Origin of the sequence: Vibrio penaeicida (assembly GCF_030689305.1) — a bacterium.
GTDB lineage: Bacteria > Pseudomonadota > Gammaproteobacteria > Enterobacterales > Vibrionaceae > Vibrio > Vibrio penaeicida_B.
This window is the reverse complement of the sequence record NZ_JAUYVM010000013.1, coordinates 1-57,191: the sequence shown is the minus strand read 5'-3', so window position 1 is coordinate 57,191 and position 57,191 is coordinate 1. Positions and strand designations below refer to the sequence as shown.

Here is a 57,191-nt window from a genome sequence, read left to right as displayed (position 1 = left end):
GTCGACTTTCCATTTGCTTCGAAGCTAGAAAGCTCTTTTAGCGAACCATCTTCTTGAACTTCATATTGAACGATTGTGCCGTTTTCACGGATTGTTTCTAAAATAGCGTACAGGTATTTTTTGTCTGTTCCTGGGATAAGAACCGCTGGGTTTAACGACTCTACTGAACCATTAACCACTAGTTTTCCTTGCTTCGTCAACGTCGCGCAATAGATACCTTCACCCGGTTTTGGTGAGTAAGGCTGATGGGCTAGCGCGTTAATATCGCTGTATGTTCCAATAACCAGCTGATAATCTTTCTCTAAATTCATATTAATACCTAAATAACTTATTGAAATAAATGTAAATTAACCTTTCACAGCGCCAGCAGTCATACCTGTAATAATTTGCTTGGATGCAACAAAGGTGAATATGATTGGCGGTACCGCAAGCAACATTCCTGTCGCCATAATCACACCCCAATCGATGTCGTATTCCGTTAATGAATTAACGATGGTAACGGGCACGGTACGGGTATCACGTTGCAACAGAGCGTTGGCCAACAAGAACTCATTCCATGCAATTCGAAACGTAAAGATGGCTGCCGCCGCTAGACCCGGCTTGATAATAGGCAATACCACCAAAAAGAATATTTGCAGCGGTCTCGCCCCATCCACTTTGGCCGCTTCCTCGAGAGGTAAAGGCACCTGCACAATAAAACTCTGTAAAATCCAAATCACGAACGGTAAATTCATCGCAACGTAAAGAAGTATGATTCCGGTAAATGTACCGTCTAACCCATAATCAAACGTCCAGATCCCAAACACAGGAACCAATAGAACAGCAGGCGGAACCATACGCATCATCAGCGTTGTTAAAGAAACCACACCACGTCCCATGAATCTGAAACGAACCAACGCATACGCAGCCATACAACCGATGGTCAGCGTAATCACCGTCGAAACTAGCGCGATGAAAATTGAGTTCCCGAGCGAACGTGTGAACGTTGGGCTACAAAAATCAACATGATCGGGCGTATACCACAGCACATCACACAGTACTGTTTCATAATTTTTCAGTGTGGGAGTAAAAAACAACCCACTGCTGTCATTCATGATGTCGACATTCAGTTTGAACGACGTCATCACCATCAGCATGATTGGACCAAGTGACATCACTATCAAAGCAACCAACAAGGCATAAAATGCTGGGTTTTGCTTACTTTCGTTTAGTTTGCTCATTACTCTTCATCCTTATTCGCAAACGCCTGTTTCTCGATTCTTTTTTCGTTAATTTTGTTGTAGATAAACATGGCCAGTGTTAGGAAAAGGAGCACAGCCAACAGAAGGTTCGACATCGCTGCTGCCACACCTAGCTCCCTAAACTCAGACGCCGTTCGAGAGATTCTCAGCGCGAGAATTTCGGTTGATAATCCAGGACCACCATTTGTCATGACTAAAACAACTTCGAGGACTTTAAATGCGTCTATCAACCTAAGCAGTAAAGTCACAATTAGCACCGGCAGCATTAGAGGTATCTTGATGTATAAAATTTGCTGCCATTGCGTTGCGCCATCAATTTTGGATGCTTCTAATGTCGACTTCGGCAGTGATTGCAATGCAGCAAGAGACAAAATAAAAATAAAAGGAGTCCACTGCCAAATATCGGCGATTACAATTGAATAAAGTGCCCAACTCGAATCAGATAACCAAGGGACAGATTCAAATCCAAGTGCATTTAATGTTCTGTTAAATACCCCAATCGTTGGGTGATACATATAACGCCACATTAACCCAACAACGATAGGTGCAATCATCATTGGTAATATAAAAATCGTTCTTAATAGAGACATTCCGCGAATATTTCTATCAAGCAATAATGCAAGACCAACACCAATAAACATTTCTAAAACGACGACAATAAAAGCAAACTTTAAAGTTACGCCGAGAGATTCACGAAAAGATTCATCTTGGAATAAATTGATATAATTTTTAAAACCAACCCAATCTGCCTCGCTAATTAATTGGCTTGGGTTCCATTCTAAAAAACTCGCATACATCATATATATTATTGGGTAAAGAAGCCCAAACAATAGAACAATACCCGCAGGAGCCAAAAATAAATAAGGGGTCATGCGATTTAGATTAATAGATTTCATTTAAAACACACCAAGGTTGTACAGATTTAGGTGCATCTCGCCATTGAATTACTGCGACGAGATGCAGCCCTATTCACTATTTATTTCTCATTCCAAGAATAATAGTTGGCATCAGCCATTATTTTTTCTGCTCGTTCAGCAACGCCGTCTAACGCTTTTTGAATATCCAGATCTTCAGTCAGTACTTTCGATAAAGCTGTACCTAAATCTGAGTTAATTTTTCCCCACACTGGAATAATTGGACGCCAATCCGGATCGGCATTTTTAAGTGCTTCACCAAACGTAGCCATGTGAGGGAATTTCTTGTTCACTTCCTCATCAAAGTGAGTTGAGTAACGAGAAGGGTTTCCGCCCGCTAGCGCAATCAGCTTGTCGACTTTCTTAGAAGTCAGCCACTGCATCAATAGGAAGGCCGCTTCCTTATTTTGTGCGTTTTTAGGAATACCGATACCAAAGCCACCGGTTTGAGAGCCTTTGCGAACACCCATAGGGTGCGGTGCCCAGCCAATTTTACCTACCACCTTCGACTTCGTCGGATCATTCACTTGTCCAGCGAATACAGTAGAGTCAAGGAACATTGCAGAATTGCCCTGTAAGAAAGAGGTTCCAGCTTCAGCAAAACCAAATGTTTTAGAGCCTTCTGCGCCACATTCAACAATCGTTTTCAGTGCTTGCGCTGCTTCAACGCCTTGCGCGTTGTTTACAATTGGCTTCCATTGGTCATCAAAGATACGACCACCAAGCGGCGCTAAGTGCAAAAGAAACGCATGCGATGCATGGTGACCAGAAGCAGCGCGAGACGCTAGGCCACCCATTCCAGGTTCTAATTTTGGAATTTCACACGCCAAAGACAGCAGTTCTTTATAGTTTTGAGGCACCTTAAGATTGTGTTTATCAAAGATATCTTTTCGGTAACCCAAGATAGAGGTTTCAGCACCAAACGGTAAACCAAACAGTGAACCAGTAGGCCCTTTTAGATAGCCTTTCTTACCCCCTGCTACGCCAATATTGGACACATAGCCATCGACTAAATCTTCTGCGTCAAAGTTAGGGTCAGCAAGCGATGGATTCATGAAATATCTTGCTAAGTTTTCAAGTTGATCGGCATAAACATAGTCCGCTTTTGAAAAAACAACGTACGCGATGAGATCGTAATCGCCTTTTCTTTTTGTTAATTCCAGCGTTTGCTTTTCACGCATACGAAGATATTGAAGTTGGTCTACTTCAACTTTTATACCTGTTTCTTTCGTGAATTCAGGTAATACCTTCATTACCGCATTGTAATGTGGGTGTGCTGGAAAATTCACAACCAACGTCGTATCTTTATATTCGTCGTATGGACTCGCATAAGAGAATGTTGTGATTGTACTAACAGCTATTGCTGTCAGTGTTTTTTTTCCAAAAATCCTTTTTAGATACGTAATCATTTTGCCTCCTAAGAGCAAGAGAATTAAATTTATGTTCCAATTTACGTTATATGATTATTTCTGTAGTTATTATTATTAGTAAATAGCTTCTTCTGATTGCTTATCAAATATATATATATCTTCAGGCTTTACTTTAAATCTTACGGTTTCACCGGCATTGAATTCATTTAATGAATCCACTTCAACCATGAATCGCTTTTCTTGGACATCAGAAATCAAAACCGTTTGATTTCCAATATATTCATTAACATTAATAGTAAATGTAATGATATTTTCTAATTCATCAGAATCGGTCGTGAATAAAGCAGAAGGTCGAATACCGACAATAATCTCTCCAGACCTTGGTAATTCTGCACCCGGGCTTAATTGAGGTAGCTCAAGTTTAAAATCCGAACCGAGTGCGTATAGTTTCCCGTCAATTTCTTCAACGGTCATATTTAAGAAGTTCATGGGTGGCATTCCCATAAAGCCCGCAACGAATTTATTACTTGGCTTTTCAAAAAGTTCTCTGGGGGTTCCATGCTGTTGAATATAACCATCTTTCATCACAACAATGCGATCAGCGAGAGTCATCGCTTCGATCTGATCATGCGTAACGTAGATAATGTTCTTCTTTATATTTTTGCTCATCATTGCCAATTCTGCACGCATTTGCCCCCGAAGCTTTGCGTCCAAATTTGACAGAGGCTCATCCATCAATAGTGTCGATGAGTTTCTAACCAAGGCTCTTCCCATTGCGACACGCTGCCTTTGCCCACCAGATAACTCGGCAGGTTTTCGGTACAAATACTCAGTAAGCCCGAGCATTTCTGCCGCTTCCGTTACGCGTTTTTTAATGTCACTTTTCGGATGCTTAGCTAACCTCAATGCGAAAGACATGTTTTTATAGACATCCATGTGCGGATACAGTGCATAATCTTGGAATACCATTGCAATGTCTCGATCAATGGGTTCAAGGTTCGATATCTCTCGCTCATCCATTGTTATCTCACCATCACTTACCGTTTCTAGACCTGCGATCATTCTTAGCGTGGTCGATTTACCACAACCAGATGGACCAACGAATACGGTAAACTCATTGTCTTCCATCACTAAGTCGATCTGATGGATCACTTCAGTAGACTGATATCTTTTTGTTAGTTTATTCAAAGTTATTACAGGCATAATCCGTTACTCGTTGTCCTTATTTTGCATAATAAGTGTTGATTTGAAGATGCTATCAACATGCCCCAATATGGAACGTTCTGCGGCGTCTGGGTCGTGGCTTTTCAATGATCTTAGAATTTGGTGGTGTTCTCGAAGGCTTCTCACCGTCGACTTTTCCTCTGCCAGTGCTGCCGTTCGGTGCTCAAGCGCATAGGAATAGACATCGATTGCTATTTTCGACAACAAAGTATTTCGGCAAGCCTGATAGATAACTGTGTGAAATTCTTTATCCGATACTTGGAAAGCGATGTGATCATCTAAAACCGTTTCTTGGTATTCAATAAGAGAAGACAGTTTCTCGATATCTTCATCTTTAATGTTTATTGCCGCAGAGCGCAGAATCGCCGACTCTATTACTTTCCTTGTTTCTACTACGGTAAAAGCATCATAATTCTGGATGTCTTCCACTATGTTGGAAGATTGAATTATTTCTGTGGATCCCTTGGTCACAATGCTTTTTCGTCCACGAGAAACCGTGATCAACCCGCGTTCACTAAGAATCCCCAATGCACCACGTATTGTTTCTCTACTCACGTCATACGATTTGGCAAGTTCTCGCTCAGAAGGTAACGCCTCTCCTTCTTCAATCATTTTTGACGCAATTAAAGCGCTCAGTTTGTCTGCTATTTGTGACTTAAGCGTAAGCCTAGAGACGTCCGAGCTGTAATTGGGCGTATCATTAAAGTCATCGGACATAATTTATTGATCCTTCATCGCTTACTACGTTCATTTTCAATTTTGGTATTTATTCAGTACCAGTTTTTTTATTACCATAGTTAACGGATGTTTGAATTTTGTGACCAAATCGTTAACTACACTTAGATTAATCGACAAACTGGTCTTTATTCAACCAGACCAGTTTGTTTTTTGCTCACTTTGTTGACGAAGTTATCAAAAACAGATGCATTATTGTCACTCAATCTCATTATTTTGGTCTGGTTTTAATACCAAAAAAGCAACCAGTTGCACCACCCATATGGACTTGGTTGCATTTAATATGGACGAATTCCAATGGGTTCAGATAGGAGGTTATGGAAATCCAAGATGAGATCAGACAATTTCGAAAGAGAAATGATACTAGTAAGCGTTTGATATAAATCACTTAATAAAGAAAGTAACACTATTAATGATTAGAGTTTTGCGTGGTTCCCTCTTGAATGCGAGGAATTTGAAACTGGTATGGTCAATCTGAATAAAAAGAAAAACGAGGCAATAATTCGCCTCGTTTTTTACTTTTCAAACACGTTTTTGTGATTCAAACACGTTTTTATCTTGCGAAAACGAGCTTATCTAGAAATCGTATTGCAGATACACCGTGTTGTAATTACTGCCGCCTTTAATCCGACCGAACTGCGAGGCCTTTTCAAATATTGAAGAACGGTGGTGTAAACCATACCCAATCCAAAGATGGCCCCATTCAGGTTTACCGACCATATCACCAACATTGAAGTCGAATGAGATATCCAAATAGTTCATCAAATTACTCATGTTCTCGTATTTACCTTCTAGCTCACTGCTTTCAATGTAGGTAATATTTTGAACATAAGAAATCCCTTCCGCCGCTCCAAATTTCCAACGAAATGGCCATTCAAAGGTGTAATACGCTTTCACCGCAATGACGTACTCAGGGCTAGCACTTTGAGTAGAGCTGCTCCAGTGCCAAGCAGCGCCTGGAGTTAAGTAAATATCAATGGGGGCACCAAAGAGTTCATCGGTTAATGGATGACCGTAGAAAAACGAGGTCATCTTGTTGCCGTTTTCATCTGGTTCACCCTTAAACTTGAATATGTCACCCATATCTGAAGGTGTGGCAAACCCTTGTGCGACACGAAGATACGGGCGCGTGGTAATGTCAGATCGAGAGGTGGTATTCTTGTCGTTAAAGAAACCGAATCCGACAAAGTACTCCTGACCCCATCGCTCTTTTACTGCGATGTTGTCGTAGGCGTTGTCGTCAAGCATCGTTGCATAAGCACTGCCTAATAAGTACAAGTTAGATGCAACACGATAACGAGTTTCGAAACCCACTTTAAACTCAACACCACCGCCAATCTGCTTACCAAAACCGGGGGAACCTTCTAAACCACTGGCTCCGTAGTAATAGGAGTTATAGCTGTCTGATTTGATTCTTAGCTCTGCGCTGGGTTTGAAATCCCAATTTTCGGTCGAGCTTTTCGCCGTCGCACGCACATTACCGAACAAGCGTGCGTCATCGTCGCTCATCAGTTCAGCATCAACATACCAATCAGAGTCTTGGAAGAAATGACGATACTGGACACCCAAATCAAACGAATGACCACCATAACGGTTTTGTTGCGAGGCGGGTAAGTCGACAAATCGAAGGCGAGAGAACAGATTGACTTGATAATCATCCTGCTTGTAGAGGTGCACACCACCTTCTAAGCCATCTAAGTAGGCACTTTCGCCGTTGTAATAGAAAAGAGGAACAAATGTCGATACTGAAGAATCAGATTCACCGGGAAGGTTGTAAACAATGGATGCACCTCGGTAGGCCATCGCTACGCCCCATTCTTGTTCTTTTACCTTTTCTTCTGAAGCTATCGAAGGGAAAGTCATCGCACCCAAAAGCAAAACAGTTGGAGTCAGGTGGGTTGAAGCATGCATAGAAATCGAGCACCTCAATTTATTAAAACATTGAACATTTGTACCTGGGTAACCTTAAGATGCTAGATCCAGCGTTTAATCACTCTGACTTAGAGTTTTATTGAGTTACTGGTCAACAATCGTAGTAAAATCAGAGAAATTACTTTAAGATTCACGCAAAATTGCCGCTACACTTAGTAGAGGCGTACAGTATAACGAATCATTGTGAAAGTATCTGAATTATTGCAAATATTAAGTAAATTCTCCGATAACAACGATCCCCAAGTTGTGACGGGAGAAGAGTGGTTACCAGAACGTTTACTCACAACCAAGCTTGATGACGATCTTCTGTTCTTACATTTCGACCATCAGCCTGCTGACCAAGGCGGCGATGAAGAAGGTCGCGGTTTTGTCGAGCATGAGATCTCAATGCTACGAGATAAGATTCGTACCATTGTTGAGGAAGAAGGTGACTCGAATATGAAAACAGAAGCGTTCCTTGCTCTGTTTCTTATTGGGCATGAACGCTCTTCATCTGAAGTGATCGAAATTCTAGAAGAAGACGTTGATTGATGCGTTAACTGCGCATCTGAAATGTTCGAAGCTCAAATTTGGGGTTCATCCTAGTTCAAGTCTGAACGGTTAATACGACACGACGGTTGCACCCTTTCACTTTGTTCTCTATTTGTTCACATATTGGCGCTGTTTCGCCGTAAGCACGCAAATCTACCTGCTTTTCTTTTCCGAAGGTTTTCTTTAAGAAAGTCGCAACGTTTCGCGCGCGTCGTTGTGATAACCCTTTGTTGTATTCGTCCGTGCCGACTTCATCAGCGTGTCCTTCTACAGCAATGGAAACACTGCTATCCAACAAATTGATGTAGTCCAATAATATGTGTTTATGTTCGTCACTGAGTTTGTCTTTGTCGAAGGCGTAATTCAAAACCAATGTCTGGGAAATGCGGTCATAAATACACTCATCGCTCACCGAAAATTGTTCCGTAACGCTATCTTCACTCACGAACACCGGTTTTTCTGGTTGCGTAACGTGATGACTAAGTAATTGACCCGATTGCTGCGTGCCCAAGTGATTGTTCGCTAGCACACGAGTCGTTTTTAAATATACATTTTCTTCCGCCAAACAATTCGCTGCGGCTTGCCCTGATAACAGCAAAAGTACGCCAAACGCCATTACTCTCATAGTGAGCCCTCATTTCCTTTCAGTCGCCCTGTCTCTTCATTCAACAGGTTTAAAATATGCTTATAAACATCGCTACCATTTTTGGCATGAAGGACGTTGTCTTCCCCCACGCAATCAAAAAAGCCATTCACAGCTTGGTTCATTTCAAAATCGATACCTATCACACCAAAGGTGACAGAAATAGGTTCCCCAAAGCGGTCTGTCTTGCTTTCTAAATCCGACACCATGTTTCTGCAGAGCCCATATTTTGTGAACTCTTTGAGTATCCGTGTTTTCCGCCAGCTGCCATCTGGGCTATGAATTGCCCAAGGCCTCTCGGTATCCTCACCATCGGATAGGACGATGATAACTTGTTGAGGGTTGTACTCTTCTTGGCTATTCGAGAGTTCGGCCACACGGAGTAAACCCTGCCATGAATGAGTAAAGCCACCCGCTTTAAACGCTTTAAACTCATTGCTGAACCCGCTGTAATCGTCGGTTAGATCAATATCGTGGAACAGTCGCCTCGGGCGATAGTTATGTCGTTCAAGCTCGGGACTGATAATTAGGGGATTTTTTTTGTCGTTACGATGGACAATTGAATCGTTCACTCTTTGTAAAACCACATGTTCGAACACTTCGCGTCTACCATTGATTTTTTGATAGTTGAAGTGGTTGTACCCCACAAGAGCAACGCGGCTTTTATGGCTATTGAATCGGTTGAAGTTTTCAAGGTCATCCAATATTAAATTAATGGTATTTTTCACTGTGGCGAGTTTACTGCCTCGCCCTGGGCTTGCTGAAAAGCGTTCATTCATTGACCCACTAAAATCGACAACAAAATAGATATCTACCGGCTTAGGTAGGTACTTTCGGCTTGTCGACGCACCAGAAATCTTAAATTTTGGTTTTAGGCCCAAACTGCTGTAGCTGATCCAAGAGTTGTGTTCGGTTGTCGCCGTCACGACAAAATCGGCAAAAGGAGAAATCTCCCCAGCGTCCTGCACACACCCTGTATCGTAATCGCAGCGCGTATCGACAATCGATACTGCTACGTCACCGTCGTTAAACGGCATATAATGATTGACGATTCGAGACGCCAGCTCCGTGTCCGGGGCATTATTTCCGGTAGAAGATGAAATTAACCCAAGGCTTGCCACTTCTGTCGCCTCACTTAACTTGGCGTGCGCGTGCAACTGTTGCGTGGTTTGCATTGCCAATGCCAACATGCCAAACATAAACGGCAGACAGCACATGAAAATCAAAAACGCTGCCCCTTTTTGCTTATTCATCGTTCCCCTTTTCATTGAGCGCTGGCTCTTTGAACGCTGATTCGTTGAACATATGTTCTGTATAGACATAGCTAAATCCTCGCAAACGAAAAGGCAGACGTAACAACATTAAGCAGCTCGCCTTTACTCGCACCCAAGAGGTTAAAGGGCGTGCGGTAACAGAGTGACACTTTGTAAACGGGCAACTTACGGTTTCGAGACGTGGTTGGGATAATCTTGTCCACTTCTCTTAGCGGAGTAAAACTGCACCCTGTTACCCACCCTACTTCACGCATCGCGTAAACTTGTCGGTCGGGATAAACCACCAGCTCCTCAATTCGAATGCCAAATTTATTCGAGTCAAACTGATTCGACATCCGATTCATTGCCGAAATGCCCACGGCGTATAATTCTGCCGCCAGCAGCTCGCATTCCCCTGCATACCGACATATGTCGCCTTCGTCACGGAACAGCTCTCGTCGCTCAGACATCACTGACACGAGTGAATACGCGAGCCGATCCATTTGCCCTTTTTTGGCAGTGGCAACGAGAAAGTTCACCTGCATAACAAAAAAGCCCGTCACAAACACCAACACCAAAGCAAGCTCGATGGTAAAAGCGCCGCGCTGCACATTTGAATTGGAAGAACGTCTAAGCACACGAGCCTCCTTGACCTAACTTAAAGGTACATCGCTCATATTCCTGAATTGCCATTACTTCACGGCGCATTTCAATGGATGGCAGTAGCAAGTTAAAAACAGGTGAATACTCAAAGGCGACTTCGTAAAGTGCTAACGCTTTGTTTTTGGGTTCAGAGGACACCCCCGAGCAAGATGAAATCTCTCTAACGGATGTACTGCAACGGACGAGCGTTTGATAGCCATCGATGTAGTGAATACGAGACCGAATCGATTGGCTATCAATGACCGCGGGAAGAAAAATACCCCCACTTCGACGAATCGCAGACCGAATGGCTCTGTCATAGTTGATCGTGCTAATGGCATCTGCCCTACCCAATTTTTTAGTATCAGATACTGCTCGCGTGATGGCGTGATCAGTCACCGCAATGGCGTAAACCATCAAACACAGTTCAAACCATGTCAGCACCATTAAAAGTAAAATCGGTAAACCAAAGGCAGCCTCTACACTGATGACCCCTTTTTGCTTCCTAAGTTGTGATTTTCCAATCGACATAGTTAAGATTACCTACAGCTCTATGTGTCGATTTTTTGTGTAATCCACAACAAACGCCCCTTTCACCTTCATTCGGTTTAGGTACGCTTTCGCTTCTTCAATGGAGCTAAACTCACCAATGCAGTAGCGTTTCCAAAGGTTATGGGAATACGCGTAAACTGTTCCATAATTCGTACGCAGATAATTCAGGTATTCACTCGAAATCGCTTTATACGTCGCCAATACTTGGATTCGGTAAATCGACGGTGCTTTAGGTTTGAGGTTTTGCGGGTTGAATACCATCTTGCTAGCGACTGGTTGATGGTTTCCAGCGTGGTCGACCGCCATAGCGGCAGTTTGTAGTTGGGTTTGTGGTTTATACACCGCACTTTCCTCCGCATAACGCGATTGATTGACAGGCCGAGTTGCGGCGCTGGTTGAACGAGTTTGAGTCTTGGCGGAAGACGAGCGAACCATTTTGGGCGCAGGTTTCTTTTTCACCGATTTCATCAATTTGGTCAGTTGCGTTCTTGCCTCTTCTTCAGGGTATTTTTCTCGAAGTGCATCTAAGGCAATATCCGGTCGGTTCGCATTCACAGATGCCAAGATTAAATTTGAACGCACTTTTTCATCGTTTGGTTGATCGAGATATAAGTCGTAAAGCATGGTCATCGCATCTTCGTATTGCCCCTGCATGAGGTTCACAACGGCAATGCTATTTTTCGCTTCTCTATCCGACGCTCCGAGCTTTCTACTCTGTTCAAAATACTCAATTGCCGCCCCGTATTGCCTCTGTTGAGCTTTGATTTTTCCCATAAGAATGTGATGCTGATATTTGTCACCACCTTCATCCAGATAACGCTCTAGCCACTGTTCACTTTCTGCGAAACCACGCTTCAGGTAAGCAATTTCAGCTTTGGCTAGCATCACTTCAGGCTCGTCTTTTTCAGACTCATCGAACGTATTGAGATAAAGCTCCGCTGAAGACGTGTCTTTCAAGTCGATATACACATTCACTAGCTTGATTTTGAATTCGTCATTTTCTTTAATATTGGCTTTATAAAACTCCACCAGTTGCGTCTTGTCGTTGGTTCTCAACAACAAGTCCTCTTTGGTATCCAACTCACCGTTGGTGGACGCACAGCCAGTTAAAGCAAGTGAGAGTAATAAAGCGCACTTTACATTGGTCCAAAATTTGATAGCCCGTCTTTCATTAGCCATTTGAAAACATCCTTAAAATTCCAGGGGCAGCAATCAGCACAACAATGGGAACCATGATGAACGTGATAAGTGGTATGGACATTTTGGCACCCATTTTTCCTATCTTTTCTTCGAGATCCATCATGTTGATTTCACGTATGTCTGTTGCCAATGTCGCGAGTACCGGTCCGACAGACGAGCCATACTGCAAACTCTGAGTCAGTGTCATTACAAAACTCTGCGCTTCGGTTGTAGGAACAATGTCATAAAACTCCGCCAACGCCTTTTCCAGCCCTACCACCCTTGCTCGCTCGGTGGTACGCCTTAACACAAAAGCCAAATTTTCATCCACCGTTGCGATTTCGTTACTCAGGAATTCCAAGGTAGACTCGATGGTCATGCCGGTGTGAACACAGACATTCATCAGATCAAGTAAAAACGGCAATCGTGAACTAATGTGCTTGACGTTTTTTTTCGCTCGTGCCGCCACATAGGTATCCGGTCCAATCAAAAATAGAACTAAAGCCACCCCCGCTATCATGAAGAATTCAGCAAAATCGAGGTCCCCAATAAAGAACCCGTAAAGCGTGCTTAAAAACACCAATAGAAACGGAATGAACTTAAACAGGTAGTAACTTTTGGCGACAAACTCATTGTAAATCCCTGCGGCAATCAGTTTTTGTCGGTTTTCTTCATGGTTGAAACTGAATGCTTCCACCAACCGATTCATGATCGCCAATTGCCGTTTTTCTTCTTTGGTCGAACCGATGATTTGACTGGTATAGAACTTAGCAACCAACGAATCCCACATCTTGATAAGAAACCAAGCAAAGATAAGGGAGACAGCAAGCGCGAAAGCTAAGAAAATAGTGGTGCGTAGATCCATCAGTTCACTCCACGCAAAATCATGGAGATACAGAAAAAGCCAATAAACTCACTGATCAGAACGTAATAAAAAATGGGTTTTCCACCTTCTTCAAACATTACGAAGTTATAGTTTTCTGGGCTGGTGAATCTCAGAATGAGAAGAAAAATGATCGGCAAGCACGCCACTATTTTTGCTGAAGATCGCGCTTCAGACGTTAAAGCATTTTTCTTTTTTTCCATCGCTCGTGATTCAAACATGATTCGGTTGATTTTGTTGATCACGTTTTTAAGCTGACCGCCTCGGCTCAGGTTGATTCGAATGGTCGAAATAAAAAAGAAGTACTCCACGTATGGGAAGGTGGTCGCGCTGCGTGACAATACATCGTCTGGGTCTTCACCAATCAGTAAGCGTTCTGCCATGAATTTGAATTCACGCCCTACTTCGTTATCCAGCTTTTCGCCCACGTACTCAAATGCGTGAATGATACTTTGCCCAGCAGCGATGGCACCCGACAAAATATTCAGCGCGTCTGGAAAGTCACTTTTGAATTTTTCTTCTTTAATGTCACTGAGTTTGAACAGAAATACGATGAACAAAATAGGCTGCCCTATCGCTAAACAGACCAGAAAATCTTGGCTGAATAAGAACAAGTTAACCGCATAAATAAGTGCTCCACTGATCAGCAAAAACAGCACTATTTTTTTAGGTATATTGGGTTCCAACAGTTTTTTCAGCTTCTTGAAGATGAACTTCACTTGGATCCAAACACTGGTTTCAAACCGATCCATATCGATGACCGTTTTGACACCTTCTATCCCATCGAACTCTGTTTCTTGATCGATAAGTGCGGTCACTTTTCGGCTGGTTTTCTTATGTTGGAACCAAAACACAATGGCAACCACGCACCAAATGGCGAACAACCACATCATGAGAACAGCTCCTCTAATGCGCCCTCTAAGCCGAAAAACTGCGCTCGTTCGTACACAATAGAACGTTTAGATAAACCTGGAGAGCGGAACTCACCATCGATTTTTCCATCTTCCAATGTGCCTTTGTTCTCGAACCGGAAGATGTCTTCCATCACCACGCTATCGCCTTCCAACCCAACCACTTCGGAGATGTAGAGCACTTTTCTGCTGCCATCGTGCAAGCGCTTAACCTGCACAATCAAATCCACCGCGCTCACAATGGTGCGTCGGATCGCCTGAATAGGTAAACTTGCCGTTGCCATCATCACCATGCTTTCTGTTCGAGCAACCGCATCCCTTGGCGTGTTGGCGTGAAGCGTCGACATCGATCCATCGTGACCCGTGTTCATCGCTTGAAGCATTTCAAACGCCTCACCGCCACGGCATTCACCTACAATGATCCTGTCTGGTCGCATACGCAGGGAGTTAATCACCAAGTCGCGAGCGGTGATTTCACCCGTTCCTTCAACACTGGCTTGGCGAGTTTCTAGACGAACGATATGCGGCTGCTGCAATTGCAGTTCCGCCGCATCCTCAATGGTGACGATACGTTCTGTTTCACCGATGTAGCCCGATAGTGCGTTGAGCAATGTGGTTTTACCCGAACCCGTACCACCAGAAATCAACACATTGCATTTGCAATGGCTGGCAATGGACAAAAGCTTTGCCATTTCGATGGAGAGAGCGCCGAATTCCACCAAGTTTTCGAGTTTTATTTTATGCTGTTTGAATTTACGGATAGAAATGGAGGTGCCGTCTATCGCAAGTGGGGGAATGACGATATTGACACGGCTGCCGTCTTCTAAACGCGCATCACAAAGCGGCTTGGATTCATCGATTCGACGCCCTACATTTGAGGCAATTCGTTTTGCAATGGTGCTGAGTTGTTTTTCGTTAACGAACTGAATCGGCGACTTCTGAACTTTGCCGCCAATCTCGATAAAGATATTGTGCGGCCCGTTGATCATAATGTCTGAAATGTCATCGTTATCGAGCAAGGTTTGCAGTGGTCCCAGCCCTTTTAGCTCTGCAAGTAACGCTTTCACTAACTCAATGCGCTGAGAATTGGACACCTGCAACCCTCGCCTGTCGATAAGCAGGTTAACGGTTTCTTTAAGCTGGGCTTCCAGCTCTTCGTTACTTATTTCCACTAAGGTTGACGCGTCTAACGCATCAAAGATTTCGTCTCTTAGCTCTATGTAGATTTTATTAAACTGGCTCATCTACCCCTCGCTTATTTCTTGAACAAAGAAAATTTGGATTTAGGGCGGATGTTTTTTCCGGTGAGTTCTTTCACCATTTCAACGACTGGCAAAGAGAATTTACTTTTCATCACTGCTTTCATTCCCTGCTGAATCAATAACTTTTCCAAGCCCGATTCGTAGGCAAAAGAAAGCGCTTCTTTCCGCTTAACCCGTTCTTTCGCGTTCTCTAGAGGCACCATGTAGTCTTTCGCAGGGCGATTTTGAATGAACAACACTTGGTGAGCCGATTTGCCCATCTTTTTCTTAATAATGTTATAGGCGCGCAATGCCGCCACAGACGGATCGCAGATCAGGTAAATACGGTGATATTTTTCACTCAAGTCTTGATCGTGCACTTCTTCAAAAGACGTCAGTGGCACAGAATCCACAATAAAGTTGTAATTGCTTTCAAGCTGATAGGAAAGGTTATGCAGTGTAGAGGCATGGTCTCCGACACAAGCGGTGGTTTTTTCGAGAATCAGGTAGTCGAGCTTATCGTCTACCTTCGAGACATAGGTTTGAGCGATGGCACTGTCTATGTCTCTCTGGTTCAATTCGATGCTGTTGTGCCTTGGCTTTACCCCTTTCATACCGAGAAAGATATCCGAGGTAAACGCACCAGAGTCGTGATCCACCAGCAGCGTTTTTAATTGCGCTTCGGAAGATAATCCGTACGCCACCAATGAAGATATGGTCGAGAGCCCAATTCCGCCTTTGCAAGAAAGCAGAAGAACGCGTTTTGCAACACGGGTTTTATTCACCAATGATCCGGTTGCAGATTCAGATACGCTCACGGCATTCAGCAGATCTTGGAGGTTTTCATCCCACAAAACGTAGTCTGCCCCTAGAGCCTGCACACGGTTTTTTAAACGAATGGAATCCGAATTGCTGATGGCAATAATGCGAATACCAACATCCAACTTAGTAGTAATGTCGCTGATTTCTTCAACGACATTGGTCGACTGACGAAAATCCAACACCACGTGTTTGATTTTCTGCTTACCTAAATTCATGTTGGATTGGCTGGTCAATTCCGGCATTTCAATTGGCGGTGGAAACCCTTCTATCGCATACAAGTCCCTTACCGACTGAACAAACTCTGCGTCGTCGGAAACCAGTAAATCGGAAAACTCGGATACGGCTTTTTTTGGGGACGCCGAGGTTTTAAATAAGTTATTTAAATCCATCGCTTACTTAACACCTTTTAGAGGCTGACTCAGGCTGATCACACGGTTGTATTCAACCGCGCACCCGAAATGGAAATTTTGCGCATTCCCCATATGAAGAGATTCGCACTGTTTCTCGTTAACCAAGGTGTACCGAGAAACAATTGAAACGGCTTTGTCGGACAGCGGGCGTGACTCACTATCTGTGTCGCTTGATTCTTTTAACTTCGCGCTGATTCGATGGCGATCAATGCCTTTTGTTTTCGCCGACTCCAGCAATTCCGCAACGAATTCACTTTCGTTAGGGTGATAGAAGACTTCAAACTCCGACTTTTTGTGGTGCTTATTCACGTCGCCGATAAACCCCATGCTGCGTTTCAACGCGATGTGTTTATCAACAACATTAAATTCGTATATCTGCTCTAACTCATCGACTTGGGTTAGGTTCGTAGACATTGGAGAACTGCAACCGATAAGCAAAAGGGGCGCTGAAATCGTCAGAATTTTTGTGACGAATGAGTGTCTTAAGAGCATTAAAAACCTCCTGCTTTTATGGTTTGTTCTACGTCTGGATCCGATAAATTGATTCTGAATAGCCGCTCTAAATCGCTGCTCGCTTTGAATTTTGGCAACTTGATGTCTTTGCTTTTTACCGGATCAACTAAGTTAACGGTGGCTACTATGATCAATTCAGTTTTCGTACGGTTGGATTTGGTGTGGCTAAACAGCGCGCCAAGAATTGGGATGTCACCCAAGACAGGAATACGGCTTAATGTTTCACGCTCTTCCGTTGTTAATAACCCTGCAAGAACAAAGCTTTGTCCATCTTTAAGTTGCACTGTGGTTTGTGCTTTTCGAGTACGCAGAGAAGGCATGTTGTAGAACGCGTTGCTTTGGCTATTCGACGCGTCAATCGAACTCACTTCGGGCAGAAGTGTTAGTCGAATGTTTTCTGTGTCCGTTACTTTGCCGACCATCGATAGTTTAATGCCGTACTCTTTGTATGAGATGGACACACCATCGCCATCTCGCACCACCATAGGTAATTCGCCACCAACTAAAAAGCTCGCGGTTTCACCAGAAATAACCGACAGATTTGGCTCTGCGAGCACTTGTCCGATGGAGTCGTCCTTACTGGCGGCAATCACCGCGACGATGTCCTCAGCCGAAAATTCTAAGATTTGTTTAACGTATTTACCGGGTTGACCAATGTTGCTGTACGAAACACCCAGTTCCGACAAAAAGTTGCTAGAGACTTCAGCGACAGTCAGCTTTACATTAATTTGTTCGGTGGACAGAACCTTGAGGTGATTGATAATCCCTTCGAAAACGAAACTTTCGGTGTAATCCAACTCGTTATCGGACCCACTGTCTTCCAACTTATAGGTATTTCTCGTGGATTTTTTCTTCAGCATTTCACCAACTAAGCGATAGATTTTCTTTTTTACTTCTTCGCTTTGAACGGTGCCGTCTAAAACCACCTGCTCACCGACATTAGTCACGTTGACTTCTTGATCCGGAAAATGAGCAACAAGCATCTGCTTAACCAAACGCAAGCTCTTGTTCACTACGATTTCTGAGTTATAGATTTCATTGCCACCGCGATCAAAAACGATCAAACTCGCCGTGCCCACACTGACTCCATGGATTACGATTTTGGTTTCATCTATTACTTTGTAGTCGGCGATGTTTTGGTCGGACACAAAAACGGTATCTATCGTTCGATTGGTTTTCACCGTTTTTGCCGCGCCCTGATCTATCGACACCAGTTCAGCTGCGCCAATATTGAGGTGCGTAAATAAAGCAAAAATGAGAACGGCTACTTTTGTATTTTTCATTATTCACTGCCTGCTCTGAGTTCTCTGACCCCATGTTGTTTTTCAAGTAGGTCAACGCTACGTACGGAAAGAAACTGATTGGTCATGTTGGAGGGCACAATACTGATCTGCCCGATTTGCTTAGCGATATCCAATTTCATTACCTGACGAATACTCAACTCAATCACCAAGCGTTTTGCTTTAACTTGACGCCCCTGCTCGCTGCTGGACTCACCTGTATCGGTGACTTGGATAACCTTAGCGTCATGAATCAGAACTTCAGAAATCAGGTTGCCCACATCTTTAAATTCCGCTTCATGAATATTCGAATAGGAATTGGTGGTGGAGATGAAGCTGACTTTGTCCCCCGCATAGGTGCCAATGGCATCTAACACACTTTTCCCATCGGTTTCGTAGTAGTAAGGCACGTGATCTTTCGCCAAGGTAAAGCTGATGTAATCGTCGTCACCTGGGAACGATAGCTGGGATCTTTTAAGCAGTGTTCCTTTGCTAAGTTGAGCTCTAAAAAGACTACTTTTTGGAATCTTGCTGCCTTGAACCAGCAAGCCATTTTGCTGCGCTTTTGTTTCTGTCATCTCAACCCATTCCACATTGGCCAAGCTGTATTGAACCCCTTTTTCTACAGGCTCAACTAAAGTCAGAACGTTAACCGTCGCTTCTTGTGTTGAAACGGGTATTACCGGGGCTTCACTAGCAAATAAAATATCTTTGGAATAAAACAGCCCTAGAAATAACAACGCAGAAAGTAAGATAAAGAGAACAGGTTTACTCATGAAGCGTAACTCTTATGATTGTGGGTAGGAAAAGCCTACCCATATGGTGATGACTAAAAATTACGGAGTGACGGCTGCATCAGTAGTAGCGGTTGTTAGTTGACTGGAAATTTGAGCAATAGCACCTGAAATTGCATCACCTAAACCACTGTTAAATGCCGCCAAAATAATGCCAGAAATAACAACAGCAATGATTGCATATTCAACTGCAGTTACACCGCGCTCGTCTTTTTGGAATTTAGCCAATAGGTTTGTAATTGTGTTTAACATTGTCATTTAATCCTTCTTTGAATGAACCGAAGCGAATATAGCAACGAAAGGAAAAACGACAATTAATACTTATTTATACAACTATTAATTATGCTTATAGTTGTATGTAATAAGCCGTATCCATTAGGAATTTAGCCACTGATTATAAATTTTGTTTCTAGGTGTATTAGATCATTTTATTGAAATCAAAATAGATAGAAGCAATAAAAAAGGCGAGCATTGATTTGCTCGCCTTATTTGTACTTTTAAAGTTTTAATAACCCACTTTAATTACCACTAATTTTTGGGCTGAATATCACATTGTGACGAGTTTGGGTTCTGACTGAATAAAAAGCTCTTTGATTTGGTTCGTCAACCCGACTTGGCTTAATTCTTTAAATGTCGACTCACTGCACCATGCAAAACAGTTCACGATATTAGACGTTTTATGCACTCTAAGATTATTTGATTGAATACTCCAACTTGGGCAAACTAATACCGTACCTGGCTCTTCCATTTCACCTTTCATAAGCCTTGAAGAACTTGTGTTAAACCAGCTTTGTATATTTGCCGTTCCTATGCCCACCTCCTGCAGTAGGCTTGAAACTTGCTCTCTCTCTATAGAGCTGCAGTGTACAATGCGAACAGGGTTGTTCTGGATAATGGGCTGATCCGTTAGTCGCTGACACACTACGTATTGCGTCCTCTTCACTTTCACCATTTGTCCTGTGCGCGAGGGCTCTGAATTTACTCCTAGAATAATGTCATATTTACTGGCATCTAAATCTCTCGGATTGCGAAAATTGACCAAACTAAGATCGAGATGGCTTAATATACGAAATGCCTTTACCACCTCATCGACTAATTCAGTTGAAAAAGAATCTGATACCGCAATCTTATAATGTTCTTTATTTTTAGTTTTCCCTAACTCTTCGAAAAGCTGATCGTAAAGCTCTAAACTTAGTTCAGTATACTTTAGTAAGATCTTGCCCTCCGTCGTTAACTCAAAACCTTCTTCCCTGTCGAAAATACTTGCACCTATATGAGCTTCAACCTTTTTAATATGTTGTGAAACGGCAGGCTGAGTGATAAACAAAGACTCAGCTGCAGCCGAAAAGCTCTTACATTTTGCGACACATGAGAATGTTTTTAAGTATTTAATTTCTATCACATTTCTCAGCATTTGATTTTACTCTTACTATTTAGTGCCATTATAAACCTAGCCTGTACTACTACTCATTCAATTAGGGGTCATATAAATGGGGGCAAAGAAATATTGTCTATACCCAACTTACAATACGCAAAACCGAATCTATCAGACTAAGTCAATATCTTTCGTTTGAATGTGAACGACGTATGTAACCAATTATAACAACCTTTCTATTTAACTGATTAAATTTCAAACGACAAAGATTACTTCCATAAGATTTATAAAAAGCATGATAACAAACATTCTTATTTTATAATCTAATTTCACATCACATATATATGATTTTCTTATAAATTTTTGTAATGGCGTGATAACGCTTTGTAATACCTAGCTGTTAATGGGTTGACAAACGGTTAAAAATGCTTAGTTTTCATTAGATTACAAATTGTATATTGCTTCGTCCATTTTTTTGAACAAATGTATCATTTCTAATGTAACAATATCTTTTACCACACAGTGGGCACTAATTATTTTTTCTAACTTATTTCTTTACTCTGTAATAATGTGAAATACATTTATTAATATAATTGTAAACCCTTGTGGAATAATAGGACGTCACAACATGTAAATGATTCGTTAAATTAATTGCTATTTTTGCGTTAAAAATAGTAGTTGTTTCACTTTCAATCAATGATATAAAACACTTCCCCGCTCACCGTATGCCTAACTCTATAGCGTATTCATTGCCTTACAAGCTCAAGAGGTATTACAACAAACCAATTCTCATTCATTCAGATCGAACAGTGAAAATTGAAGTAATAAGGGAAGCGGAACACCAAGGTGTGTATCCAAACATCATCTAGATAATGAGCTTTAGGCGTATCGCTAGAATAAAGGGAAAAATGAAAGGAGTAGCGTCTTGCCTGAAAGCCAGTTAACTCTTATTTGGTTGAGAAGTCGTTGGTAGACACACCACTGAACCAAGCATCTTGATGTTACTTGGGCATAGGAACAGAGGTGCTTTCTCTTACAACCAGTTGAGTTGGAACCTCAATATGCATCGCAGATTCTCGACCTGCAATTTGGTCCAAAATAAAATCGGCGGCTCTTTCACCCATCATTCGAGACGGGACGCGAATAGTGGTTAAGCTTGGTGAAAGGTGCTCGCACAAGGGCAAATCATCAAAGCCGGTTATCGAGACTTGAGTTGGCACAGAAATGCCCAATTTATCGCATTCGGTTAAACAGCCGAAAGCCAACACATCGTTACCACAAATTAAGGCAGTCGGTCTCTCTCGCTCCGGTTTACCCAGTAGGTGTCGACATGCATTTCTGCCTTCCCATATATCGTATCGGCATTCAACAACGTCTTGAGGCTGCAGGAAGATACCCGCTTTTTTAAGCGATTCTTTTGCGCCTTCTAAGCGCGCTGTGGCTCTGTCGTTCCCTTTTGTTATTCCGGAAATAAACCCAAAGCGAGTATGCCCCTGATTAAGGAGATACTCAGTCACTTGCTGCGCCGCGGTGAAATTGTCGAACCCAACACAGGGGTACGGGCTTGTCCGGTCCAACGCCCAAAGATTGGCAAATATCTGGTTATGTTGCTTTAAGATAGAATACGTTTCTGGCGCATGATCATTTCCAACCAGTAGTAACCCATCAACCCCCTGCTCCATAATATCTCGAACCTGTTTGAGCTCGTGCTTGGGATCGTAGTTACTGACCGCCAACATAAGGGTGTATCCCTCTTCATATAAGCGGCGTTCAAGTGCGTTAATACCCGAAGCAAAGATTGCGTTATCGATGGTTGGAATTATTGCGCCTATCATGCGCTTTTTGTTGGAGGCAAGTGCCCTTGCAGCGCCATCACGCACATAGCCCAGCCTGTTAATTTCGTCTTCAATGCGAGCCCGCAAAGTTTCCTTAACTTGATGAGGTTGATTAAGTGCACGTGAAACCGTAGCGGTGGAAACCCCTGCCGCTTTGGCTACATCGCCCAACGTTGGCTTGTCTGAAGATTTGCGTAAGCGCTTACCTTTTACCATGTTTTTCCAACAGTTAACCAAGACGTTTGTCAGTATAAACTTTATACACACTTATATCAGATTGACTATAACGAACTGTGACTAAGCTTAAATTCAAGCGGCATTTTAATCGCAAGAGAAATAAATAAATCCTTATTATTCAAAACTTTAAATGGAAGACACTAAAAGAGAGCCTGATTGAAAATGAAACCAATTGACTATAAAACCATCAATTTCCGTGATCAACATTGAAAATATTGATTAACTTTTACTCTAATTGAAAAAATGTAAGCGCTTACAGTTGACTATTATTTGGTCGATAAATAAGGTGGTGTTAATTAGTTGTTAATCAAACCACGCAAGGATGATAACCATGCCTACTTCGATATCAGAAAAGTCATCTGGTGCATCACAAAAATCTTCAGGATCTCATCCCGTGCCTATTACCGCTGGAAGTCGTAAGTATTTGGTATTCAGTATTGCTTCTTTTGTACTTTACCTCTCTAACATTCTTGTTGGATGGGCTTCCATTCGGCACGACTTTCCTATTCCACCTTTAGACGTAGTACCAGAAGCACTGCTGCTTGCCGCAGGCGCTGCATTTGGTGTCATTTTTATTTTGCAGCAAGAAAAACAAACAACCTAAGAACTCAGTTTTGAGTAGATGGTCGATGCACTGCCCATCAGCAGTAATGCGTTGCCAATGTTAGACGCTAAAACAGGTTCGTAGACAACAATCCAACGTCATTTCAATCACGTGAAAATGGAGTCAAAAAATGAAAGGAATCAACGAAAGCGACCAAATCGAGTCTATCGAGCGTCGGAAATTCTTTGAAGTTGCAGGTAAAACCGGTGTCACTGCCGCGATAATGGTGGGTGCTGCGGGCGCTTTAATGAGCCCAACAGCCGCTGCCGCTATCTCAAAAGAAGAGCGTGAACGTCAAAAAGCAGCCAAATACACCATGACCATTGCAACCGCTTACATTCTCGGTGCATCTCGTGGTTACCCTATTATGCAATTGGATTTCAAAGAGAATATCCAAAATATGACCAACGGTCAGGTCTACGTGAAATTAGCGCCAGGTGGTCAACTTGGTGCTGGGGGCGCACTGGCTCAGAAAGTACAGCAAGGCACCATTCAGGCTGCACAGCACTCGCTTTCTAATTTCTCTTCTTTCGCACCTGTTGTGGACTTAATCAATATCCCTTATTGGTGTGGTGAAAACCAAAAGTTTGTCAACTTGGTGAATTCAGCGGCGTGGAAAGCAGAAGTGGACCCTAAGCTTGAAGAACGTAACTTTAAAGCATTGTGGTACGTCACCATCGATCCACGTGTGGTTGCCCTTCGTAAAGGCAGAGACGAAATCATTAAAACCCCAGATCAAATGGAAGGCATTAAGTTCCGAGTTCCGGGTTCTAAAATCCTTCAACAGTTTTACCACTTGCTCGGTGCGAACCCTACGCCAATCGCTTGGGGGGAAACTCCTTCCGCTATTAAACAGGGTGTCGCCGATGCACTGGATCCGAGTGTAGAAGCGTTAAACATTTTCGGGTTTAAAGACGTGCTTTCTTCTGTGACTTTCATCCGTTCAGTACCGGATGCTCAAGTGTTCTCATGTAACTTGCAGTGGTTTAACAAGCTACCAAAAGACGTGCAAGAAGCAATTGAAGCCGCAAGCGAAGTAACAGCGCATCAAAACCTCGCTAAAGTTCCCGCTGCAAGGGCATATGCGATGTCTGAACTTGCTAAGAATAACGTTCAATTCTACTCCCCTACGCCTTCAGAGCTTGCTCAATGGCAAGAAAAAGCAGGGCATCAACTGGCGGTTTGGGATTCAACGAAGAAGTCACTGGCGGGATCTCTGGACACTTTCGACAAGTTGCTTGAAGCAGCGAACACTAAAGGACGTTACTACGTCCATGACGTGTAGGCCGTTGGCAGCCGTAGTTTACTTTGCGGCTGCCCTTTTTCTCTTTTGTTTCCCTTATCAAGGTGTAAAACATGCAACAAAGTCGGTTTTCAACCATAGAGCAAAATTTAGAACGATGGCTCTGCCTAATGTTCTATTCAATGATCGTACTGACGATCATCTCTGAAGTCACCAGACGATTTGTGCTCAGTTATTCCTCCATTTGGGGAGAAGAAGTCGCTCGATACTGCTTTATCTACCTAGCTTGGATAGGCGCTTCACTTGCGGTTAAAAACCGCGCTCACATACGCATAGATGTTTTGCTTGGGTTCTTACCAAATCGCGCACAAATTGCCGTGTACTTGTTCAGCGACTTTCTTACTTTGGGGCTTGCAGTGATTTCATTGATCGTCTCTATCGGACCCGTACTAACGTCTCTCGAATACGGCTCCGTGACCCATGGATTACGCATCAGCCAAGTTTGGTTTTTATTCGCTGTGCCCTTTGGTTTCACCTTAATTGTTTTGCGCTTGCTTCAATCCATTAGAAGGGATGTGAAAGCACTGCTCAACAATGGACAGGTATACCAAGGCGAACGCTTGATCGATTAGGAGGAAAAATGAATAACTACTATTTGCTCGACCAAGCCTCCGCAGCTTCTTATGGCATTGCCGTTTACGGTCCTGTTATTGCCATGGTGGTCATGATTTTCTTAGCCGTACCAATTTGGGTGGTTTTGGGTTTAGGCTCTATTGCGATGTTGGTCTTTACTGATGTGCTGCCACTTTCTCTAGTGGGTGAGTCGTTATTTGACGGTATTGATGCCTTCGCGCTTATCGCAATACCATTGTTTATTTTAACGGGCGACGTACTGGTAAGAACGGGGCTTTCCAATAAACTGCTGGATGTTGCAGAAGCCTCAACGGGCAGTGCGAAATCAGGCTTAGGGACATCAACCGTTTTGGGGTGTGGTTTTTTCGCTTGTATATCAGGATCCGATGCCGCTGGTGCGGCCGCCGTAGGCCGAATGACGATTGATCGCTTAGTCGACAGAGGTTACCCAAAAGCGTATGCATGTGCTCTTGTCGCTGCTGGTGCCTGTACAGGTATTCTTATCCCACCGTCTATCGCTTACATCATTATTGGTTTGATTTTGGGTATTTCAGCCTCAACGCTGTTTTTGGCTGCTGCTATCCCAGGCTTGCTCATCATGATTTCTATTATGGCGACCAATGTTGTGCTTAATGCCATTAATGGGTACGAAAATTCGAAGACGGGATTCTCACTAAAGCACTGGTTTACGACTATTTATAACTCACGCGATGCATTAATGATCCCTTTCATTATTCTTGGCGGTATCTATTCCGGTATTTTCACGCCAACTGAAGCGGCAGCGGTTGCAGTACTCGTAGGATTGAGCATCGGTTTATACCAACGAACCATTACTTGGCGTGATTTCCCTAAAATGCTTTACAGTTCAGCGAAAATTAATGGAATCATTCTGCCTATCATTGCGATGTCACTTCCTTTGGCACAAACCTTGGCGGTATTGGAAATTCCGCAAAGCTTCGTGACTCAGATGACCAACATCACGGAAGATCCGGTGTACCTAACGCTGATTATGATTGGAATCCTAATTCTGGCTGGGTGCGTCATGGAAACCACACCCAATATTGTGGTGCTTTCCCCTATCTTGTTGCCTTTGGCTCAATCGATCGGCATGGATGAAATTCACTTTTGTATCATGATGGTGACCGCGCTGGGCGTCGGATTCATCACTCCACCATTAGGGTTGAATCTGTTTGTTGTTTCAGGCGTGACCCAGACACCGGTTTTGCAAGTGGCTAAATACGCAGCGCCATACGTACTGTCGATGCTACTAGTGGTTTTACTCTTGGCATTTGTTCCAGAGATTTCACTATGGGCACTCCAATTTAACTGATTCGCATAACGCATTAATTCATGTAACTGAACTAGTCATGTAACCGAACTAGTCACTTAACAGAACTACTCATGTAACAAATAGCTTTAAACGTGCAGCGATTGCTGTAGGGGTTTCTGCACGCCAAATTTTTGAAAGAAGCACATTTCCAAGGAGATAATAATGGCAATTCAATATAAGAAAAAGGCGATAAAAACAGCTTCAACTGGCGAACAAGATACAAGCCGAATCGTCAGCGACATGCTCGCTAAAATTGCAGAAGGCGGCGAACAACAAGTCGTCGAATTCACAAAATCGTTTGATAAATGGGATGGCGATATCCTTGTTGGTGAAGAAGCGATTCAAGCGGCCGAAGAGCAACTCACCGATCAGATGAAGGCGGATATCAAATTTGCTTACGATCGAGTAAAACGATTTGCAGAGGCTCAACTGGATTCTTTAAAAGAGTTCGAAGTGGAGCTATCTCCTGGCCTGTACGCAGGGCAAAAGCTTATCCCAATGAACACTGCGGGTTGTTATGTACCGGGAGGACGATACTCTCACATTGCATCAGCCATCATGAGTATCACCACCGCCAAAGTAGCGGGTGTAAAGAATGTTGTGGCTTGCTCTCCAGCTCGACCAGAGGTTGGCATTAACCCAGCGGTGCTCTACACCATGAAACTGTGTGGCGCAGATTATATGTTAGCGCTAGGCGGCGTCCAGGGTATCGCGTCTATGGCGAATGGTTTATTTACCGGAAACAAAGCCGACATATTGGTGGGACCAGGTAATCGGTTTGTCGCGGAATCTAAGCGTCAACTGTACGGTCAAGTCGGTATCGACATGTTTGCCGGTCCGTCTGAAATTGCAGTGATTGCGGATGAAACAGCAGACCCTGAAATCGTCGCGGTTGACTTGGTAGGTCAAGCCGAACATGGCTTCGATAGCCCTGCTTGGTTATTTACAACGTCTGATTCGCTTGCAGAACAAGTTATGAAGCGAGTCCCTGAGCTGATCGCCGATCTGCCAGACACAGCCAAACAAGCTGCGACTGCCGCTTGGGATGATTATGGTGAAGTCATTGTGTGTGATACGCGCGAAGAAGTGGTTCAAATCAGTGACGAATACGCCTCGGAACATTTGGAAGTTCAAACTGCCGATCTTGATTGGTGGCTAGAAAACTTATCGAACTACGGCTCACTTTTCTTAGGAGAGGAATCCACTGTCGCATTTGGTGATAAGTGCTCAGGGCCTAACCACATTCTTCCGACCAAAGGCGCGGCGAAGTACACCGGTGGATTGTCGGTCAGCAAGTTCATTAAGATCTGTTCGTTCCAACGCTTGAGCGAAGAAGCGAACCGAGAGGTTGCCGCCGTTACTGCGCGTATTTCTCGTCTTGAAGGTATGGAAGCACATGCCAGAACAGGCGATGCTCGGTTAGCAAAATACTTCCCAGAAGAACAGTTTGAGTTGGGATACAAATAATGAGCACATTGGCGAATTTCTCTATTGAAGGGCAAGTCGCACTGGTCACTGGCGGCGGTTCCGGTATCGGTCGCCAGTTTGCCAAAACGCTTGCGGCCGCTGGCGCCAAAGTTGTCATTATGGGCAGACGTGATTCTCCCCTCAAAGACACGGTGGCAGAGATCGAGATGGAGGGAGGAACAGCGAGTTACATTCGTTGCGATTTAACACGCTTTGACCAGTTAGAACAACATATTGCGCAGTGCAAATCCATCTATGGTGCGCCGGATATTTTGGCGAATGTTGCAGGTCAGAACTTGCGCCAACCCGTTGATGAAGTTGATGAGACGAGCTGGGATAGCACTCTCAACATCAACCTAAAATTGCCCTTCTTTCTTGCCAAAGCCTTGGTACCAGACATGAAAGAAAAGGGATACGGAAAAATCATCAATATCGCCTCACTACAAAGTGAGCGTGCGTTTGCCAACAGTGCGCCTTACGGCGCATCTAAAGGCGGCGTATGTCAGCTGACTCGTGCCATGGCAGAAGCTTGGTCTAGTGACGGCATCACATGCAACGCCATTGCTCCTGGCTTCTTCCCAAGTGAATTGACACAACCTTTGTTTGAAGATGCAGACAAACTGCAAGTACTCGCCAATCAAACGGCGATAGGCAGAAACGGTGAAATGGAAGATTTAAATGGTCCAATACTGTTTTTTGCTTCACACGCTTCGGACTACGTAACGGGTCAAACCTTGTTTGTGGATGGCGGGTTCACGGCTAAGTGACGGTGAATTTAAAAAGGATAGAATCATGAAAGCACTCGTTTATACCAATAAAAACGAAGTCACCTTTGAAATGCAAAACACGCCTACCCCGCAGGAAGGCGAGGTATTGGTGAAAATAGAGAAAGCGGGTATTTGCGGTTCAGATATGCACGCTTATCACGGACACGACCCAAGACGCGTACCCCCTTTGATTCTTGGGCATGAAGCCTGTGGTATTGCCATGAATGGTAAGTACTTGAACAAGCGAGTTGTCCTTAACCCTTTGATTACATGCATGGAGTGCGCCGACTGCTTAAGCGGCAGAACCAATTTGTGTGAAAATCGAACGGCCATTGGGTTAAAAATGCCAGGTGCGTTTGCAGAATATACGGTGATACCGGAAACCAATCTTATTCCAGTACCTGAGGGTATGAAACCAGAACATGCCGCCTTAGCCGAACCCGCAGCGACGGCTTTACACGCCATAGCGCTGGTGGAAAAACACATGCACCGGACGTTAAGTGAAAGCACAGCAATGGTCATTGGTGGCGGATCCATCGGATTGCTTTGCGCTCTTTTTCTCAAACTAAAAGGTGCAAGACACATTGTTCTGAGTGATACGAATGCGCAAAGGCTCAACACCGCTAGGGTTTCTGGAATTACTGACTTGCACAACCCAGCTAAAGACGAACCCGTTGATGAATCTAGTATTGATGTGGTTGTCGATGCAGTAGGCTCTAGCCATACACGCAATGCGGGGATGAAAGCAGTTAAACAGGGTGGTGTCTTCATGCATGTGGGGTTACAAGATTCCTTTGGTGAATTCGATGTACGGAAGATGACCCTTCAAGAAGTCGCTGTTTTGGGTTCATTTTCTTACACTCAACTGGATATGATTTCAGCCGTAGATGCTTTACACCGTGGCGCATTGGGTGAGTTATCGTGGATTGAGGAGCGTCCTTTAAGTTTGGGAAGTCAGGCTTTTGATGACCTTGATAACAACCGAACCGCAGCAGCCAAAATCATTCTCGATGTAAGCGCCTAACGCAACAAACCGCTCCTAAAAAATCCCTAGAAAACCACTAGGGATTTTTCTAACTGGTATCACGCCTAAATTAGCCCAAAACACTGTATTTATTCCATTCCACTACAGACAGCTTACCTCTTGATTGTTAATATGAAGCTTAAGAAACGAACGAGTAAAGAGCACACATCTCATGAATAAACCCACCCACTTTCTTCCTTTGTACATGCAAGTAAAAGAGCTTTTGATACAAAGATTGATCGATAAAGTGTGGTTACCGGGTAGTCCTTTACCCAGTGAATTTCAGTTAGCGGATGAATTGCAAGTCAGCCAAGGTACGGTAAGGAAGGCCCTCGATGAATTGGCAGCTGAAAAGTTGGTGGTTCGTCGGCAAGGTAAAGGCACTTACGTAGCCGAACACACACAAGAACAACCGCTCTATCACTTCTTTCGATTGGTTGATTTACAAGGGAAACGTCACCTTCCTGAAAGTACAATACTCGACTTTAATCGCTACCCTGCCACTCTTCTCGAAAGTGAATCGTTGGATTTATCCGATGAAGAACAAGTTATTCGAATTACTCGAACTCGCGCACTTGAAGGTGTGCCTGTCATATACGAGACCATCTCTCTGCCAGAAAAGCTGTTCGCTAACATGCCGCTAACCGATGAACTTCCCAATACGCTATATAGCTTTTACCAGCGTGAATTTGGGTTGTCTGTGGTTAAAGTGATCGAAAAGCTGAGGGCCGTTTTGTCAAACGAAATAGAAGAAACTCACCTAGAGATAAAGACTGGAACGCCACTGCTAGAAGCCAAGCGCGTGGCATACGCTTTGAATGGAGAAGCGGTGGAACTTAGGGTCACGCGCTGCCATACCGATCAGCATAGTTACTTGAACGAACTGAGCTAGAAGAACTCCTGATAAAATTACGTCGCTATCCCTCTGCCAATTCTGTAGTTTCTGTAGAGCGCTTGCTCCCTCAACCAAGCACTCCCAAGCCTTTCTGAAACGAAAGGCTTGGGAGTGAGTAACAGTGGATTCGAAAATCGCTATGCGCTTCGGTACAACTTCGTGAGTGAAAACTCAACATGACCAAGAACTTCAGCACAGGTATTACGACCGTTTGCTGTGTCTATGACCATTTCGATCAATTCATCTCCAGCTTCATCCAACGTCATCTCGTGGCGCAAAATTGCAGACACATCGTGATCAATATGTTCGCTCATTGTACGCACTGTTCTTGGGTTTCCGGTGATCTTAAGCACGGGCATAATTGGGTTGCCAATAACGTTACCTTGCCCCGTTGGGAATAGGTGAACCGCATAACCACCAGCGGCTTGTAGCGTATTACATTCTGCGGCGGCAGAAGAGGTATCCATAAAGTACAAACCAGGACCTTTCGCTGGTGTTTCCGCTGGCTCTAACACGTCTACATACTGTGTTTTCTTACCGATTTTTTGCACGTTACCGAGCGCTTTCTCTTCAATCGTGGTTAAGCCACCTTCGATGTTCCCTTTCGTCGGTTGCGAATCAGAAAGGTCGTTTGTTTTCTCTGCCAGAATAAACTCGTTATAGGATGACCAAGTTTTCATAAACTTCTCACCGGCCTCTGGCGTAGCCGCACGACCTTTAACAATCTGCTCGGCACCCGTGATTTCCGACGTTTCTCCAAAGCATGTTGTCGCACCCGCTTCGTTCATCTTGTCGATGAAGTTACCCACAGTTGGGTTAGCAGATAAACCAGACGTCGTATCCGATTCACCACATTTCACAGCGACCCATAAGTCACTAATTGGGCACTCCTCTCGGCTTAATGCTGTCGCGTAGTGGACAAACTCTTTTGCCGTACGAGACGCCGCAGCCACAGTGTTAATGTCGCCGTTTTGCTCAATCGAAAACCCTTTTACTGGTTTGCCCGTTTCAGCAATGCCATCCACTACCTTCTGTGTCCAACCTGGCTCGATACCAATGACCACTACTGCGGCAACGTTTGGATTCGCACCCGTTCCAATAATGGTTCTAAAATGCAAATCAAGATCGGCACCGAATTGCAAACGACCATATGCGTGTGGAATCGCGATGGTGCCTTTAATGTTATTGGCAACGGATTCACACGCTGCGTTTGAAATGTCATCCAACGGAAGAATCAGTACATGGTTGCGTACGCCCACTCGACCGTTTTCGCGACGATAACCCATAAATGTATTACGTTTCATTTTTATCACTCCTTTGATTACCAGCGCTTGGTTTTAATATTGTGAACGTGAGCGTGACCGCCTGCAGAGATAGATTCCACGACTTTGCCCATGTCTTCGTTGTACTTGATAATGGTGTCGCCCACATCAAGATCCCTCAAAGCAATTTTATGACCAAGGGGAATGTCATTCAGTGCAGTCAAAACGATCTCTTCATCGGTATCCATCATGTATCCGGTGACTTGCATGCCTTTCACAACATTCTCAACCACCATTACGCCCACGCTATCGTTTACGTCGTGAACTAGGAAGTGTGTTTCGCTCATATCTCTGTCCTTAGTTGCGTTATTTAGACCACCTGAAAACCCTCTCTCAGGCATATGTTCTTGTGACTTGTTGATGTTGAGATCCAAAGTACCAATCGATTAATTTGCAATCAATAGGATTTTATATCTTATGTCTTATATAAGACATAAGATATGTGAGTGAACTTAATTTTAAATCTTTATCATTCAACAACCTATTGACAAAAAATCTTAGAAATACGTCATTTACCCAATTTCAATAATCGTGATTTACTTCAAATTATCATTTTCATCCAAATCAGTATGAGAAGATCAACACTTGGATCATTTACTATCGCAACTTGCAATTGACGGTCTTTGCCCCAAAGTTAATCAGAGCTTCAAGTTTAAATAATGCCAATCGTTAGGAGATAAAGATGATCTCTACTCTATCTAAAATTTTTAAGCAGCTTACTGAAGGCAGCGATCTGAATTCAGGCGAATCGACCCACCCCAATTTGGCCATTGCCTCACTGTTTTTTGAAGTGTCTGGAGCTGATCACTACATTGATGAATCGGAAGAAAAAGCCACTTTGTCCATGCTAAAGAAAGTGCTCGAAGTGGATGAAGCAGAAGCGAAAGCCTTATTGGAACAAGCTAAGAATCAATCAAAAGATGTCTCTTCTCTCTATGAGTTTACTTCTCAACTCAGACACCTTGATCAACCAGAACGCATTGCTGTCATCAAAGCTTTGTGGGAGGTCGCCTACGCCGACAAGCATTTGGATCCTTTAGAGGAATCCGTCATCCGCAAAGCGGCTGAATTGCTCTATGTTGACCATAAAGATTTCATCAAGACTAAATTGGAAGTGACGGGAGATAGGTGATAAGTGATAGATCCCCCTCGACTACGACGGGTTACCTAGAGGAACTTTTCAATCAATATTTCATCTATCAGCTTGCCACGCATTTTTGCATGGCTTTTTGCTGTCCCGATGATTTCAAACCCGTGATTTAGATACGTTGACAGCGCCCTGTCGTTGTCTCCTCTCACGTACGCAAACAACTTCTCGTACCCTTTATCTTTCGCTGAATTGAACGTTGATTGAAACAATTGCTTTGCGATACCTTGCCTTCGAAATTGGCTATCCACGAAAGTACCGATAACACCAACATGATCGAATGCGCTAGTATACGTTGCAAAGGGCTCTACATTTTGAAAACCGACCACAGTATTGCACTGTTCTAATACCGCGACCTGAAACACACCGCGCGTTGGGAATTGTCGAATAAACGCTTCTTCTTCCTTCAGAGAAAAGGGTTTATCCAATATGGTAAAACGCCCCTCTTCAATGATCGGATTCAGTATGTTGATGATGCCCAATGCGTCCGACACCTCTGCTTCCCTAATAACAATATTCAACGTTTCGTCACCTGCCAACTCACAACTCATGTTAAATCCATTACTTTGTATTTATAAGCCAATGGAAATAAGGTCTCTCCCCTTCCCATCGCTCAATGGTTGCACCCAGCCCTACATAAAATTGATGAGCACGTTTATTCAGCGGACTTGCCGTCCACGAAATATGGGATACGGAGTGTTCTTCGGCGATTTCAAATAGGGTTTTCAGAATATGACGACCATATCCTTTAGACCGATACTCTCCCACAACCAATAAATCGTCGAGCCAAACAGAAGGTGTGCCGCTAAATGACGAATACCGGTAATGGTACAAAGCAAAACCCTGTACACGATTTTCTACCTCAAGCAAAATGGCATGAGCAAAAGGCTGGGGACCAAATAGTGTTGATTCAATTTTGTCTACGGTTGTCGTAACTTCACCAGAGAATCCTTTCATTTGGCGATCAAATTCTGCTTTTTCCTTAATCAAATCAAGTAAGAGGCTGGCATCTTCTACTGTGGCTTTCCTTATCCGCACTGCGTTTATCCTTCAATTTAATTGAATGTTTGGATATAAAGAGACTCGACTTTGTCGCGGGCCCATTGGGTCTTTCTTAGAAATTTGAGTGACGACTTTATCGATGGGTCATTGTAAAAGCAGTTCACATTAATCTCGTTATATAACCCATCCCAGCCGTAGTGCTCAACAAGCCGCGTGAGTATTTTTTCTAACGTGAGTCCGTGAAGTGGGTTATTTGGTTGAGATTGAGTCATGGAGCGTTATTCCTATCAACATGCAGTCTGAAATGGCACAAAGAACGCATCATATCAGGCATTGAGTGGCTACCCACGCGTTTTGTTCAGCGCTCCAAGCTTTTATTTAACGCTCAGAGTTTTTATTTAACGCTCCAAGTTTATATTTAACGCTCCAAGCTTTTGTTTCGCCTTCGAAGCAATCGAACGAGAGCGTCATTGAGGAAAAAAAGCATCCGCGGGTAAACTCAGTGCGATTTCTTCGGTGATACCGTGCTCTTCTATGTATTGCGCAATTAAGTTGAAACCAACCCAATACCCAGCGTATTTAGGAAATCTTCCGTTATCGGTACCAAAGAAATATTCAGCAAAATTAAAGTCTTTGCTAGCCAGATTGGGCTCCATTTCTTCAAGTAGATTGCGCCAACATACGTCTTCCATGCCAGTAAACAGTGATGGAATCACACCACCATTAAACCTTTGTTCGAAGTGACACGCTAACCCCTCGTAAACCAAGTTTTCAGCTAACGTATCTCCAGGAAGCCCCAACTTCATACGTTCGATATGGTTTACTTCGTGTGCCAGAACTGCCCCAAACTCTTTCGCAATGATGCTTTTGACGTCATCTCTGTCTGTATCCAACATGATTTCGATACGATAACGATTGATCGCCCATCCACCAATACCTGAGTTCGGTGCTTCCCCTTTTTCATAGGGGCTTAGCGTAACGTCGACATCATCCAAATCGAAATATTTGCATAATGGTTTAGACGCAAGGTGAAAGTAGAATTCTAATTCTGTATCCAGACCATCAAGCTTTCCCGATGAATTTAAAATCGTTAGTTTCATCTAACACCCCCTTCCACTTTGCTTTGACTTTCGCTAATCAAGTTTGAATCCAAAAAGACTTGCTTAAGCCTTGATTTTGCTTTGTTGAAAATGGCTTGGTTGATATCGGGAACCGTTTTGCTCTCCCACCCTTCACTCGGTAAATAGTTGGTGTAACGCAACTCAACTTGAATGGCTTCAACATTTGGGTTATTGCAGTATTTTGCAGTGATATACCCTCCAGTGAATACATTGTTTAACTCGGTTTCAAAGCCATTACGTTCAAATGAGGTGTTTAGTTTCTCTAAAAATTCCGGCGAAGAACTTTTTCCATAAACATTGCCTAGGCAAATATCACAGCTCATAGGTCCCATAAAACTGTGTAAGTCAATTAGGTAGGCAACGCCGAATCGCTGTATAGCGCTTTTTATCAGTTCATCCAGTGCGGAGTGATAAGGAAGATAAAAGGATTCGATTCTCTTAGAAATTTCAGAGGTAGAAGGCTTTGTAAGGTATATCTCCTCCCCCCAAGTATTTCGCTCGTAAACGATGGCTTGTTTAAACTCGCCAAACGGATCTTTTTTTAGCTCTCTATTTAGGTCGACCACATATCGACTCATGCTCGTGGAAATGATGTTTACGTTATATTCATCGAGAAAATCATAAAGCTCATTTAAGTGCCAATCCATATTGGGTAGAGAGCGTCGACCTAAGTCAGATAAATTGTTGAATGCCTCTTCACACAGCTCGACACCGCTGTGAGGAAAGCTAAATATATAAGGTGTTGAAGGATCTTTCTTTACTTTCAGCCAATGCAATTATTCACTCCTTGATGGTCATCCATCGAATAACTTGGTTGTATTGGGATGAGAGGAGACGCGGAGAAACCAGCCACCTCAAAACTCATAGGTATTTAATGGCGGCAATCATACTCACACTCTGTATACACAGCTAATCACATCAAAAAGATTTATAGAAGTTTTGAGAAGCACATCGAAGAACTAAGAAAGAGCGATTTCTAGCTAAGCTCAGAAAACAAAAAGCTTCTGCGCTGGAATAACGCAGAAGCTCTGAAGTACTGTTGCGATTGGGCAAATCACCCAGTCAGCTATATAAAGCATCGGTATGTCGAGTCTTAAATGTTAAGAGCCTGTCGATTTAATCAGAGAAAACCAGTTTATTCTTATCGAGATCTCTAACATACGCAGAAAAGCGAGGGCCACGTTGGTTTGGCTCTCCTTCACAAGTACCACCTAACTCAATGGCTTTTTCATAGAGCCTTTTTACTTCATTGGTGGACCCAACACTAAAACCAACCATTGTTCCATTTCCATTTGTGGCGGCTTCCTTATCAAAAGGGATAGCCACTGCAAACGCAAAGTCTTGGTTTTCATCTTGCCAGTAGGTCATTCTATCTGTCGCCAATACTTGGCTTAGTCCTGTATTTTCGAATAGCGAATCATAGAATGTGTTCGCGGCTTCAATGTTATTGGTTCCTACAACGAAATAGTTCATTTTCATAGCTTGATACTCTCCACTAATTTGAAAACCGATAGTGAACTGTTTCCCTGACAGAGGGTGTCAGTAGTGGTTTAGGAACCTTGCTAGAGCGTATGTTGATATTTTCTCTTTCACTACAAACATCGCGGTGGAGATCGATATGAACCTGATGATTTGGAAGCCAAATTCAATGCAAAGAATCGGTATATTGGAGAGCAAAAGACAGCAGCCAATATTAGCGTGTAAAGCAATGGTTAATTGTTAAAAGTATGAAGGTATTGGACCTTCAAAATAAGATGGGTCGTTAGAAATACACATACAATCGGTACCTTGAACGCTCGTAAAACCGAGCTTAGCGTAATATCTACGATCGATATCGCTATGAAGATAAATTGCTTTGGCATGGTGAACACTTAACAGATTCTCTTTCACCAAACTGACGAGTTTTGTACCGTGGCCTTTTCGCCGAAATTTAGGAGAGGTGGCAACTGAGCCTATACCAAAGCAACCCTTTTTTAGCCCAAAATGATTTGAATACACGAGTAGGGAAGAAACAGGATTACCATTCAATATAAACACGTACCAAGTGCCCGATTGGTACTTTTTGCTGAGTCGACAACTATCGAGATAGTCTGCCATAGAAATTCCATTGCCCCATACGTCGAATCCCATCATGTAGATTAATTCTAGTTCATCGACCGTTGCTTTTCTCGCATACACCCTTGTAACCTTCTTATCCAAATCAACCCTATACAACAAACTTTCGCAGCGAAAATTCGCATTGAATTTTAAAGTTAAAGCAAGCCAATCATGCCACATATTCGCAGCGAGTCTTGAGCAATCACGATGTCTGTTTCAACATAACGTGTACCGGTAACTTTTCAATTACAGCATCAATCAACTTTGTTCCTATGCCTCTTTTTTAAAATTTTGAGAATCAGAGACCAGTTGAATTTGAGCTCTAGAGCCGTCATAAAAGCCTTTTGCAAATCCGCAGACAACCCCTTCGATTTCAGCGACTAAAAAAACCGCACCATCACACTGAGATACCCTTCTCATTGAGCTTTTTCCCTCAACCTCTGGGTAGTCAAATTGACCATTTTCAATAAGAATGCGTTCTAATACATCACCGTCAGACTCAGTAAAGCCTCTAAATTTCACTTCCAATGCAGTTGTCTCTCCATACTTATACAACGCCTAAATAAGAGGCATTGAGTTATTTAACTTGAACTCGGGATAAGATGCTAGCGAATCCATTCAAATATATATAAATGTTACTTGTCCCAAGCCGACACTCTAAAAAGCCAACACAGAAAATTGCCGTTTGCTGTAAACCTCCTCAAACAAAAAACTCAATGCAATCTAAAAGTGCTCCTCAAATCCCTAACTGGTCATAACATTCGGTCATTTTCTGAATCTGTCGAAGACATGATCGCATCTGTATAGCGTTGACCGACTACGACTTGTTCGTTGATCATTTGATCCAACACAACGAGCGTTTGTTCATCCAATACCAAATCGGAAGCGCCGATATTTTCTTCCATATATTGAATAGTTTTAGTGCCCGGAATGGGAACTAACGTTTTATTGCCATTCGAATCGGCTTGATTCGTCAGCCATGCTAACGACAACTGTGCCATAGAGCACCCAAGTTGTTCCGCAAGCTTTTTAAAAGGGACCAACAGCTGCTTATTTTGTTGAAAAGCAAGCGGTTCAAAACGCGGTCTGGCGTTTGTACACCGAATATCATTGTCAGGTAATTGGGTGACATCCAATGCCTTACCCGTGAAGAATTGACGCCCCAAGGGAGAAAAAGGAACAAACGTAACACCTAAATCGGTGCAGGTTTGTAACAGGCGAAATTCCGGAGTGCGAGACCATAACGAGTATTCAGATTGAACTACTGCAACGGCGTACTCCTTATGAGCTCGACTTAACGTACTACTGGATATTTCAGACAACCCTATTTCTCGGATTTTCCCTTCGCGAACTAAATCGCCTAAAGCACCAACGCTTTCTTCGATGGGCACATTGGGATCCAAACGATGAAGGTAATAAAGATCGATAACCTCCGTTTTCAATCGTTTCAGGCTGGCTTCACATTGCGCCTTTAACGTTTCAGGACGTCCGTCAATAATGGCTTTGCCTTGAGAGTCTTTAACAAACCCACATTTACTCGCCAGCACATATTCATCGCGTCGCGACCTAAGCGTTTCTCCAATCAAAGATTCGTTGTGACCTCCGCCATACATCGAAGCGGTATCCAAAAATCGATACCCCACATCGAGGGCTCGATTCAATAACTTTGCCGAGGTCGCGTCGTCTGCAGGACCATATCCCATAGACATGCTCATACACCCTAACCCAATAGGTGACACATTCAATGATCCTATACGTCGCGTTTTCATACTCATCCTTGATTGATATTGCTGTTTATTTATTCGAGAGATTCAATACTTTTTCAATTTGATCAAGTACCTTCATCGCAGACAACGCTTGATGAACGCTGGCATTGGGCTCTCTTTTTTCACGAATTGCCGCAAAGAACTCCCTGTCTTGCAATTCGATTCCATTCATTGATACATCGACATTTGAAACGTCGATCGGGTTTTCTTTGCCATCAACAAGATCGTCGTAACGTGCGATGTAAGTGCCATTATCACAAATATAACGAAAGAATGTGCCAAGAGGACCGTCATTATTGAACGAAAGCGACAGTGTACAAATCGCGCCAGATTCTGTTTTTAGTCCAATGCTCATGTCCATCGCAATACCCAACTCTGGGTGTTTAGGCCCTTCCATCGCTTGAACTTGAACGATTTCTTCACCCGTTTGATAAGAAAATAGATCCACAGTATGGCAGGCATGGTGCCACAATAAGTGATCTGTCCAACTTCTTGGTTGCCCCAACGCATTCAAATTTTTCCTACGGAAAAAGTAGGTTTGTACATCCATTTGCTGAATGCTCATTTCACCCTGTTTGATTTTGTTGTGGACGTATTGGTGGCTAGGATTAAAACGGCGTGTATGCCCTGCCATCGCGATCAAACCTGTCTCGTTTTGCATTTGGCAGATGGATTCCGCATCCGCCAATGAATCCGCCATCGGGATTTCTATCATCACGTGCTTGCCCGCTTTCATTACTTGCAAAGCTTGCTTAGCGTGAATTGGTGTTGGCGAAGTAATGATGGCCGCTTCTACACCCGGTTGCACTAGTGCCTCTTCTAGATCCAGTGTCCAATGCGCAATTCCGTATTTTTTTGCCGTTAATTCAGTACTTTCTTGTACGCCACCAGCAATACTTACGACTTCAACATCGTCTATGTTTTTTATGGCGTCAAGGTGTTTATGACCAAACGCGCCTTCTCCAACTAGGCAAATTTTCATTCTAACGTCCTTTTTTTGTTACGCGCTCAGCGGTATTTTCTAACAGCGTCATGGCATAGTGTGTGTTTGATATTGGGGCATGAGTAAATCGGTGAACTTCATCCACATTAGATTGCAGAGCACCACGCATCACCAGCCACATAATAGCTTCTATGCCTTCAGAGCCAGTCTCTCGAATATACTCGGTATGCGGAGTGTCTTTAATAGACTCCGGATCGTTCACAAATTGGTTTAACCAATTGATGTCGTAATCAACGTTAATTAACCCTGCGCGCTCTCCTTGCAATTGGTGTGACAACCCACCCGTACCAAACACCACAACGTTCAGATCTTTAGGGAAAGATTCCACCGCTTTTCGGATTGCTTTGCCTAAGTTGTAGCAACGGTTGCCCGTAGGTTGTGGGTACTGCACAACATTCACAGCCAAAGGAATGACTTGGCACGGCCACGACTCGGGTTTTCCGTACATGATGGACAAAGGAACCGTCAAACCGTGGTCCACTGGCATTTCGTTAACAATGGTCATGTCGAATTCGTCGAGGATCAAAGACTCGGCTATGTGCCACGCCAATTCAGAGTTTCCCTTACACGCCGGTACCTTACGGGGCCCGTACCCTTCGTCGGCAGGTTGAAATTCGGGCGCGACCCCAATAGAGAACGTAGAGATAGACTCAAGCGAGAACGCGGACGCGTGATCGTTATAGACGATAATGCACACATCTGGTTTTACTTGTTCCATCCATTCGCGAGCCGGTTGAATACCTTCAATAAAGGGCTGCCAATAGTCGCCAGCCATTGTGTTGTTGTCCATTGTGGCGCCCACTAATGGGATATGAGAAGTGCCTACCCCTGCAATAACTTTAGCCATTTTGATTCCCCTGTTCTTTTTTACTGCGGTTCCCCTTTACTGAGCGTCCACCGTCCAGCATCATTTGCCTAAACTCGTCTACCGTCATCTCGGTTCCCGACATCGCGGCACCGGCATGTTGCATGGTCAGTCCATCGAAAATAGCCAGTTTAAAGGTGTAATATATGTTGCCTCCTAGCTTCAGCATTTCTAGCCATTCTCGGTTCAGTACGGCTTGCTTTTGTTCTTCCGTCAAAGCGTATTTATTGACGTAAGCTTGCTCATCCTTTTCAAATTCATCGCGATTTTCTTGCTTGTTCAAAGACATACAAAACATGTTCAAATGGTAGCCTTTTCGCGATTGTTCACCATCAAATACATAAGTACCTGGAATATCGTCGTAATCACGCTCGTCTCTCATAACAAACCCACCTCTTTTAATCGATTGTCCAGTCGAGAAAAAACCTGCCGAACATTCCCGGACAGTATTTTTTGTTTGTTTTCTTGCGATAAATTTAAGCCATCAATGTAGCGCTTCGTATCATCAAAATAGTGACCCGTTTTAGGATCAATACCTCTGACCGCCCCCAACATTTCTGAAGCAAACAGTATGTTTTCTATTGGTACCACCTCATTGAGTAAGTCGATGCCTTCCTGATGGTAAACACACGTATCAAAGTAAATATTATCTTTGATGAACTCCTCTAATGGTTGAAGCCCAAGCATATCGGACAGGCCTCTGAAACGTCCCCAATGGTAGGGAACGGCGCCTCCCCCATGGGGAATAATAAATTTCAAATCGGGGAAATCTTTAAACAGTGTTTTTGATTTCATCAACTGTTCAAAAGCTACCGTATCTGCGCCCAAGTAATGCGAGCCTGTTGTATGGAAGCAAGGGTGACAACAACCACTCACATGGATCATGACAGGCACACCCAACTCCGACATTTTCTCGTAGATTGGGTAGTAATAGCGGTCATCCAGCGGCGGAGCGGTCCAATGCCCTCCCGAAGGATCTGGGCTTAAGTTACAGCCCACAAACCCCAATTCAGTTACGCAGCGTTCTAGCTCTGCTGCACTGGCTTTTAAATCGGAGTTAGGCGATTGCGGCAATTGCGCTGCACCAATAAAGTTCTTGGGATAGAGCTGCGTAATCCGATAAATCAGATCGTTACAATGCTCACTCCAATATTTACTGGTCGTCTGGTTCCCAATGTGGTGCCCCATCCAGCTAGCGCGAGGCGAGAATATCGTAACGTGGGAACCGCGTTCAGTTTGAAGCTTTAACTGAGCCCCTTCTAAGCTTTCGCGTATTTGATCATCACTGATTTCTACTATGCCTTTTACATGTTCAAAAAGAGGATCTTCCGCGAGCTCTTTTTTCTGCTGCTCTCGGTAATCGCCGAGCTCACTCGGTGCCGTGGTGTAATGCCCATGGCAATCAATCACTAACGCATTTTCATTCATTTCAGATCCTCCAATGAATCTAAGTATTGGAATCCAGCCGCTTCTAATTTGGGACGCATGTTATACATATCCAAACCCAGTACGCCGCTCGCCAATTTTTGACGTTTTTCTTCTTCGTTTGCCTCACGCTGTTGGGCGGCTTCTAACGTGGTTTCTGCCAACTGTTGAGGAACGACACAAACCCCATCGTCATCAGCGACCACCACATCACCGGGCATCACCATTTGACCACCGCACACAATCGGAACGTTGACCGAACCGAGAGTATTTTTGACCGTTCCTTTAATCGATACCGCCCTTGACCAAACTGGAAAATCCATTTCTTCAAGGTCTCGCACATCGCGTACACCAGCATCGATAATCAATCCCTTCACTCCTCTAGCTTGCGCCGAGGTCGCTAATAAATCGCCAAAGTAGCCATCATCGGAAGACGATGTCGTACCGATCACCAAAATATCGCCCGGTTCACAGAGCTCTATCGCAACGTGAACCATCCAATTGTCACCGGGCTGAGCCAAAATGGTTACTGCACTGCCTGAAATCCTTGCGCCTCTGTATATGGGCCTTAATTCCGAACTGAGGTGTCCGATACGTTCCTGCGCTTCATGGACTGTTGCTGCTCCGCACTGCCCTAACGCTTCAATAGTTTTTCTATTCGCTCTGTTGATATTTCTTACTGCGACGCCTTGTATTAAATGGGTCATCGTTTCAATCCTCAAATCCGTAGAGTCGCGCGGGGTTATCCACTAAGATTTTCTTTTGAGTGGCTTCATCTCTCGCGATCAGTGGCACTAAATCCAATAAATCGGCGTCATTAGGCATGTGTTTTTTGATGTTTGGGTGCGGGTAATCCGTTCCCCACAGAATGCGGTCAGGCGCTAGATCAACTAAGCCTTGGGCATACGGAATGGCATCGTAAAAAGGAGGAGAAACTGCAATTCTTTCTGAACCACACACCTTTACCCACCAATTATCTCGCTGCATGAAATCCAGCAAAATTTGATACGCCTTCTGCCCTACTCCTCCACCGGTTGGAACTCGCCCCATGTGGTCAACAACAATTTCCATGTCCATCTGATTGAAAAAAGACTCGTATTGGATCATGTCTTCTGCATTAACATGAATCACCAAATGCCAGCCAAGTGGCTTAACCCTATCTAGGACGGTTTGCATTTTTGCTAAATCCGGTGCTCCACCTAAGTGCCGAACAAAGTTAAACCGCACTCCTCGAACTCCACCGTCATGTAAGTCTTGGAAATCATTTTCGGAAAAGGTGTCATCTGCAATGCAAACTCCTCGATAGGCACCGTCACTGCTTTTAATGGCATCCAACATGGCTCGGTTATCTGTTCCGTGACAACTTGCTTGAACCAGCACGGCTCGTTCCACTCCCAGAGTGTCATGAACCCGTTTAAGGGCATGCTTGTCGGCATCGGGTGGCCAATACGTTGATGTCATCGCATAGGGAAAAACATCATGTGGACCAAATACATGGCAATGGGCATCACACGATTTAGGAGGCGCTTTAAACCTCGGCACACGTGTATTGTTGTCTGGTGCCATACAACTGGGTTTATTCATGCTCAATTCTCCTTTTCATGCCAAGATCTCCTTCTCACGCCAATGCGTTCTTTTCCAATTATCCATTTGATTCCCTTTGGTTTTTCTCAATATGGCGCTGGATAAGCAATGCCTTTGCTCAACACCCTTGCAGTCCGAACTAAACCCACTTGATTGATGCGGCCATCTTCATCGGTACTCAGTTCGACTGAGAATTCTCCTGTCGGGTGCTCAACCGAAATGGTATTAACAGATTGAGGTAAACTGAGCGGTGTCACAGGTTGAGCAACCGAAGACGACAGCATGCATGCCGTGGCGACAGATACCGCCCCCAATACGCCAATGGCGGTATGGCACGTATGAGGGATAAAGGTCCTCGTGTGAATGTGCCCACCCGAAATCGGCTTTGAGACTAAGCTCATTTTGGGTACCACTTTGTTTGTGACATCCCCAAGGTTCATTGCTTTGCCGGCCAGTAGACGAATGGCTTCGAGTTTTGATTTCAACTCTGAATCCTGATTCAAAGCCTCCACACTTTCATAACCTGTACACCCGACATCTTTTGCTTGAATGACCACCACTGGCATTCCATTGTCAATGCACGTTGTGGGCACGCCATTAAACACATCGACTGTATTTCCCGTTGGGAGAAGCGCGCCACACACCGAACCAGCCACATCTTTGTACTGGCAAATAACTGGAGAAGCCGTTCCTGGAACGCCATCGATTTTGGTGTCCCCTTGGTAGGTCAAGGTGGCGCTCGGCGTCTCTAAAATAAGGTCGCAGTAATGGTGGCTGTTGAGCATTTTTACGCGAACCGTCGTTGTTTCTTCCGCTGCGCTAATCAATCCGCTTTCGAGAGCAAATGCCCCAACACCAGACAATATATTTCCGCAATTTGGGGACGTATCTACTCGGTTTTCTCCCACCACAACCTGAGCAAAGAGGTAGTCGACATCTGCGAGCGGATCATCCGACAAACAAACAATCGCAACCTTGCTAGTCAGTGGGTGCGCGCCGCCAAGACCATCGATTTGGCGGTGATCTCGACCCACAATATCGAGTAAGAGTTGGTCTCGTTCTTGTTCATTTTCGGGCAGATCTTTGGCAAGAAAATACAGCCCTTTCGAACTGCCACCACGTATCTGCATATAAGGGATCCCGTGCACTCTATTTCTACCTTGTACTCTGAATGAGTATTTAGATTAATCGCCATCACATCAGGAATAAATTCAACTTTTTCACAATTTATTGTACATTTGTAACGTTTTGACCATTTAATCAACAATTTTTTCACAGAGGCACCATGTCCGATATCCCCCACTATTTTCTTTACGGTGAAGCCGTCCCCTCTAACGCTTTAGCCTATTTTGATATCGCGAGGCTGGAGCAGTCTTTGCCGAAACATAATTGGGAAATTCACCCCCACCGCCATGACAATTTGCATCAGTTGCTGATTTTAGAAAAAGGCAAAATGCTGGCCCAAGTCAGGGACTTGTCAGTAGAAAGAGAAGAGCACTGTCTGTTATCGATCCCCCCCAAAGAAGTGCATGGATTTGTGCACCAACCTAACGTCGAAGGTTACATTGTCACGATTTCTCAACCCTTTCTTATGCAGCTATTCAATGAAAAAGAGCGGGAACTCTTTCCTCAGTTGTTCCGCGAATCATTAGTGGTTCAACTGGAGCCTGGTAGCCAGCATTCAAAAGAAGCGATGTATCTCACTCAGCAATTAATCAAGGAATATCATTCGTCGGATGCAGCCCAAGAATCCATGATTGGGGGCTATCTAAAAATATTGCTGTTATTGATACATCGTTCTCTCAAACCCAACCAAATTTCTGACGTGGGTCTCGATTCTAAAATTGTCGCTTACGAGGCATTTATGGCACTGGTAGACGAACATTATTTAGAGCATTGGAGTGTTGCCCAGTACGCAGATGAACTTGGTTTAAGCTCCGGCAGACTCAATCGACTGTGTCAACGATTCGCCGATCAGCATGCGTTGCAGTTGATTCACGAACGCCTTATCACCGAAGCCAAAAGACAACTTATCTACACTCAGCTTTCTGCGAAAGAGATCGGCTATAAACTCGGCTTTGAAGATCCCGGTTACTTCTCGCGCTTTTTCCGTCGAGTCAGTGGAATGCCACCAAAACAATTTCAGAAAAAAGCGCGAGAGCAGAGAGACATTACGGAATAAATGCTTATGCCCAAGTGACTTCAAATTGAAAGAGTATAGTCATCCTTGGTAACCGAATAGACGCGGTAAAAATAGAATTAAGTCCGGGAAGAAAATCATTACGGACAAAGCGCCTAACAACATAATAATAAAAGGGACGACTTGTCTAATAATGCCGGCTAATGGAATGTCGGTTGTGCCGTTAATCACAAACAGCAATATCCCATAAGGAGGCGTAATCAAACCAATCATCAAATTTACTATCGTCACAACCCCAAAGTGAACGAGATCGATTCCTAATTCACGGCAGGCAGGGATAAACAGAGGAACAATCACCAATATGACGGTCGTGGCATCCAATAAGAATCCCAGTAATAAGTAGATGAGGTTAACCAACAACAAGAATGCAATTGGAGATAAATCCAATGCTGAAATCACACCAGCAATCTGAGTCGGTACGTTTTCAGTGGCAATAATATAGTTAAAAATCAATGCCGACCCTATGACCAACCCCACCGACGCAGACGAATAAGCACTCTCTTTAATCGCATGGTAAAGCTCTTTAAAACTTATCGATCTGTACACTACAGCAGCCAATATTAGTGCATAAGCGGCTGCAACAGCGGCTGCTTCCGTGGGCGTGGTAACACCCCCATAAATGCCGTATAACAGGATCGCTGGCATCATCAAAGTCGGCAATGCTCGCCAAGTGATCTTGGGTAAATCCTTAGTGGGGGTTTTGGGCTCCATCGGAATATTCAAACGCTTCGCTTGAACGGTATTCATGATCATAAGCGCTACCCCCATCATCAGACCCGGTACCAAACCCGCGATAAATAGGAAACCAATAGAGGTATCTGACACCAAGGCATAAATGACCATGGGAATCGATGGAGGAATGATAGGACCGATAGTCGCCGAAGCAGCCGTAATCGCAGCGGCGTAACTCGGCGGGTAACGCCCATCTTTGGTCATCATATTGATGATTACGCGCCCTATGCCGGCAGCATCTGCAACCGCTGAACCTGACATGCCAGAAAAGATAAGGCTAGACACAATATTAACGTGACCAAGCCCCCCTCTGAAATGCCCAACAATGGCGACACAAAATTGAAGCAGTCGGTCTGAAATACTGCCTGCATTCATGATATTCGCAGCACAAATAAATAGCGGAACAGCCAATAAGATGTAGCTACTGTAAAACCCTTGAATAATTTGCTCGCCCGCTAAAGCGAGGTCTTGCCCACTAATAAAAAGATAAACGATAGCGCCAATCAGCATGGAATAAGATACAGGGGCGCCAAAAGCGGCCAGTAACAAAACCGTTACTAGGCATAAGCTCAACGAGATACTCATGATTACAACCTACTTTTCTCTTGTTCTTCTTTGCGCTTGGGGTTAATTAGCGTATATACCGCCCAAGAGTATCGAATAATTATCACGGCTAGGAATACGCCATAAATACTAAACACGTAATCCAATCTAATTTTCAAAATGGCGCTCTTTTTAATCTTATAAAAAGTAATGTAATCCCAAGTAGGTGCTAAGCTGATTCCAAAACCTACAATGATCCCAAGAGCGGCCAAAAAGAACATTGCTCTTTGTATTTTTTTGGGGGCGCTGAGATACAAAATATCGAAACGAATGTGGTCGCTGCTTTTTAGACAAAATGCCCCTGTCCAAAAAATGAGCCAGAGCCAAAGAGTGAGACAGAGTTCTTCTGACCACCCTAATGGTTCGTTCAACGCATATCGCGAAAATATCTGAGCGCAAAATATGATGAACATAGCGGCTAACATTGTAACCGCGATGCCATCAGCTGCTTTTTTCAGCCAATTCCAGATAGTCATAAATTCAAAGCTTTATAGTGCGTTGATCTTTTCAAGAAGACCTTCAGGCCAGGTTTTTGAAAAGTCGGAGTTTAAATAAGTACTTTGAACTTGTTTACGAAACGCATCCACATTGGGCGTGTACACTTTCAAACCCTGATCTCGGAAAAAGTCTGCTAATTCATTTTCCAATTGCAATTGCTTTTGGCGTCCGAACTCTGCAGTGGTTTCTGCAGCCATTAGCAGTTTCGCTTGCTCCTCTTTCGAGAATTTATTGAACACTTTATTGGAAATGGCTAAGTAGTTCAGATCCACTAGGTGACTGGTTAGTACGATTTGCTTTGTCACTTCATAGAATTTAGCGTCTTTCGTGGTTGGTAACGGATTGTCCTGACCGTCAACGGCTCCCGTTTGAAGCGCGGTATAAACTTCAGTAAACGACATTGGCGTTGGGTTGGCACCCAATGCTTTGCCTAAAAATTGCCATGCATCGGATCCTGGCATGCGCAGTTTCACCCCTTTCAGGTCGTCTGGCGTTTGGATTTCAGTATCGGTACGCAGATTCAATTGACGTCGCCCCATATACATAACCGTCAAGAGCTTAACGTTTAGTACGTCTTCCACTTTCTCTTTGAATTCATCCATGAAGTCAGCATTGAATACCGCCACTTGGTGAGCGGCATCTCTGTGCATGTAACCCGCAGAAAAGATAGAAAACTCAGGAATAAACTCAGCCAGTTCTTGCGCTGACGTGATGGTCATGTCCAAGTTTCCTCGCGCAATTGCTTCTAACTCTGTGCCTTGTTTAAACAATGAGGCATTCCAATGCGGTTCAAACGTCGCAAAATCAGAAACTCCAGGACCAAACTTTTCTAACAAAGCCACAGCACGTTGATCCGTTTCTGAGCTCGTCGCCGATAAGCGCAATTTAACATCAGACGCATTTGCAATACTGGTTGCGGACAACGCAACAGTCATCGCAACTGTCGTAAAGGCTTTTTTAAACTGGCTTGCAACATTGTTCATTTTCATTATGACACACTCCTTTGTGTAAAAAGACCAAACCAAATGGTCGGCCTCAAAGTGGGCATTAACAGGTTTACACACATTAACACCTTAATCTCTGATCAATAATTGCACGATTTTTTCACCTCGTACAACCCTTAATGTTAATTTTGTAGATTATTTGTTAAAACATCACTCATTTTTAAAAATAGGTGACAAAAATGATTTGACATCGATAAATGAAAAACTCATAAATATAAGCAGTCACCCCAAAAATCGATCTTAATCGTGTGTTACTGTAAAAATAGTAGATAGCAATAGCGCGCTTTGATAGGAAACCGAATGAATCTTTATGAAACCTTGCGTAACGATATTTTGATGGGTGCTTTCGAGCCCGGTAGCAAACTTAAAATGGATACGTTGAAAGGCCGTTATAACAGTGGTGTGAACGTGTTAAGAGAAAGCTTAGCAAGGCTATCAAGCGAGGGGCTTGTTGAGGCAGAAGGCCAAAAGGGGTTCAGTATTGCCAGCGCTTCGAACGAGCGAATGAACGAGTTGACTCGCCTTAGAGTCTTGCTTGAAAGCGATGGGGCAAAGCAGTCTTTCTCTAATGGTGGAATGGAGTGGGAAAGTAATCTGGTTGCCGCTCACCATAAGCTTTTGCACGTTGAACGAAAGATGCGAGAGGATATCGAAGAACATTTTGGAATGTGGCATCAATGCGATTACGAATTTCATGCGGCATTGATTGCGGCTTGCGGATCTGAGTTACACATCCACTACCACAAACAGATTTATGACCAATTTCGTCAATTTGTGGTTGTTGAATTAAAGACCAATGGTTTCCGCGGTACCGATATAGTAGATGAGCATGAATCCATTATGGAAGCAGCGCTCAAAAGAGATTTCAACGCATGCCAGGAAGCCATTGAATCGCACTTATTTGGTTTCGTTAATCGCTTAAAAGTGTCTGAATAACACGTTCAAAACGGGGACTAACGCCAAATACAGAGTCATGAAAGCATTAATAATACCGAAGGGGGTGAGCAACCCTAAGTAGGACGAACGTTCTTCCCCTTCAAATTCAAGATTGGTTCTTTGACTATTCCCGAAAAGAACCAACCTACCCTCTAATAAAATGTATCACTCTACGTGAGGGTTTCGCTCATCTAAAGAAATTGCCAATACAAGGATGGCCTGTTTGCCCATGGAAAAAATTAATATTACTGTTGTCGGAGCCGGGCTCATTGGAAAGAGTCATATTAAGTTATTAACATCTGACAATTCGAATTACGCTTTGTTTGCGATTGTTGACCCGACCGATGACGGACGAGAGCTTGCAAAAAATCTCGGTGTCCCTTGGTACAGTGAGCTTGAGACAATGTTCAGTGACTCGGATTCCAATTCCTCCGAACGTTCTAAAAAACCTGATGGTGTTATTCTGGCTACGCCAAATCACCTTCATGTAGAACAAGCTATCGCCTGCTTAGAAGCGGGGATACCTGCCATCATCGAAAAGCCGGTGGCTCACTCTCTTTCAGAGGGAGAACGCTTGTATCGCATTGCTCAAGATTACTCTACCCCCCTGCTTGTCGGTCACCACCGTATGCATAGCCCTATTATGCGTAAAGCAAAAGAGCTCATAGATTCTGGTTCATTGGGGGCGACTGTTGCCGTGACAGGCAGTGCTCTTTTCTACAAGCCCGACGATTATTTTGAACTAGGGACTTGGCGAACCAAAATCGGAGGGGGTCCTATTCTCATCAACATGATCCATGAAATAGGCAATCTTCGATATTTATGTGGGGAAATTTCTTCAGTACAAGCTACGGCATCTAATACACACCGTGGATTTGAAGTTGAAGACACCGTTGCTATCGTATTTTCTTTTTCCAACGGTACGCTGGGCACATTTATTCTTTCGGACACGGCGGGATCGGCTCGAAGCTGGGAGCAAACCACACAAGAGAACAAATCTTACGCTACCTACCCCGATGAAGATTGTTACCACATCGCTGGAACTCACGGTTCGCTTTCCGTTCCCACCCTCAAGCTAAAACGTTACTTGAAGGATGAAGATCGATCTTGGTGGAAACCTTTCGAATGTAGTGATGTGGAATTAGAAAGAAAAGATCCCTTGGAAGCTCAGCTCCACCACTTTTGTAACGTGATTAGGGGCCAAGCTGAACCTTTGGTGAGTGTCCATGATGGTGTTCAAAATTTACGTGTCACCGAAGCCATTGTTGAGGCGGTGAAGAGTGGAGAGAAAGTGTTTATACAAACACCGCCTTTTCAAGACCTAGAATCTGCTCAAGGAAGAAAATAATGTCCTCTATATTCGTAATCAATGGCCCTAACCTCAATCTTCTCGGTCAACGGGAACCTGAACAATACGGTAATTCTACGTTAGATGATGTAGAGGCACTTTGTCATCAAACCGCTAAAGAGCATGGTGTGACCATCAAATTCATGCAAAGCAATCATGAAGGTGTGCTTATTGACTGGTTTCATGAGGCGGGCATTGGTGTAAAGAACGGTTCAATTCTGGGCGTTGTCTTTAACCCCGGCGCTTTTACTCATACCTCGGTGGCGTTGCATGATGCTATTAAAGGCACTCAAGTACCCACCATTGAAACCCATATTTCTAATGTCCACGCTCGAGAAGCTTTCAGAAACCATTCATATATCTCCCCTGTAGCAAATGGAATTATCGTAGGGTTTGGCATTCAGGGATACGCATTAGCCATCAAAGGGTTAATTCACCAAACAAGGGGGTAATGGTAATGCTCTATTCTATTGCGACGATTTGTCTTTCAGGATCATTAAGACAAAAAATTGAAGCCAGCGCCAAAGCGGGTTTTCGTGGAATTGAAATTTTTGAAGCCGACTTGATCAACCATAACGGTTCAATAAAAGAAATTCGCTCAATGCTTGATGATAACGGGTTAAGTGTCGTTGCTTATCAACCATTGAGAGATTTTGAAGGCTTGCCCGCACCGTATCGTGATCGTATCTTTCAGCGAGCCAATCAAAAGTTCGACATTATGGATGAGCTTGGAACCGATCTTCTTATGGTTTGCAGCAGTTGTTCGCCGCATGCCTTGGGCGGAATTCAAAGAGCTGCCGACGACTTTAGTGAACTTGGATCTATCGCGGAGAAAAGAGAGAAGCGAGTCGCCTATGAAGCTCTCGCGTGGGGTAAGCATGTATTTGATTACAGAGACTCCTGGGAAATTGTTCGCCGAGCTAATCACGAGAAAATAGGCGTTTGTTTAGATACGTTCCATATTTTCTCTAGAGGTACCGAAATTGATTCTATGCTGAACATTCCGGGGGAAAAGATTTTCCTAGTACAAGCCGCCGATGCTCCACGCCTGTCTATGGACCACCTGAGTTGGAGTCGACATTTTCGCTGCTTCCCCGGTCAAGGAGAGCTTCCCCTAGACCAATTTATGAAAAATCTTCACGCTACAGGATATGACGGTCCATTTTCTCTCGAAATTTTTAACGACCAATTTCGATCAAGTTCTCCAGAAAAAACCGCTATTGATGGATACCGCTCCTTAGTTTTTGCCAACAATAGAAGTGAAGATATTAAGGCATCTAAGCCAGCCAATAGACAAGATCATGTAGCCGGAACTAATGTGCTTCCATCAAGTTCATTATTGCCCAAAACATTTCCGCCTTCTGAAGTCCAATTTATAGAGTTCGCCCTTAATATCAAAGAGCGAGAGGCGCTTACGTTACTGCTCGGTAACCTAGGGTTTTACCACGCTGGAACTCACAAGAAGAAGAACGTAGAACTATGGCGTCAGGGAAGTATTAACCTAGTCATGAACCTTGAACCTGATAGCTTCGCGCAACAATACCACCAAAAACATGGCGCCTCTGTTTGTGCTGTTGGGTTAACTTGTACCGACGTTCCTAAATTGCTCGACCGCGCCAATAAGCTCTGTTACCAAGTTCACGGTAACACAAGCTCTGACACGCACGGGATACCAGCCATTCAAGGCCCCGGAGAAAGCTTAATTTATCTGGTTGATGAATCTGACCAACCCGCTCATTGGGAGCGAGAGTTTGAATGGAATGAGCCTGCCGAGCTACAAGCGTATCTAACGGCAATTGATCACATCGCCACCACCATGCCCTATGAAGAAATGTTGCATTCTATTCTGCTGTACCGCGCAATGTTTAACATGGTCGGCTCCCCTAGCGTCAGCCTGACAGACCCGAGCGGGTTAGTGAAAAGCCAGGCAATGCAAACACCGGATAATCGAGTTGCCTTCACACTCAATAGCTCTCAAGCCTCACGTACCGTCTCTAATAAAATTTTGGATACGTACGCCGGAACAGGGGTAAACCATATCGCATTCAGCACCCGAGATATTTTTGCAATGGCTGAAAAGTTAGCGTCTCTCAATGTAAAAACGATGCCGGTTACTGATAACTATTATGACGATCTCGCCACGAGATTCGGTCTGTCTTCGGAACAATTGTCGCTTATGAGGCGCTTTAATATCCTTTACGATGAAGACGAGCACGGTGTGTTCTATCAACTGTACTCGGAGCTCTTTGAAGGGCGATTCTGTTTCGAAATTGTTCAGAGAGATGGGTACCGGGGTTTTGGTGCGCCTAACTCGCAAATCAGAATGACCATGCAGGCGAAAGAACTAGAGTCTCTGTAACTCTATCGGTATTCCTTTCTTTGTCTTTTACACGCTGTGTATATAAAACGGCTTATTCACAAATAAGCCGTTAATCTCACCCAAAAAGAGCAAACTTCACCTCTGATATTCCCTAATTCAAACGAAGTGATCTTTTGATTGGAAACGAGAATATGCCCAAACCACCGATTTATCCCCTTAGTGTTGACCGTCGGCTAGAAGTGTTTATTAAGTACGTGCTGAAACCAACGTTTCTACAGCCAACCTTCCAAGGGCATCAGCGGCCAATGGACTTGCTCCTGTAATTAACAAGCGATCACGACAAACTGTATTGTCAGCTTTACTATTCGCTAACTCCACGCCTAAATCTTTTAACTTCTCACTCAATCCCCAAGGCATCTTACCCGGTAAGTAGCCGATCATCGGTGTTTGAGCATCAACTGAATCAGGGAAAACTGCCATTTTATACCCCTGATATAAAAACTCAGAACCATTCATATGAGTAGATAAGAAAGCAGCTGGACCATGACAAATAGAAATTGTAAAAACATCGTTGTCGTGTGCCCAATTTAGAACAGTGCCAACACTTTTATCTTCTGGGAGCCCCAACATTGCACCATGACCGCCAGGAATAAATACGGCTGCATAATCTTCAACGTTCAATCCACCGTTGACTAATTCAGCCAGACTAATGGGGTTTTCCAATTGTTCTTTGTATTCACTGTAAATAGAATTTACGTGCTCATCTTTATGGGGAAATGCCCACATTTCTATGATCGCGGGCTTACCATTAGGCGTAGATATTTCAAACTCATAGCCTGCATTTCTAAGATGCAGCATGGGTACTAGAGTTTCAACAGGGTGATTACCAGTCGAAAAAAGCTTCCCGTTTTTCATTTCCATATTTTTTTGCTCGGTCGCCAAGACTAAGATTTTTCGCCTTGATCCGTCTACAGGGCTGTATTCAACTTCTTTGTAATCGGTCTTGTCAGCAGTTGCAATTTTCAAAGCAACCTTTGAAGGTGAATATGAACCATCCGATTCTAATTTTGGTGCTAACCCTAATAACTTCTTAAACACAATTCGCATCCTTTCATTATGTTGATAGCTAGATATTAGCCCAGTAAATTCAACCGACAAAGCTAAGCTTTAGAAATCTGATTGACTGTTTTTTTAGACTACTTGCTGAGAGAGCCTTAGAGTGAACTATTCCTCTTAGCTGGACGTATAGAAAAAACTAAACATTAACGGAGTTATTCATGTTTTCTTTTTTTAAGAGCAACCCAGCTAAGAAACTCAAAAAAAGACACTCAATGCTGCTTGAACAAGCTATGCACACCCAAAGAAACGGTGATATTAGAACTTACTCGCAACTAACAGCTGAGGCAGAAGAAGTTTTTCAAGAAATTAAGAGTTTGAGTCCTTCAAAAACCTAACGCCAATATAAGGTGCCAGCCACCCTTTAACCACGTGAAATTTTGAATTCTATTACGGACATTTCGGTTTGATGAAACACAAAACGCTTTACTGGTTTACTCATGATTTGAGACTTCAGGACAACGATTTATTACAACTTGCCCTACACACTTCTGAACAAATTACTTTCATATACATTTTTGATGAGCATTTGGGTAATTGCGTACAATTTAATTCGCGAAAAAATGGTAAAGAGAGTGGGCAAACGTCATTTACTGTTCAAAAAAATGTGCGGGTCAACGTAGGTAAATTAAAGACTGATTATGAATCCGTACTACGATGCGTTAACACTAACTCATTGTTCGATTAACGATTTTGTTAGAAATGATAAAGATGAATCTATTGGGTAATTTTCCAGCACCATCTGACACTTGTACCCATACCTTTCATAAAAGGGCTTCGCTTGAAAGCTGAGAGTATCAACCAGTACCGATTGGCAGCCTTGGGATTTCGCATAGTTTTCAATGTGATGAAGAAGCTGACTACCAACTCGTTTCCCCCTCATAGAATCATCAACCCAAAGAAATTTGATAAGTAACCAATTACCCCAAATATCAGCGATAATACCTCCAATTTTATTTTCTCCATCGACTGCATAGTACCCAACTTGCGACTTAGGTATCCCCTCCAGAAATGGAGTGTTGTGCTTGATTAACCCACCACGAATTTCACTGATATCACTATCCGATGGCTCTATATCTAATTTGTATTCCATACATTTCCTAAATTTGGAGTTACTAGGGCAACTAACGCCAGCTTAAAGTATCAAGCACCAAACCATACCACCCCAAAACAGAATATTCATTGTCCAAACTACTGCGCTCTGAACTGGGAGCATATGGAAAACTAATTGTGGACATGTTTTGAGTTCGCTTAGGGTGAATAGCATTTGCGGTTGATAATCCCAACTCGTAGCAAAACGCAAAGCTCTTTTGGATCTAGGGTGATTCGCCAAATATTTAGCGTAAGACGTATAAATTGTCCACGCACCTAAAATGCCGTAAATCTCTATTAAAGAAATAATTTCCAAAGTAACAGGAAGCAGCGAGGGGCCTCCGATAAATAAAATGACTGCAAATACCCACTTTTTGTTTCCCATGAGACTTCCTTACTTTGGTTTAAGCTAACGCCTAGTTAAGTAGCCAAAAACGCCAATTGCCGTTTCCGTAAGCCACCGTAATTAACAAATCCACCGCAAACAAAAATGCCACGTGTTGTTTGTCAGTTTGTTGTTTTTGTTATGCGTGCAGCTCAATTTTTTGATCTAAAAATTACAACGAATGATAATTATGAAAATCAATAACGGATATTGATCACACTTTAACTCTTTGCTATAGTTCTCGCAGATATATTTGGTAATTTAATTACACAAAGGAGCCCATTATGCTATCTGTAATTAAGAACATTTTCGTACCGACTAAAGACTACGCTGGACGCAGTGTTAATGCCGTTATCGCTAGACTTGCAGCGCAAACAAACACTCACGTACACGCTTGGTCATATCTAAAAGAATTAGAAGTTTACGAGAATACTGAAACTGGCACACGCGTTTACCGCCATGAAACCAGCCAGCGCGCAGCGTAAAAAACCTCTCCCTTCTCTAAAGACTAGGGTCGACTCACTCACGACCCTTTCTACTCCCCTAAGCACACTGCTATACCCACCAAAAAGTAGACAACGCACAAAACAAGTCGCTGTACTACGCCCCAAACACTAAAATTACTGCAAACCAGAAATGCCACGCGTTGGCTGCCGATTTGAAGCTTCTGTTCGAGCGATACAAGCAAACAGGCTCGCTTGGCACTGAAGCACTTAGCTTGTATTTGATGGATAGCATCTTAGTCAACAAAGCTTTCCGCAACCAGACCACAAAACTTAAAACACCAACTAACTCGAGAATTTGGAAAAAGGAACCGAGAGAAGAGCTTAAAAATCAGACAAGTCTATTAAATTTTTAGCCCCACAGAGGCTTAGCTTACATAGAACTCACAATTTTGAAGTAGGCTTAGGATTTGAACCCAAGAATAATAATGCCGGCAAGGTACGAGAACCTTGTAACCCTTGAGTCATCAAAGCGCTATAACGCCCGATACTAAGCGCTGGTTAAGTACTCAATGTATATAACCTTATGTTTAAATATTTGATTAATTAAAATATTTAATAATAGTGTAGTGGCATAGTGAATTTGGCCACCTGATTAGAGGTGTTAAGATGCACCTCGTACACAACAGGTGGAACTATGAC

At 43.6% G+C, this 57,191-nt stretch carries 64 protein-coding genes (1 of these 64 running past the window's edge); 18 read left to right on the top strand and 46 right to left on the bottom strand.

Annotated features, from left to right (window positions below; genetic code table 11):
• From Q8W40_RS19425 to Q8W40_RS19395, 7 genes are all read right to left on the bottom strand, one after another.
• Positions 1–311, bottom strand: the 5' portion of a protein-coding gene (locus Q8W40_RS19425; protein ID WP_305399537.1) for a lactonase family protein. 820 nt of this gene lie to the left of the window's left edge; only the first 311 of its 1,131 coding nucleotides appear in the window; it begins with the start codon at positions 309–311; the stop codon falls past the left edge of the window.
• Positions 312–347: 36 nt separating this feature from the next.
• Complete coding sequence (locus Q8W40_RS19420; RefSeq protein ID WP_101113715.1) at positions 348–1,220, bottom strand: carbohydrate ABC transporter permease; 873 nt, start codon at positions 1,218–1,220, stop codon at positions 348–350.
• Positions 1,220–2,137, bottom strand: a complete 918-nt coding sequence (locus tag Q8W40_RS19415; protein ID WP_305399534.1) for a carbohydrate ABC transporter permease — start codon at positions 2,135–2,137, stop codon at positions 1,220–1,222. Before Q8W40_RS19415 ends, Q8W40_RS19420 begins: the two co-directional genes overlap by 1 nt.
• 80 nt (positions 2,138–2,217) lie before the next feature.
• Positions 2,218–3,564, bottom strand: coding sequence for an extracellular solute-binding protein (locus Q8W40_RS19410; RefSeq protein WP_305399532.1), 1,347 nt, complete (start codon positions 3,562–3,564; stop codon positions 2,218–2,220).
• 75 nt (positions 3,565–3,639) lie between these two features.
• A complete protein-coding gene (locus Q8W40_RS19405) occupies positions 3,640–4,728 on the bottom strand; it encodes an ABC transporter ATP-binding protein (protein WP_305399530.1) in 1,089 nt (362 codons plus the stop codon).
• 6 nt (positions 4,729–4,734) lie between these two features.
• Positions 4,735–5,466, bottom strand: coding sequence for a FadR/GntR family transcriptional regulator (locus Q8W40_RS19400; protein WP_305399528.1), 732 nt, complete (start codon positions 5,464–5,466; stop codon positions 4,735–4,737).
• A gap of 594 nt (positions 5,467–6,060) precedes the next feature.
• Positions 6,061–7,395 (bottom strand): MipA/OmpV family protein, encoded by a 1,335-nt coding sequence (locus tag Q8W40_RS19395; protein WP_370693406.1) that lies wholly within the window; start codon positions 7,393–7,395, stop codon positions 6,061–6,063.
• A 204-nt stretch (positions 7,396–7,599) separates the two neighbouring features.
• Between Q8W40_RS19395 and Q8W40_RS19390 the strand changes: the two genes are divergently transcribed.
• The gene (locus Q8W40_RS19390; protein WP_101113709.1) at positions 7,600–7,947 is read left to right on the top strand and encodes a hypothetical protein; all 348 of its coding nucleotides are present in this window, start codon (positions 7,600–7,602) and stop codon (positions 7,945–7,947) included.
• Between the two features lie 55 nt (positions 7,948–8,002).
• On the opposite strand, the gene Q8W40_RS19385 is transcribed toward Q8W40_RS19390, so the two are convergent.
• From Q8W40_RS19385 to Q8W40_RS19315, 15 genes are all read right to left on the bottom strand, one after another.
• Positions 8,003–8,572: an OmpA family protein gene (locus Q8W40_RS19385; protein WP_305399525.1), complete on the bottom strand. Its 570-nt coding sequence runs from the start codon at positions 8,570–8,572 to the stop codon at positions 8,003–8,005.
• Positions 8,569–9,843 carry a TadE/TadG family type IV pilus assembly protein gene (locus tag Q8W40_RS19380; RefSeq protein ID WP_305399523.1) on the bottom strand — a complete coding sequence of 425 codons (1,275 nt, stop codon included), beginning with the start codon at positions 9,841–9,843 and terminating at the stop codon, positions 8,569–8,571. The genes Q8W40_RS19385 and Q8W40_RS19380 overlap by 4 nt, the downstream gene beginning before the upstream one ends.
• Positions 9,844–9,914: 71 nt before the next feature.
• Positions 9,915–10,481 (bottom strand): tight adherence pilus pseudopilin TadF, encoded by a 567-nt coding sequence (gene tadF / locus Q8W40_RS19375; RefSeq protein ID WP_101113706.1) that lies wholly within the window; start codon positions 10,479–10,481, stop codon positions 9,915–9,917.
• Positions 10,474–11,016: a TadE/TadG family type IV pilus assembly protein gene (locus Q8W40_RS19370; RefSeq protein ID WP_305399520.1), complete on the bottom strand. Its 543-nt coding sequence runs from the start codon at positions 11,014–11,016 to the stop codon at positions 10,474–10,476. Before Q8W40_RS19370 ends, tadF begins: the two co-directional genes overlap by 8 nt.
• A 12-nt stretch (positions 11,017–11,028) precedes the next feature.
• Entirely contained in the window at positions 11,029–12,216 is a 1,188-nt protein-coding gene (locus Q8W40_RS19365; protein ID WP_305399518.1) for a tetratricopeptide repeat protein, read from the bottom strand.
• Positions 12,209–13,081, bottom strand: a complete 873-nt coding sequence (locus Q8W40_RS19360) for a type II secretion system F family protein (protein ID WP_126607523.1) — start codon at positions 13,079–13,081, stop codon at positions 12,209–12,211. Before Q8W40_RS19360 ends, Q8W40_RS19365 begins: the two co-directional genes overlap by 8 nt.
• Positions 13,081–13,992, bottom strand: coding sequence for a type II secretion system F family protein (locus Q8W40_RS19355; RefSeq protein WP_305399516.1), 912 nt, complete (start codon positions 13,990–13,992; stop codon positions 13,081–13,083). The genes Q8W40_RS19360 and Q8W40_RS19355 overlap by 1 nt, the downstream gene beginning before the upstream one ends.
• Positions 13,989–15,254, bottom strand: coding sequence for a CpaF family protein (locus tag Q8W40_RS19350; RefSeq protein WP_305399514.1), 1,266 nt, complete (start codon positions 15,252–15,254; stop codon positions 13,989–13,991). The genes Q8W40_RS19355 and Q8W40_RS19350 overlap by 4 nt, the downstream gene beginning before the upstream one ends.
• Before the next feature lie 11 nt (positions 15,255–15,265).
• A complete protein-coding gene (locus tag Q8W40_RS19345; protein WP_305399512.1) occupies positions 15,266–16,462 on the bottom strand; it encodes an AAA family ATPase in 1,197 nt (398 codons plus the stop codon).
• Positions 16,463–16,465: 3 nt separating this feature from the next.
• Complete coding sequence (locus Q8W40_RS19340) at positions 16,466–16,975, bottom strand: hypothetical protein (RefSeq protein ID WP_305399510.1); 510 nt, start codon at positions 16,973–16,975, stop codon at positions 16,466–16,468.
• Positions 16,975–18,279 (bottom strand): type II and III secretion system protein family protein, encoded by a 1,305-nt coding sequence (locus Q8W40_RS19335; protein WP_305399508.1) that lies wholly within the window; start codon positions 18,277–18,279, stop codon positions 16,975–16,977. The genes Q8W40_RS19340 and Q8W40_RS19335 overlap by 1 nt, the downstream gene beginning before the upstream one ends.
• Positions 18,279–19,052 (bottom strand): pilus assembly protein CpaB, encoded by a 774-nt coding sequence (locus Q8W40_RS19330; RefSeq protein WP_305399506.1) that lies wholly within the window; start codon positions 19,050–19,052, stop codon positions 18,279–18,281. The genes Q8W40_RS19335 and Q8W40_RS19330 overlap by 1 nt, the downstream gene beginning before the upstream one ends.
• A gap of 60 nt (positions 19,053–19,112) precedes the next feature.
• Positions 19,113–19,322: a Flp family type IVb pilin gene (locus Q8W40_RS19325; RefSeq protein ID WP_237322487.1), complete on the bottom strand. Its 210-nt coding sequence runs from the start codon at positions 19,320–19,322 to the stop codon at positions 19,113–19,115.
• Between the two features lie 295 nt (positions 19,323–19,617).
• Complete coding sequence (locus tag Q8W40_RS19320; protein ID WP_101113695.1) at positions 19,618–20,484, bottom strand: LysR family transcriptional regulator; 867 nt, start codon at positions 20,482–20,484, stop codon at positions 19,618–19,620.
• A gap of 962 nt (positions 20,485–21,446) precedes the next feature.
• Positions 21,447–22,496, bottom strand: a complete 1,050-nt coding sequence (locus Q8W40_RS19315) for a LacI family DNA-binding transcriptional regulator (protein ID WP_305399502.1) — start codon at positions 22,494–22,496, stop codon at positions 21,447–21,449.
• A gap of 352 nt (positions 22,497–22,848) precedes the next feature.
• On the opposite strand from Q8W40_RS19315, the gene Q8W40_RS19310 reads away from it, so the two are divergent.
• The 8 genes from Q8W40_RS19310 (at position 22,849) to Q8W40_RS19275 (ending at position 30,477) form a co-directional block, all read left to right on the top strand.
• Positions 22,849–23,121, top strand: a complete 273-nt coding sequence (locus Q8W40_RS19310; RefSeq protein WP_305399501.1) for a hypothetical protein — start codon at positions 22,849–22,851, stop codon at positions 23,119–23,121.
• 130 nt (positions 23,122–23,251) lie between these two features.
• Positions 23,252–24,406 carry a TRAP transporter substrate-binding protein gene (locus Q8W40_RS19305; protein WP_305399499.1) on the top strand — a complete coding sequence of 385 codons (1,155 nt, stop codon included), beginning with the start codon at positions 23,252–23,254 and terminating at the stop codon, positions 24,404–24,406.
• A gap of 71 nt (positions 24,407–24,477) precedes the next feature.
• Positions 24,478–24,996: a TRAP transporter small permease gene (locus tag Q8W40_RS19300; RefSeq protein ID WP_305399497.1), complete on the top strand. Its 519-nt coding sequence runs from the start codon at positions 24,478–24,480 to the stop codon at positions 24,994–24,996.
• A gap of 8 nt (positions 24,997–25,004) precedes the next feature.
• Complete coding sequence (locus Q8W40_RS19295; RefSeq protein WP_305399495.1) at positions 25,005–26,327, top strand: TRAP transporter large permease; 1,323 nt, start codon at positions 25,005–25,007, stop codon at positions 26,325–26,327.
• A gap of 162 nt (positions 26,328–26,489) precedes the next feature.
• A complete protein-coding gene (gene hisD, locus Q8W40_RS19290; RefSeq protein WP_305399493.1) occupies positions 26,490–27,794 on the top strand; it encodes a histidinol dehydrogenase in 1,305 nt (434 codons plus the stop codon).
• Entirely contained in the window at positions 27,794–28,561 is a 768-nt protein-coding gene (locus Q8W40_RS19285) for an SDR family NAD(P)-dependent oxidoreductase (RefSeq protein WP_305399491.1), read from the top strand. The genes hisD and Q8W40_RS19285 overlap by 1 nt, the downstream gene beginning before the upstream one ends.
• A 25-nt stretch (positions 28,562–28,586) precedes the next feature.
• Positions 28,587–29,585, top strand: coding sequence for an alcohol dehydrogenase catalytic domain-containing protein (locus tag Q8W40_RS19280; protein ID WP_305399489.1), 999 nt, complete (start codon positions 28,587–28,589; stop codon positions 29,583–29,585).
• A gap of 172 nt (positions 29,586–29,757) precedes the next feature.
• Positions 29,758–30,477: a GntR family transcriptional regulator gene (locus tag Q8W40_RS19275; RefSeq protein WP_305399488.1), complete on the top strand. Its 720-nt coding sequence runs from the start codon at positions 29,758–29,760 to the stop codon at positions 30,475–30,477.
• Positions 30,478–30,617: 140 nt separating this feature from the next.
• On the opposite strand, the gene Q8W40_RS19270 is transcribed toward Q8W40_RS19275, so the two are convergent.
• Positions 30,618–31,784 carry a UxaA family hydrolase gene (locus tag Q8W40_RS19270; RefSeq protein ID WP_101113685.1) on the bottom strand — a complete coding sequence of 389 codons (1,167 nt, stop codon included), beginning with the start codon at positions 31,782–31,784 and terminating at the stop codon, positions 30,618–30,620.
• 17 nt (positions 31,785–31,801) lie between these two features.
• Entirely contained in the window at positions 31,802–32,089 is a 288-nt protein-coding gene (locus Q8W40_RS19265) for a UxaA family hydrolase (RefSeq protein WP_101113684.1), read from the bottom strand.
• Positions 32,090–32,484: 395 nt separating this feature from the next.
• Here Q8W40_RS19265 and Q8W40_RS19260 point away from each other — a divergent pair, with 395 nt between their 5' ends.
• Positions 32,485–32,934, top strand: a complete 450-nt coding sequence (locus Q8W40_RS19260) for a TerB family tellurite resistance protein (protein WP_305399484.1) — start codon at positions 32,485–32,487, stop codon at positions 32,932–32,934.
• A gap of 35 nt (positions 32,935–32,969) precedes the next feature.
• Here the strand turns inward: Q8W40_RS19260 and Q8W40_RS19255 are convergent, their stop codons facing one another.
• The 16 genes from Q8W40_RS19255 to Q8W40_RS19180 all read right to left on the bottom strand — a co-directional run bounded on the left by Q8W40_RS19255 (position 32,970) and on the right by Q8W40_RS19180 (position 44,960).
• Entirely contained in the window at positions 32,970–33,470 is a 501-nt protein-coding gene (locus tag Q8W40_RS19255) for a GNAT family N-acetyltransferase (RefSeq protein ID WP_305399634.1), read from the bottom strand.
• Positions 33,471–33,510: 40 nt separating this feature from the next.
• Complete coding sequence (locus Q8W40_RS19250) at positions 33,511–33,987, bottom strand: GNAT family N-acetyltransferase (RefSeq protein ID WP_305399483.1); 477 nt, start codon at positions 33,985–33,987, stop codon at positions 33,511–33,513.
• Positions 33,988–34,004: 17 nt separating this feature from the next.
• On the bottom strand, positions 34,005–34,223 hold the full coding sequence (locus Q8W40_RS19245) for a VF530 family DNA-binding protein (RefSeq protein WP_101113680.1): 219 nt from the start codon (positions 34,221–34,223) through the stop codon (positions 34,005–34,007).
• Between the two features lie 195 nt (positions 34,224–34,418).
• Positions 34,419–35,051, bottom strand: a complete 633-nt coding sequence (locus Q8W40_RS19240) for a DUF2268 domain-containing putative Zn-dependent protease (protein WP_305399481.1) — start codon at positions 35,049–35,051, stop codon at positions 34,419–34,421.
• Positions 35,048–35,848, bottom strand: coding sequence for an N-formylglutamate amidohydrolase (locus tag Q8W40_RS19235; protein WP_305399480.1), 801 nt, complete (start codon positions 35,846–35,848; stop codon positions 35,048–35,050). The genes Q8W40_RS19240 and Q8W40_RS19235 overlap by 4 nt, the downstream gene beginning before the upstream one ends.
• Positions 35,849–36,188: 340 nt before the next feature.
• Positions 36,189–36,551 carry a VOC family protein gene (locus Q8W40_RS19230; protein WP_305399478.1) on the bottom strand — a complete coding sequence of 121 codons (363 nt, stop codon included), beginning with the start codon at positions 36,549–36,551 and terminating at the stop codon, positions 36,189–36,191.
• 240 nt (positions 36,552–36,791) lie between these two features.
• The gene (locus tag Q8W40_RS19225) at positions 36,792–37,250 is read right to left on the bottom strand and encodes a GNAT family N-acetyltransferase (protein ID WP_305399476.1); all 459 of its coding nucleotides are present in this window, start codon (positions 37,248–37,250) and stop codon (positions 36,792–36,794) included.
• A gap of 189 nt (positions 37,251–37,439) precedes the next feature.
• Positions 37,440–37,697, bottom strand: a complete 258-nt coding sequence (locus Q8W40_RS19220; RefSeq protein WP_305399474.1) for a hypothetical protein — start codon at positions 37,695–37,697, stop codon at positions 37,440–37,442.
• Between the two features lie 224 nt (positions 37,698–37,921).
• The gene (locus tag Q8W40_RS19215; RefSeq protein WP_305399472.1) at positions 37,922–38,938 is read right to left on the bottom strand and encodes an aldo/keto reductase; all 1,017 of its coding nucleotides are present in this window, start codon (positions 38,936–38,938) and stop codon (positions 37,922–37,924) included.
• A 25-nt stretch (positions 38,939–38,963) separates the two neighbouring features.
• Positions 38,964–39,917, bottom strand: coding sequence for a Gfo/Idh/MocA family oxidoreductase (locus Q8W40_RS19210; protein WP_305399470.1), 954 nt, complete (start codon positions 39,915–39,917; stop codon positions 38,964–38,966).
• Position 39,918: 1 nt separating this feature from the next.
• A complete protein-coding gene (locus tag Q8W40_RS19205; RefSeq protein ID WP_305399468.1) occupies positions 39,919–40,785 on the bottom strand; it encodes a class III extradiol dioxygenase subunit beta in 867 nt (288 codons plus the stop codon).
• Positions 40,778–41,185: a protocatechuate 4,5-dioxygenase subunit alpha gene (gene ligA / locus Q8W40_RS19200; RefSeq protein WP_305399466.1), complete on the bottom strand. Its 408-nt coding sequence runs from the start codon at positions 41,183–41,185 to the stop codon at positions 40,778–40,780. Before ligA ends, Q8W40_RS19205 begins: the two co-directional genes overlap by 8 nt.
• Entirely contained in the window at positions 41,182–42,231 is a 1,050-nt protein-coding gene (locus Q8W40_RS19195; RefSeq protein WP_305399464.1) for an amidohydrolase family protein, read from the bottom strand. The genes ligA and Q8W40_RS19195 overlap by 4 nt, the downstream gene beginning before the upstream one ends.
• A complete protein-coding gene (gene ligK, locus Q8W40_RS19190) occupies positions 42,228–42,935 on the bottom strand; it encodes a 4-carboxy-4-hydroxy-2-oxoadipate aldolase/oxaloacetate decarboxylase (RefSeq protein ID WP_305399462.1) in 708 nt (235 codons plus the stop codon). Before ligK ends, Q8W40_RS19195 begins: the two co-directional genes overlap by 4 nt.
• A gap of 4 nt (positions 42,936–42,939) precedes the next feature.
• Complete coding sequence (locus Q8W40_RS19185; RefSeq protein WP_305399460.1) at positions 42,940–43,812, bottom strand: amidohydrolase family protein; 873 nt, start codon at positions 43,810–43,812, stop codon at positions 42,940–42,942.
• Between the two features lie 86 nt (positions 43,813–43,898).
• Entirely contained in the window at positions 43,899–44,960 is a 1,062-nt protein-coding gene (locus tag Q8W40_RS19180; protein WP_305399458.1) for a 4-oxalomesaconate tautomerase, read from the bottom strand.
• Between the two features lie 137 nt (positions 44,961–45,097).
• Between Q8W40_RS19180 and Q8W40_RS19175 the strand changes: the two genes are divergently transcribed.
• On the top strand, positions 45,098–45,994 hold the full coding sequence (locus tag Q8W40_RS19175; RefSeq protein WP_305399456.1) for a helix-turn-helix domain-containing protein: 897 nt from the start codon (positions 45,098–45,100) through the stop codon (positions 45,992–45,994).
• 39 nt (positions 45,995–46,033) lie between these two features.
• On the opposite strand, the gene Q8W40_RS19170 is transcribed toward Q8W40_RS19175, so the two are convergent.
• Genes Q8W40_RS19170 through Q8W40_RS19160 form a run of 3 tightly spaced genes read right to left on the bottom strand, consistent with a single transcriptional unit; the run spans position 46,034 to position 48,834 of the window.
• Positions 46,034–47,329, bottom strand: a complete 1,296-nt coding sequence (locus Q8W40_RS19170) for a TRAP transporter large permease (protein ID WP_101113667.1) — start codon at positions 47,327–47,329, stop codon at positions 46,034–46,036.
• 2 nt (positions 47,330–47,331) lie between these two features.
• Positions 47,332–47,823, bottom strand: coding sequence for a TRAP transporter small permease (locus Q8W40_RS19165; protein ID WP_305399454.1), 492 nt, complete (start codon positions 47,821–47,823; stop codon positions 47,332–47,334).
• A gap of 12 nt (positions 47,824–47,835) precedes the next feature.
• On the bottom strand, positions 47,836–48,834 hold the full coding sequence (locus Q8W40_RS19160; RefSeq protein WP_305399453.1) for a sialic acid TRAP transporter substrate-binding protein SiaP: 999 nt from the start codon (positions 48,832–48,834) through the stop codon (positions 47,836–47,838).
• 315 nt (positions 48,835–49,149) lie between these two features.
• Here Q8W40_RS19160 and Q8W40_RS19155 point away from each other — a divergent pair, with 315 nt between their 5' ends.
• The 4 genes from Q8W40_RS19155 (at position 49,150) to Q8W40_RS19140 (ending at position 53,492) form a co-directional block, all read left to right on the top strand.
• Positions 49,150–49,785 carry a GntR family transcriptional regulator gene (locus Q8W40_RS19155; protein ID WP_305399452.1) on the top strand — a complete coding sequence of 212 codons (636 nt, stop codon included), beginning with the start codon at positions 49,150–49,152 and terminating at the stop codon, positions 49,783–49,785.
• A gap of 229 nt (positions 49,786–50,014) precedes the next feature.
• Positions 50,015–51,133, top strand: coding sequence for a Gfo/Idh/MocA family protein (locus Q8W40_RS19150; RefSeq protein WP_305399451.1), 1,119 nt, complete (start codon positions 50,015–50,017; stop codon positions 51,131–51,133).
• Positions 51,133–51,585: a type II 3-dehydroquinate dehydratase gene (gene aroQ / locus Q8W40_RS19145; RefSeq protein WP_126606289.1), complete on the top strand. Its 453-nt coding sequence runs from the start codon at positions 51,133–51,135 to the stop codon at positions 51,583–51,585. Before Q8W40_RS19150 ends, aroQ begins: the two co-directional genes overlap by 1 nt.
• Before the next feature lie 5 nt (positions 51,586–51,590).
• Positions 51,591–53,492, top strand: coding sequence for a bifunctional sugar phosphate isomerase/epimerase/4-hydroxyphenylpyruvate dioxygenase family protein (locus Q8W40_RS19140; RefSeq protein ID WP_305399450.1), 1,902 nt, complete (start codon positions 51,591–51,593; stop codon positions 53,490–53,492).
• Positions 53,493–53,699: 207 nt separating this feature from the next.
• Here Q8W40_RS19140 and hchA read toward each other — a convergent pair whose 3' ends face one another.
• Positions 53,700–54,551, bottom strand: a complete 852-nt coding sequence (gene hchA / locus Q8W40_RS19135) for a glyoxalase III HchA (protein ID WP_305399449.1) — start codon at positions 54,549–54,551, stop codon at positions 53,700–53,702.
• Positions 54,552–54,730: 179 nt separating this feature from the next.
• Here hchA and Q8W40_RS19130 point away from each other — a divergent pair, with 179 nt between their 5' ends.
• On the top strand, positions 54,731–54,907 hold the full coding sequence (locus tag Q8W40_RS19130; RefSeq protein WP_305399448.1) for a DUF6435 family protein: 177 nt from the start codon (positions 54,731–54,733) through the stop codon (positions 54,905–54,907).
• Between the two features lie 71 nt (positions 54,908–54,978).
• On the top strand, positions 54,979–55,257 hold the full coding sequence (locus Q8W40_RS28120; protein WP_370693405.1) for a deoxyribodipyrimidine photo-lyase: 279 nt from the start codon (positions 54,979–54,981) through the stop codon (positions 55,255–55,257).
• Here Q8W40_RS28120 and Q8W40_RS19125 read toward each other — a convergent pair.
• Together Q8W40_RS19125 and Q8W40_RS19120 are read right to left on the bottom strand one after the other, a co-directional pair.
• A complete protein-coding gene (locus tag Q8W40_RS19125) occupies positions 55,243–55,662 on the bottom strand; it encodes a GNAT family N-acetyltransferase (RefSeq protein WP_305399447.1) in 420 nt (139 codons plus the stop codon). The two genes, Q8W40_RS28120 and Q8W40_RS19125, sit on opposite strands and share 15 nt — an antisense overlap.
• 42 nt (positions 55,663–55,704) lie before the next feature.
• Positions 55,705–56,046, bottom strand: a complete 342-nt coding sequence (locus Q8W40_RS19120; protein WP_305399445.1) for a hypothetical protein — start codon at positions 56,044–56,046, stop codon at positions 55,705–55,707.
• 284 nt (positions 56,047–56,330) lie between these two features.
• On the opposite strand from Q8W40_RS19120, the gene Q8W40_RS19115 reads away from it, so the two are divergent.
• Positions 56,331–56,531, top strand: a complete 201-nt coding sequence (locus Q8W40_RS19115) for a hypothetical protein (protein WP_101113657.1) — start codon at positions 56,331–56,333, stop codon at positions 56,529–56,531.
• The last annotated feature ends 660 nt before the right edge of the window (positions 56,532–57,191 follow it).

Coding starts and splice junctions, on each gene's coding strand:
- Q8W40_RS19310 (WP_305399501.1), top strand. CDS start 22,849: ATGCCTACTTCGATATCAGAAAAGTCATCTGGTGCATCACAAAAATCT.
- Q8W40_RS19325 (WP_237322487.1), bottom strand. CDS start 19,322: ATGTTAAACACAATTACAAACCTATTGGCTAAATTCCAAAAAGACGAG.
- Q8W40_RS19160 (WP_305399453.1), bottom strand. CDS start 48,834: ATGAAAATGAACAATGTTGCAAGCCAGTTTAAAAAAGCCTTTACGACA.
- Q8W40_RS19365 (WP_305399518.1), bottom strand. CDS start 12,216: ATGGCTAATGAAAGACGGGCTATCAAATTTTGGACCAATGTAAAGTGC.
- Q8W40_RS19140 (WP_305399450.1), top strand. CDS start 51,591: ATGCTCTATTCTATTGCGACGATTTGTCTTTCAGGATCATTAAGACAA.
- Q8W40_RS19395 (WP_370693406.1), bottom strand. CDS start 7,395: ATGCATGCTTCAACCCACCTGACTCCAACTGTTTTGCTTTTGGGTGCG.
- Q8W40_RS19340 (WP_305399510.1), bottom strand. CDS start 16,975: ATGCTCTTAAGACACTCATTCGTCACAAAAATTCTGACGATTTCAGCG.
- Q8W40_RS19315 (WP_305399502.1), bottom strand. CDS start 22,496: ATGGTAAAAGGTAAGCGCTTACGCAAATCTTCAGACAAGCCAACGTTG.
- Q8W40_RS19415 (WP_305399534.1), bottom strand. CDS start 2,137: ATGAAATCTATTAATCTAAATCGCATGACCCCTTATTTATTTTTGGCT.
- Q8W40_RS19210 (WP_305399470.1), bottom strand. CDS start 39,917: ATGAAAATTTGCCTAGTTGGAGAAGGCGCGTTTGGTCATAAACACCTT.
- Q8W40_RS19275 (WP_305399488.1), top strand. CDS start 29,758: ATGAATAAACCCACCCACTTTCTTCCTTTGTACATGCAAGTAAAAGAG.
- Q8W40_RS19405 (WP_305399530.1), bottom strand. CDS start 4,728: ATGCCTGTAATAACTTTGAATAAACTAACAAAAAGATATCAGTCTACT.
- Q8W40_RS19410 (WP_305399532.1), bottom strand. CDS start 3,564: ATGATTACGTATCTAAAAAGGATTTTTGGAAAAAAAACACTGACAGCA.
- Q8W40_RS19300 (WP_305399497.1), top strand. CDS start 24,478: ATGCAACAAAGTCGGTTTTCAACCATAGAGCAAAATTTAGAACGATGG.
- Q8W40_RS19260 (WP_305399484.1), top strand. CDS start 32,485: ATGATCTCTACTCTATCTAAAATTTTTAAGCAGCTTACTGAAGGCAGC.
- Q8W40_RS19335 (WP_305399508.1), bottom strand. CDS start 18,279: ATGAAAAATACAAAAGTAGCCGTTCTCATTTTTGCTTTATTTACGCAC.
- Q8W40_RS19165 (WP_305399454.1), bottom strand. CDS start 47,823: ATGACTATCTGGAATTGGCTGAAAAAAGCAGCTGATGGCATCGCGGTT.
- Q8W40_RS19230 (WP_305399478.1), bottom strand. CDS start 36,551: ATGAAAATGAACTATTTCGTTGTAGGAACCAATAACATTGAAGCCGCG.
- Q8W40_RS19115 (WP_101113657.1), top strand. CDS start 56,331: ATGCTATCTGTAATTAAGAACATTTTCGTACCGACTAAAGACTACGCT.
- Q8W40_RS19380 (WP_305399523.1), bottom strand. CDS start 9,843: ATGAATAAGCAAAAAGGGGCAGCGTTTTTGATTTTCATGTGCTGTCTG.
- Q8W40_RS19120 (WP_305399445.1), bottom strand. CDS start 56,046: ATGGGAAACAAAAAGTGGGTATTTGCAGTCATTTTATTTATCGGAGGC.
- aroQ (WP_126606289.1), top strand. CDS start 51,133: ATGTCCTCTATATTCGTAATCAATGGCCCTAACCTCAATCTTCTCGGT.
- Q8W40_RS19370 (WP_305399520.1), bottom strand. CDS start 11,016: ATGTCGATTGGAAAATCACAACTTAGGAAGCAAAAAGGGGTCATCAGT.
- Q8W40_RS19130 (WP_305399448.1), top strand. CDS start 54,731: ATGTTTTCTTTTTTTAAGAGCAACCCAGCTAAGAAACTCAAAAAAAGA.
- Q8W40_RS19195 (WP_305399464.1), bottom strand. CDS start 42,231: ATGAATGAAAATGCGTTAGTGATTGATTGCCATGGGCATTACACCACG.
- Q8W40_RS19150 (WP_305399451.1), top strand. CDS start 50,015: ATGGAAAAAATTAATATTACTGTTGTCGGAGCCGGGCTCATTGGAAAG.
- Q8W40_RS19245 (WP_101113680.1), bottom strand. CDS start 34,223: ATGACTCAATCTCAACCAAATAACCCACTTCACGGACTCACGTTAGAA.
- Q8W40_RS19125 (WP_305399447.1), bottom strand. CDS start 55,662: ATGGAATACAAATTAGATATAGAGCCATCGGATAGTGATATCAGTGAA.
- Q8W40_RS19355 (WP_305399516.1), bottom strand. CDS start 13,992: ATGATGTGGTTGTTCGCCATTTGGTGCGTGGTTGCCATTGTGTTTTGG.
- Q8W40_RS19350 (WP_305399514.1), bottom strand. CDS start 15,254: ATGAGCCAGTTTAATAAAATCTACATAGAGCTAAGAGACGAAATCTTT.
- Q8W40_RS19170 (WP_101113667.1), bottom strand. CDS start 47,329: ATGAGTATCTCGTTGAGCTTATGCCTAGTAACGGTTTTGTTACTGGCC.
- Q8W40_RS19215 (WP_305399472.1), bottom strand. CDS start 38,938: ATGAAAACGCGACGTATAGGATCATTGAATGTGTCACCTATTGGGTTA.
- Q8W40_RS19360 (WP_126607523.1), bottom strand. CDS start 13,081: ATGGATCTACGCACCACTATTTTCTTAGCTTTCGCGCTTGCTGTCTCC.
- Q8W40_RS19420 (WP_101113715.1), bottom strand. CDS start 1,220: ATGAGCAAACTAAACGAAAGTAAGCAAAACCCAGCATTTTATGCCTTG.
- Q8W40_RS19175 (WP_305399456.1), top strand. CDS start 45,098: ATGTCCGATATCCCCCACTATTTTCTTTACGGTGAAGCCGTCCCCTCT.
- Q8W40_RS19330 (WP_305399506.1), bottom strand. CDS start 19,052: ATGAGTAAACCTGTTCTCTTTATCTTACTTTCTGCGTTGTTATTTCTA.
- Q8W40_RS19280 (WP_305399489.1), top strand. CDS start 28,587: ATGAAAGCACTCGTTTATACCAATAAAAACGAAGTCACCTTTGAAATG.
- Q8W40_RS19205 (WP_305399468.1), bottom strand. CDS start 40,785: ATGGCTAAAGTTATTGCAGGGGTAGGCACTTCTCATATCCCATTAGTG.
- Q8W40_RS19155 (WP_305399452.1), top strand. CDS start 49,150: ATGAATCTTTATGAAACCTTGCGTAACGATATTTTGATGGGTGCTTTC.
- Q8W40_RS19285 (WP_305399491.1), top strand. CDS start 27,794: ATGAGCACATTGGCGAATTTCTCTATTGAAGGGCAAGTCGCACTGGTC.
- hisD (WP_305399493.1), top strand. CDS start 26,490: ATGGCAATTCAATATAAGAAAAAGGCGATAAAAACAGCTTCAACTGGC.
- Q8W40_RS19400 (WP_305399528.1), bottom strand. CDS start 5,466: ATGTCCGATGACTTTAATGATACGCCCAATTACAGCTCGGACGTCTCT.
- ligK (WP_305399462.1), bottom strand. CDS start 42,935: ATGACCCATTTAATACAAGGCGTCGCAGTAAGAAATATCAACAGAGCG.
- ligA (WP_305399466.1), bottom strand. CDS start 41,185: ATGAGAGACGAGCGTGATTACGACGATATTCCAGGTACTTATGTATTT.
- Q8W40_RS19295 (WP_305399495.1), top strand. CDS start 25,005: ATGAATAACTACTATTTGCTCGACCAAGCCTCCGCAGCTTCTTATGGC.
- Q8W40_RS19265 (WP_101113684.1), bottom strand. CDS start 32,089: ATGAGCGAAACACACTTCCTAGTTCACGACGTAAACGATAGCGTGGGC.
- Q8W40_RS19385 (WP_305399525.1), bottom strand. CDS start 8,572: ATGAGAGTAATGGCGTTTGGCGTACTTTTGCTGTTATCAGGGCAAGCC.
- Q8W40_RS19270 (WP_101113685.1), bottom strand. CDS start 31,784: ATGAAACGTAATACATTTATGGGTTATCGTCGCGAAAACGGTCGAGTG.
- Q8W40_RS19345 (WP_305399512.1), bottom strand. CDS start 16,462: ATGGATTTAAATAACTTATTTAAAACCTCGGCGTCCCCAAAAAAAGCC.
- Q8W40_RS19240 (WP_305399481.1), bottom strand. CDS start 35,051: ATGAAACTAACGATTTTAAATTCATCGGGAAAGCTTGATGGTCTGGAT.
- Q8W40_RS28120 (WP_370693405.1), top strand. CDS start 54,979: ATGAAACACAAAACGCTTTACTGGTTTACTCATGATTTGAGACTTCAG.
- Q8W40_RS19185 (WP_305399460.1), bottom strand. CDS start 43,812: ATGAATAAACCCAGTTGTATGGCACCAGACAACAATACACGTGTGCCG.
- Q8W40_RS19305 (WP_305399499.1), top strand. CDS start 23,252: ATGAAAGGAATCAACGAAAGCGACCAAATCGAGTCTATCGAGCGTCGG.
- Q8W40_RS19320 (WP_101113695.1), bottom strand. CDS start 20,484: ATGCTGAGAAATGTGATAGAAATTAAATACTTAAAAACATTCTCATGT.